The organism is Haladaptatus paucihalophilus DX253, assembly GCF_000376445.1.
GTDB classification, from domain to species: Archaea; Halobacteriota; Halobacteria; order Halobacteriales; family Haladaptataceae; genus Haladaptatus; species Haladaptatus paucihalophilus.
Genome location: NZ_AQXI01000006.1, coordinates 1 through 57671, shown reverse-complemented (window position 1 = coordinate 57671; position 57671 = coordinate 1). Strand labels below are relative to the sequence as shown.

Here is a 57671-nt window from a genome sequence, read left to right as displayed (position 1 = left end):
ATTCCGACGGTCGCAACGTTGCTCGTCACGATATCGTCGAACTCCCGCTCGGAGCGGAACCGTTCGAACTCGTCTCGATCACCGAAGACACCAAATATCTCTTTGTTCATCCTTCGTGCTCCTCCGTTGGGTCTGTGGGCGGTCGCTCCGTGCCACGGCGGCATCGGACTGCGCGCCGATTTCGTCTCGTGCCTTCCTCTCTCGCTCGTGTCACGGTTGGCTCTACTGCTGTCTATAGCGTCAATGAGGGTTAACTATACACAGTATAACATCAGGAAAATTGTGTTTAGGGGCCTCTGAAACCGTTTTCACTCCCCGACAGCACCGACCATCGTCCGGAACACGTCGCGGATTCCGTAGTTCCCCCACAGCTCCATGGTGACGATGGCGGCACCGTACACGACGACGCCCGTTGCGACCATGATTCCGAACTTCGGGATACCGCCGACGGGTACTTTCGTCCCGACGAAGACCACGACCGCTACCATTCCGATGCTCGCCACGAGCGGGTACAACAGGAGGCGAAGGAACTGCCTGTAGCTCCCTTCCACTTCGCGGACGGCGAGGTAGGTCGAAACCGGCTCGGAGAACAGAACGGAGTTGCCGACGATGACCGCGCTCGTTCCGATGACCCCGTACGCCGCGGTCGCCGGGTAGATGGTCAACAGGATGATGGCGAGCTTTCCGACCTGTATCTTGGTGGCGAGGTCGGGTTTGCCGACCGCCTGGAACAGCGGGCCGGTCGTCGCTCCGATGGACCGGAGCAGCCCCCACACCGCGAGCAACTGCATGATGGGAATCGCAGGCACCCACTCCGGACCGAGGAACGCGTGAACGAACGCGGGTGCGACCGCCACGATGCCCGCCGCCAACGGAATCGAGATGAACGTGGTCAGTTGCACCGTCTTGAAGAACGCGCGGCGGAGGTTCGCGGCGTCGTTCTGTAGCTTCGAGTACGTCGGGAAGATGACGCTCGTCAGCACCTTCGTCACTTCGGTCGCCGGGGCGTTCGACACCTTGTACGAGTACTGATAGAGGCCGATAGCGGCGCTGCCGAGCAACCATCCGACGAACACGTCGTCCCCTTCCGTGATGAGGAAGACGATGATTCCCGATGCCGTAATCCACTTTCCGTATCCCACGAGTTCCCGCGTCTGGTCCATATCGATGCTCGGCCACGGGCGGTATCCGTGGAGGACGTACGACAGCGACGTCGCCACCACCACGCCCGCGATGTCGCCGACCACGAGCGACCACACGTTGCCCCAGAGCAACGCCAATCCGATGGTCACGCTCACCGCGGCGACCGCTTTGCCGACGAGGTAGACGAACTGCTTGTCGTAGTCCAAATCCTTGCGGAAGTAGACGATGCCGGGGTTCTGAATCCCGGTTATCAACGGCACCAACGACATCACCTGAATCACCTGCGTCGCTGGCGGTTGCGCGCCGAAGAAGTCCCGCGCGATGTACGGTGCCGCGAGGAACCCGATGGAGGCCAGTATCGCCCCGCGAACCGCCGATAGCGTCCACGCGGTGTCGAGGTACTCGTTGATGTTGTCCTCCTCTTTCTGAATGAGTGCCTGCTTGATGCCGAGGTTCGAAAAGCGGCGCATCGCCGCCAACGTCAACAGCGCGTATGCGACCAACCCGAACTGCACCGGAGTCAGAATGTTGGCGAGCACGACGAGTTTGACCAGTTGCAGGCCGCGTCCGATGACGTTCGCCATCGACGCCCAGATACCGCTCGTCACCGCACGACCCGAGATGTCGTCACCCGGCGTCAACGTCGCTTTCACCCATCGAAGCAGTTCGATTGGCGACCGTCCGCTCATCGTCTCTCCTCCCTCGTGTTCCGCCCGTTCGCGCTCGGTCCAGCCGTCACATCCACCGTTTCGCCGTCCGACGCACCGTCCGCGCCGCCGTCGGTGACCGTTTCCGCCGAACTGCGTACCGTCGCGTCGTACGCATCGCTTTCGGGCAACAGCGTCTCGACCGGCCGGTCGTCGGTCGCCGACCGATACACCGCCGCCGTCCGTTCGCCGACGACATCCCAGTCGAACGACATCGCGCGCTCGCGCGTTTGCCGCCCGATTTCGTCGAGGTCGAGCGTCGGTGCGCGTTTCATCGCCGTCCGAAGGCCGCTCGGGTCGTCAGGGTCGTACAGCAGTTCGGTTTTCGGCCCGAGCACGTCGGGTAGACAGCCGAGTCGCGGCGCGATGACCGGCTTTCCGAACGACATGGCGAGGATGACGCTCCCGGACGTGAGAACGCGCGTAAACGGCAGGACGACCGAATCCGCCGCGTTCATGTACAGCTGAATCTCGTCGTCGGGGATGTAGGTGAAGTCGGTTCGAACGCGGTCGTCGGCCCGGCATCCCCGCGCGAGTTTCGCGCTCTCCTTGCGGTCGTTCGGCGGATTTCCGGCGATGACGAGACGAGCATCCTCGTCGTCGATGGTGCGGAACGTCTCCACCAGTTTCGGGACGTTCTTGTACGACCGCACGTTCCCGAAAAAGAGGTACACCATCTCGTCGTCGCCGAATCCGAAGTGCTCGCGGGCTTCGGCTCGGCTGACCTCGTTTTCGTAACTCCCGACGTAGTTCCCGTGAGAGACGACCGTGATTCGCTCCTCGTGTTCGTCCGGGAGGTCGTACGCGCTCATCACACGGTCGCGTGCGGCCGGACTGTGGACGATTATCTCGTCACATTGCCGGGCGAACAGCGCGCGCACGCGCCGTTCGAATCGTGGGAAGTGCCGCTCGTGCTGAAGAACGTTGTGAACCGTCCAGACGATGGAGATGCCGAGCAACTTCGAAATCAGCACTTCGAAGGCGAAGCGGACCGCGGCCACATAGCTCCGCGTTCGCGTTCGCCCGATTACGAACTGGTGGAGCCAGTGGAAATGCAACACGTCCGGGTCGTTTCGTGCGACTCCGGAGAGAACGGGAGCGAGGCCGCTAGCACTCCCACGCGAGACGGAGACGCCGTGTGATTCGAGCGCATCCGCCAGCAGCAGTTGGTACGGATTGTCGTCGTGATTCGGAAGAAACAACACGTTCATCGGTGTGATTTTGGATTCCTCTCGTACGCCGTGTGTCGGCAACCGGTGCTCATCGAAACAGATACTCTTTGCGACCTTTGTTATGGGGCTGCTAAGTCGAGCCGTTCGCCTCCGTTCTCCCGCTTATCGATGATATATATTTATCAGTCGACCTCCGATTGTGCTTTGTATGCGTGATTTGGAGCGATGGGCCGCCCAAAGCCGCCTGTGGAATCTCTGTAAACAGGCGGGTATCGCGCCAGCAATTGCGACACTCTACTGGCACGCCAAACTGGCACTCCATCTCTGGTCCGTCCCCGTGACCGTCGGGGGATATACGGTCGAATTCGCCACCGACTCTCGGACCGAATATTCCCGCGTGACATCGCTCGTCGGCGAACAACCCGTCATCGAGTCGTTGCTGAACGATGTCCGCGAATCGGACGTGGTGTACGACATCGGCGCCAACATCGGGACACACACCTGTTTCGTCGGGAAACGGCTCGATAGCGGCGTGGTCGTCGCGTTCGAACCGATGCCGACGAATGCGATTCGACTTCGACACAACCTCTCCGCAAACGTTCCCGTCAGCCGATGGGATATCGCCGAGTTCGCCCTCTCGGACGAGGACGGTGCGGGCTCACTCGCCGTCGAGAGCCGAAACTACGGCGAGGGAAAACACGCCCTTTCGGTCGATGGCGAGCTCGAAATCGACGTGTTTCAAGGGAAAACGCTGGTCGAGACGGGACGGTACCCCGCACCGGATATCCTCAAAATAGACGTCGAAGGTGCCGAACTCCAAGTTCTCCGTGGATTCGACGATATTCTATCCGACGTTCGCGTCGTCTACGCGGAACTTCACCACGAGTTGAGCGAACAGTACGACACCTCGACAGCGGAAATCGAAGCGTATCTCCGCGAACACGGTTTCGACGTCGAACGCCTCAGCGAGCGCTCGGACGCGTACCATATCCGCGCGGTAAACTCCCGAGGTACCGAGCCGAAGTGAGAGCGGAGAGCGGGCGGTCGTTAGAACTCGTTACCCCAGCCGTCGTATCCGTCGGCGCTGTTGTCCTCGATGCCGTTTTCGAGGTTACACTTCTTGACGTAGACGTCCTCGGCCTCGGATTTGAGCAACAGGCCGACGTCGCCGCGCCGCGACCGAGCGGAGACGCCTTCTATCCACGTTCCCGTACCCTTGTCCGTTATCGGGCGGTCTTCCGAAACGTAATCTCCCTCGTAGATGAGGCAGTTGTCTCCGGTGTTCGTCAGGGCGCGTCGGCCCCAGCCACCGCCGTAATCGACGTTTACGCCGCGGAACTCACAGTCGTCACGGTAGTTCTGGATGGCGCTTCGGGTCCCCTCGGTGGGCGATTCGCCGCTGATCGTAACGTCTTCGAGGTAAACGGGTTCGTCGCCATCGCGGATCTTGATGACCGGGCCGCCGCCGGTCTCGTGTTCCACGTGCGTGCGCTTGATACGGGTCCGTCCGCCCGATCCTCGAATCGAGATTCCCGTACACGGGTCGTCGGTATGAACCGCGACGGTGCAGTTATCGACGTAGTTGTAGTTTGCACCTGCGGTAATCCAGATCGCCGGGCTGTCCGAGACGTTCGTCTGGAAATCGACGTTCTGCGCGACGAGGAGGCTCCCGTCTTCCATGCGGAGGCCGCGCTGGGAAATCCCGTGCGGGTTCTCCTTGTCCACGATGATCGTCGCGTCCTTGATGTAGCTGTCGTGCCCTCCGAGTCGTACGTTTGCGCCCGTGCTGTTCTGGAAGCGGCCCCCCTCGATCTGAATCGAGCCGGAACCGTGTGCGGCGTACAGGCCGTTGTCCGGGAAGCTGCCGAGGATGCAATCGCGGAAAGTGAGCGTCCCCTTGTTGTGATTCGAGAGGATTCCGGTCGGACCGCGCCACAGCGAATCGCTCGGCGTGTTTCCTTCCCACGCGGCGCCGTCGGGCGCGTGGAACCGTTCGACGAGTCCTTCGCCGTCGGAATCGGTGATGACGAACCGCCCCGGTCCCCACGTCCCGCTGTCGTGTTGGCCGAGGATTTCGATGTCCCGAACGATGAGGCCGTCGTCGATGGCGGCCTCGATGACGCGGATGCCGGTGTCGTCCGCCGTCTGGTCCACGGTGAAGCCCTCGATTCGAAGGTCCGTTCCGGGGTCGTAGTCCACGCCCATTCGGAAGAGTCGGTAGTTTCCGTCGCCGTCGTCGTCGAAGTCGTGGTAGCTCGCGGGGACGAGTTCCGCGTCGTCCCCGGCCATCCCGAAGTTGTCGAAGCCGGTGAAACGGAACTGGTTGTCCATGTAATACCGTCCGGATGGGAAATAGAGGAGCGTATCGTCGTCCGCGTGTTCCTGAAGAACGGGTGTGATGGACTCGTTTCCGTCGTCGTCCGCCCCGACGTCCGTTATGTCAATGACCGTATCGTACTGGTCTTCGTAATCCGATTTGCTCGCAGAAGCAGACCCCATGACAGCGGTCGTCGCCGCGATTGCTCCGGTGAGCTTAAGATATGTTCTTCGACTCGTAATGCTTCGATTTTGCCTGTCTGACGCCATCAAAACACCCAAACAAATCCCTCATATTAATTATCTGGTGCCTAGTTCAGTCCCTCCGTGTTTTCCCGCTGTTGGAAACGTTGCAAACGGTGTTTCGCGCCCGGATTTCTCACATGCACAATCATTGACATTGCGCCCTTAAGCGCCATATAAGAAAATACCTATGTCTGTTTGGGTAGGGTAGCGATGAGACGACAGACACGACGCACGTTCCTGACGACCGTCGGCGCAGCCGGTACCGCTGGTCTCGCCGGTTGTTCCGGTGTTATCGGCAACGATAGCGATAACTCCTCCACGACGAGTAGCACTAACGGCAAGGGCAACGGAACGAACACCGGCGGCGGCGAGGAAACCACGACCGAGGGTGGTAACGACGCCCCCGCCGGTCCACAGACCTTCGAGGGCTTCGAAAAGCTCGGCCCGTGGAGCGCCGTCGACGGGCAGGGAAGCCTCAAGAAGAGCACGAAGGTGAAATACGAAGGGTCACAGTCCGCCCACATCGTCGGCAGCAAGCAGACCAAGCAGGGGATGATTCATCGCGTCAACTTCGGTGACAATCCCGCCGACTTCAGCGGCAAGAACCTCTCCCTCGCGTTCAAGTGCACGTCACACGACTTCGTGAAGATCGCCGTGCAGCTGTACGCGCCTGACCGCGGCCACATCGTCGAGATGAAACGGACGCTCTACGGGCCGAAGGGCAAGTGGGTTCGCGTCAACCTCGGCGTCACCAGCGAGATGGACCCGAAGAAGATCGACCTCTCGAAGGTTTACGAACTCCGCATCATCGGTCGGTCGACGGACCCCAACACCCAGAAACCCATCGAGTTCTACGTGGACGACCTGAAAACCGTCCCCGCCCCCGACAAGGGGATGGTGATGCTCACGTTCGACGACGGTCTCGAATCGCAGTACACGAAGGCGTACAAAACCATGAAAAAGTACGGCTTCTCCGGCGTCGACGCCATCATCTCGGATGCCGTCTTCGACGACGGGTTCCTCAACCGGACCCAGATGAACGAGATGGTAAACGACGGTTGGGACATGATCTGCCATCCCAACACGCAGGCGACGCCGATGGACAAGCGGCCGAAAAAAGAGCAGGAGAAGCTCATGAAGGAGTGCCAGCAGTGGCTCAAGAAGTACGGCTACGACGGTCACAAGTACATGGCCGTCCCGAAGAACGTCGTCGGGCCGAACACGTTCGACCTCGCGCAGAAGCACTTCGACCTGACGCTCTCGTTCGGCGCGTCGCCGAACGCGCTCCCGGCGATTCAGAAGAACACCATCATCTCGCGGATGTACGGTCAGGGTGACCTCAAGAACGTCAAACAGAAGATCGACCACGCCGCCAAGTACAAACAGCTCTCGCCGCTCCTGTTCCACAAGATCGGCGGGGAAAACGGCGTTCCCGAGAAGCGGTTCGAGAACATCCTGAAGTACATCAAAAACAAGAACGTCGAAGTGGTCACCATCTCGGATCTGGAAGAGAAGGGAATGCTCATCTAAGCCCCTTCGACGCCTGTCATTCGCTTTCTCCGCCCGTCCCCGCACGGCTATCGTGCGTCTCTTTTAGCCGCGGGCCGGAATTTCCCCGCCCGCGTTTCGACCCGCTGAACCGACGGTCGTTCGCTTTTCATCTCGCCGTCGTGCGTGACGCATCCGTGAGACGCGTCTCTCCGTCGCTCGTCCGTTCCCGTTCCGTCCACGTCGCGCACATCGCCCGCGACGACCGCGCCGCTTGGACGCCCATGCTCCTCGCTCGGAGCTAAATGCCTGTCTCGCTCGCGTCTCTCGGCTCTCGAACCGATCGAGTACGGCGGTCAGGCTGTCTCGTTCAGTCCGAAAGCAAAAACAGCACCGTCGGTCCCCTTTCGCCCCCGTTCAGTGCTCATCCAGAACTACCGTTCCCGCGGTTCAGTCCGCGTTCTGGTTGAAGTCGTCGTTCGTATCGTCGCTCACAACCACGACGACGAATTCGTCGTCGTATTCGACGTGGAACCGCTACTCGTCGTCGATGACGTTGTGTCCGTCGGTGACGATGTGGTGCCCGCCGTCGACCCCGTGGTCGTCGTGGACGACTGTGACGTCGTACTCGCGCCACTCGTCGTTGTCGTCGTACCGGGGGTAGTCGTGGTTGTCGATGGCGGTGTCGTGGTTGTGGTCGTGGTCGTCGTTGTCGTGCTGGTGGTAGTCGTGGTCGTCGGTGGTGTCGTGGTGGTGGTCGTACCGCTCGTAGTCGTGGTCGTGGGCGGCGATGTGGTCGTCGTCGTGGACGGTGGCGGATTCGTATCCGTCGTGGTGGACGGCGGTGGATTCGTATCGGACGTCGTGGATGGTGGCGGATTCGTATCCGTTGTCGTCGTTGACGGCGACGTACTCGTCTTCTCCGTGGTGGATTTCGCTTGCGTCGTCGATTTCGTCGGCGTCGTACCGTGCGTCGTCTCGGCCACCGTCGTTCCCGCGACCGTTTGCGTGTTATTTATGGACGATCCTTGGTTCGCACCGCCGACTCCGCCGATTCCGCCGATTCCGGGGTCGAGGAACGCGTACCCGATCCCCGAGACGAACAGCAGAATGCCGGTGACGACCATCAGCTTCTGTATCGAGTCGGATGACATTGTGTTTTCTCTCACTTTGGTCTGTAGTGTTTCGGCCCGCGAGCCGAGCGGTTCGGGGAACGACGAGAGCGTATCGAAGACCTCTCCGAAACCGAGGGCTCCCGTCGCGAACGCGAAGAACGTGAAGACGCCCAGTCCGAGCGGTGGGACGAGGGCGAGGGCCAACGGGACGTGGAACCCCGCGATGAGGGGGCGAACGTCGAGTACTCGCGCGAGAACGAAGATGGGGGGTGCCGACAGTATCGTCGTCCCCAAAATCCGTCCCAGGCGGGCGTCCGATAGGGGGTCGAAGCCGACCTTTCGGGCGCTCCAGAGGTGGAAGACGAACATCGAACCGTAGCCGATACTCGTCGAAACGGCTGCTCCCTGCATCCCGTACCGTGGAATGAGCAGGAAATTCAGGACGAAGTTTATGCCCGCCGCCGTCCCCGTGGCGATAATCGGGTATTTCAGGTCGCCCTTCCCTTGCGAGATGGCGAGGATGGGTCGGGCGACCGCGAACCCGAGCGACCCCGGCAACAGCAAGAGCAGTGGCGTCACCGCGGGCAGGTACTTCGCACTGAAGTAGACCGGGACGGCGATGTTCGCGAGCGCCGCCAGACCCAGCCCCATCACGCCGGTCAGGAGGAACGTGTAGCGGGTCGTCCGCGCCGACAACTTCGAAATGCGTTCGGTCTTCCCGTTCGACCACAGTTCGGACGTGGAGTGGACGAACACCGTCTGGAGCGCCATCGGAATGAACCACAGGAACTCCGCGAGTTTTAGCGCCGCGCGGTAGTATCCGACCTGTTCGTTGCTCCCCGACATCAGCTGGAGCATCAGGATGTCGACGTGGTACAGCGACATGAGGAGCAGGATGAGCACGATGGACAGCGAGTTGAACGCGAGCATCCGGCGCCGCGGGAAGTCCTCCGGCGTCGACCGAAGGAAACTACGGAGCGACGTCCGCTTTATGATGAGCGCGAACCCGATGACCGCCACCATGGTCGCCGCGGCTATTTTCCCGGCTAACGCGCCGAGAACCGCGATTTCGAGCATTCCTCGGTTTCGCATGTAGTAGACCAGCGGCAGGGCGACGACGATGAACGTCACTCGCTGGACGACCTTCAGGGGTTCCGAGTATCGCTCCAAACCGAACCCCATCAGCGTCCGACGGGCGTACGCTTGGAACTGACTCGCTATCGTCATCACCGTGAGGAGGTAGAAGTACAACTCGTACTCCGGGCCGAAAATCCACGCGACGACCCCGGTCCACGTCGCAAGCGCGAGCAGTATCGCTCCCGCGACTGCGAGCACGAGCGCGAGTCGGAAGTAAAACCCGACGACGTACTCCTCCCAACAGTCCATCTCGTGCTCCTCGGCGATGAACTTCCGAACGCCGTCCGAGATGCCGGAGCTGACGAGTATCATGAACAGGGAGAACACCGACAGAACGGTAGTGTAGACGCCGATGCCGGTCGGTCCGAGTAACCGATACAGTATCGGCGTCGTCATGATACCGATGACGAGTGTGAGGACTTTCGTCCCGGCGACCGAAAGGACGCCGCTCAGAATGCTCCGTTGCACGTACGCCCCCTCGATGCAGTGCTCGTCATTCCAGTATCTATCATCACAGTGTTTCTAAAGGGACTTTATTATGAATCGGATAGAGACGGTTTTACGCGTATCCGAGGTCCTGTAATCGCTGCTCGACGTCGACCGACACGTCCTCCTCCATGTGTTCTCCCTCGTCACCCTCGGTGATGCTCCGCCGTGCACCGTTCTGGTGGACGAGCCACGGGACCGTCGTCAGTTGCGGGATGTAGATGCCGTTCGGGTGGCCGTACTCCGCCATCGGAATCGGCCGCGCGCGTTCGCCGAACGCTTCGCCGTGGTCCGCCGTCACGACGCTCTTGCCCTGGAGCGTCGAGAGCAGTTCCTCGACGTGGGGGAGCACCATCTCGACGTTCTCCTCGTAGGCCTTGTAGAGGACGCTGACCGGAACGTCCACTTCCCCGGCCATCACGCGGTTCCAGAAGTCGAGCGAGTCGAGGTCGAGGTGTTCTTTCCCCGTCGGTCCGATGAACGGATAGTGGGGTTGGATGAAATGGACGACCAATCGCTTGTCCGGGTACTGCTCGGCGGCGTCCTTCGCGACATCGACGACCGTTTCGGGGCGGACGGTTCGGAACTCGTCGTCCCAGCCCTCGTCCTGCCAGATGTTGATGACGTCGTGGAGTTGTACGTCTATCCGGTCGCGCTTCCGGTAGAGCTGGGGATTCGCGGTCACGTAGACGGTATCGCGGAGGTCGGCACCGTCGAAATACGTGGCGAGAAAGTCCGGCGTCGAACTCGATTTGGTTTGCCGTGACTGAAGCTCTCCGGGAAGCGTGTTGCACTTTTTGAAGGTATCGTAGCGGCAGGCGTCGAGAATAATGAGGTTGTCCCAGTCCTCGTCGAAAAATTCGACGGCGTCGGGACTCGGCTCTTTACGCTTATAGTAGTGCTTATTCAGCTCCCGAGTAACGAGATGTGGCTCCTTGATGCCACGTCGGACACGCCGAATCGTCTCCGTGATGTTCATGTACCGGAGCACAGGATTCGTGTCTATATTATTATCCGTCCCTTAAGCCCGCTCCCGGCCGAATCAGGCGCTAAAGTCGTTCCCCCAGCCGCTTACCTCGTTGCTATCGTCGCGGATTCCGTCCACGATGTGGCTCTTTTTGACGTACGTATCGCTCGCCGATTCGGTCAGTCGAAGTCCCGGAAGGTCGCGCTCCGAGTTCGCATAAACCCCTTCTATCCACGAGCTGACGCCGTGGTCGATGATGGGGTACTCCTTGGAACGGAACTCCCCTTTGTAGACCAAGTTGTCTTCCCCGGTGTTGACCAACGCTCGACGGCGGGACGAACCCAACTGCTTGACGTAGAGGTCCCGGAAGTTACACTCGTCCCGGTCGCATCGGACGGCCGCCCGCGCACTTTCGTCGCCGCCGTTTCCGACGAAACGGCTGTCCTCGACGTGTACCGGGTCCTCGCCGTCCTGAATCCAGAGCGAGAAGCCGCCGGACGCTTCGTGGGTGAACGTGGAGTTCTTGATACGCGATTGGCGCGTGTCGTCCTGCAATCGGAGCGCGTGACAGACGTCGTTCCCCGACGTTTTGACGTTTAGGCCGTCGACGTACAGCAATCCGACGTTCTTCGACTTGATGGCGTCGCCGTTCGGGTCCGTAACTTCGACGTCACAGTCGATAATCCGCATGTATCCCGCGTTCTCCGCGCGAATGGCGTGTTGGTTACCGTGGCCGCTGCTCTCGTTTACCGAGATGGTCGCGTTCTTAACGATGCTATCGCGCCCGCCGATTCGGATGCTCGCCGTTTGGCTGTTCTCGTAGTAGCCGCCGTCAACGATTATCTGACCCGACCCGTTGGCGGCGTAGAGACCGTTGTCCGGGAACCGACCCAATTCGCAGTCCTTGAACGTGATGCTCCCCTTGTTGTAGCGGTTGCAGATGATACCCGTCGGACCGCGCCACAGTTGGTCGGCCGGCGTATTTCCGCTCCACGCGCCGCCGTCCGCCGCGCTGAAGTTATCGACGAGTCCCTCGCCGCTGGAATCGGTGATGACGAACCGCCCCGGACCCCACGTCCCGCTGTCGTGCTGGCCGTTGATGGTAACGTCCCGGACGATGAGACCGTCGTCCATCGCGGTTTCGATGACGCGGACCCCGGTGTCGTCCGCCGTTTGGTCCACGGTGATGTTCTGGAATCGGAGGTCACGACCCGGGCTGTAGGCGATGCCGAGACGGAAGAGGCGGTAGTTCCAGTCGCCGCCGTCGTCGAAATCGTAGTAGTCGGCCGGAACGATGGTCGTGTCGTCCTCGCCGATGATGCCGAAGTTGTTGAAGCCGGTGAAGCGGAACTGTTCGTCCATGTAGTACCGGCCACCGGGAAGATACAGAAGCGTGTCATCGTCGGCGTACTCTCGAAGCAGCGGCGTGATGGAATCGCCCTCGTTCGGGTCCGCACCCGCGTCGTCGACCAAGTTGACGACCGTCCCGTAGTCGCTCGCGTACGGAATTTCGGCGCTCGCCGTCCCGGACATCGTTTGCGTCCCTATGGCACATACTCCCGCGGCGGTTACCCCTTTCAAGAACGTTCGGCGCGTCGCTCCGATGGATGATTTCGAATCGTTAGTGTCGTGTGTGTCGCTTTGATGAGTCATTCTGAATCCCAGAGTTTCCTGACAACCGTCGTGAGAGAGGAACACAACCCCGATTTACCGGATTCCCGGTACGTTGGCAGCCCTGACGGTCAACAATAATATCCACTAGTATCTTTCGGCCAAAGTCTGTGGCTTAGTAGTTCCATTCTTTAAGTAAGCGACGTGTGACAACTCATGTCACGAACTGGGAGACGGAAAAAGGACGGAGAGACCGCGGTTCGGTCACGGAACGATTCCGTATCCGAACAGGATAGTGCTCTAAAGTAAACAGTACTACAAATTCAACACGTCCGCGTGAAGGTGTGCGATATCCACGCAGACGCGTTCCCACGTGAACTGTTCGGCGTGCGCTTCGATTCCGTCGCGGTTCCAGTCCTTTCGGAGGGCACGCACCACGGCGTCCGAAAGCGCGTCGTGGTCCTCCGGGCTATCGACGAGGAAACCGTGGTCCTCGGAGGTGACGACCTCTTCGCTCCCGCCGTTTATCGTGGAGACGACGGGCGACCCGCACGCCATGGCTTCCAACTGCACGAGGCCGAAGCTTTCGCTGTAACTCGGAAGCACGAACGCGTCACAGGCGCTCATCCAGTACCGGAGGTCGTCGTTCGAGACGTACCCCAGCAGCCGAACGTCGTTCTCCAATCCCAACTCCTCTATCTGCTCTTCGAGTTCCGAGCGCATTCCGCCGTGACCGCCGATGGCGCAAACGACGTCGCCCTCCCGTTCGATAATCTCAGGCATCACGTCGATGAGGTGGTGGAACCCCTTGCGTTCCTTGAGATGTCCCAGCGCGAAGAGCAGGTTCGTGTCGTCCGCGATGCCGAGTTTCTTCTTCGCATCAGCCTGTGGAACGCGCCGAAGGCGGTCCTGACTGAACCCGTTCGGGATGTAGAACACGTCGTCGTTGAACCGCCGAAGCGTGTCTTGGTCCTGCCGATTGACGCGAACGATGGCGTCGGCGGCGGCCCACGTTCGGTCGATTTTGTCGTTCGAGGATTCGAGTTGGTCCATGAACAGGTCGTGATTCTCGTGGACCGTGAGGACGAACGGAATCCCGAGGTCGCGCTGGAGGACGCGTGCGACGTATCCGGCGGTCCACGTCAGGTGGGCGTGAATCACGTCGAATTCGACGGGCACGTCGTCGAGGAGTTTCTTCACCTTTCGAGCGTGCTGGTCGCCGAGGAACCGACGGTGGAGGTCGAGCGGGAGATAGAGCAGCGGCGTGCTGATGACGGTAACGTTGTCCGGTTTGTCTTCTTCGTTTATCTTCGCATCCTTGCTGAACGGCTTGGCGTAATCGACCGGCAGATAGCGGGAGATGTCGGCGAACCGGTTGTAGCGGACGAGGACGTACACCTCCGAGAAGTAGTCGGCGAGGACGTCGACCTGGCCCTTGACGAAGTGGTTGTAGCTGTGTGAGACGATGAGCAAGTTCTTGTCCGCCAGAGCATCCAAGTCGTGATTCCTGGGAACATCCCCGGAATCCGGCGGTTCGACGGCTTGCGCACGCGTGTCGCTCGACATACGTGGTGAAAGGCATCCGTCGATGTTTATTATCGGGTGACTAAGCGCGGAGGTGTTACTCCGAAAACACCGAGTTGCAACAGACCGGAACCATCCCTTGTCGGTCGTTCTGGTCCCCCTACTGAGTGTTTACGAGGTCTATAATTAACCCGCAAAGACGTGATACTCTATTCATGTTACCGGTGGAACTGGCTCATCGAGCGTGTGGAGGGGTTCGGTATGAATACGGATAGGCTCCTCGCGGCGGGTATCGCGCTGTGCTGTATCTTCGCTATCGGGACCTCCGCTTCGACGCTCGGTACATCGGTCCACACCAAACCCGACGACGTTATCGATATCAACTACAAGTCGCTTCCCATCAACCCGAACGACGCGGGCGAGTTGAAGCGGGAAGCGCAGTCGAAGGGGTCACCGGCGTCATCGCAGTCGAAAAAGGAGCAGACGAACCGACAGGCGAGCCAACAGCAGCAAAAGCAATCCAACACGAACACGCAGAAACAGCAGTCGAAGTCGAAGGCCTCGTGGAAGCAGTTCGACTTCCTCGAAGACCTCCTCGCACTGCTCCGAAAGCTCATGCGCGTCCTCGTTTGGGTCGTTCCGGTCGCCGTGCTCGTCGGGGGTGTCGCGGTCGGCGTCCGGTTCCGCGACCACTTGTTCGACGATTCGGCGACAGAAACGACGTCCAGTAACGGCCCGGCGTCGCCACCAGCGCCGACTCCCGACCCGTCGAACGAAATCGAACGGGCGTGGTGGTCGATGGTCGAACGGTTCGGGGTGGACCGTCCGCACACTAAGACTCCGGGGGAGTGTGCGCGGGAGGCGATAGATGCCGGTGGCGACGAGGACGCCGTTCGAACGCTGACGCGGACGTTCGAGGAGGTCCGCTACGGTGGCGAACCGATCACCGACGACCGACTCGACCGAATCCGTCACGGTAGCGATAGACTCGGGGGTGAAACATGAAGGGTCGTCGCGTCACGCTCGGGCTCGCTGGCACCGTCGCGCTCGTCCTCGCGGTCGCTGGCGGGGCGAACGCGGTGCCGGTTCGCTCGCTCGTCACCGCGCTCGGCAACGACTACCTGCTCGTCGTCGCCATCGGCGGGGTCGGCCTCCTCGTGGCGATACCGGTCCTCACGTCGGGGAGGGACGGTAACCTCGTTCAAGCCGACATGCCCGCACCGGAGCGCCCCGTCACCGTTCCGCCCGCCGGACACGATTTCGACGAAACCGTCGGGTCGTGGCGCTATCGGCTTCCGGTCGTCGGTCGAAAGCGACGGCACGCCGTCGAGGAGCGCCTTCGAACGGCGGCGGTGGAAACGGTCATGCGCGCCGAGAACTGCTCCCGGAACGAGGCGAAACGCCTCGTCGAAACGGGGAAGTGGACCGACGACTCGACCGCCGCCGCGTATCTCAGCAGCTCCGACGTGTCCAATTCGAGCGCGGGCCGCCGCGTCTCGTCCCTGCTTACCGGCCGGACGTGGCACCAACACTGCGCCCACCGAACCGCTGCGGAAATCGCCGACAGGGGTGAAGAGCTGTGACCGAAACGCACCGATGGCGGGGGGTCATCGCGCTTTCGCTCGCCGCGGGCGCGGTCGGTCTGGCGGTCGATAGACCGTCGATGCTCCTGCTCGCCGTCGTCGGCGTCGTCTTTGCCGCCTATCCGCGTGTGGTTGCCGACCCGGAGCCGAAGCTCCGACTCGAACGGCGGCTGAGCAACAGCACGCCGCGACCCGGCGACGAAGTGACGGTCACGGTCACGGTGACGAACGAGGGCGGGTTCCTCCCCGACGTCCGAATCGTGGACGGCGTGCCCGCGCTGCTCTCCGTTTCCGGCGGGTCCCCGCGAAACGGTGCTGTCTTTTGGCCCGGCCGCTCGGTGCGTTTTTCCTACCGAATACAGGCCAAACACGGCAAACACCCGTTCGAACCCGCAACCGTCGTCGCCCGCGATTTGAGCGGCGCGCGGGAAGTCGAGACCACCGTGGCCGCGGATACGGAACTCGACTGCACCGCGACCGGAGCCGAGGGACCGCTCCGAGACAAAACGCTCGACCAAGTGGGCCGTATCGTCGCCCAGAAAGGCGGGAGCGGCATCGAATTCCACCGGACTCGGGAGTACCGTGCTGGCGACGCGATGCACCGCATCGACTGGAACCGCTACGCCCGAACCGGCTCCCTGACGACCGTCGAATACCGCGAGGAAAACGCCGCGACGGTCGTCGTCCTCGTCGATGCGCGGCGGGTCGCCTACCGATCGACGACGGACGAACCTCACGCCGTCGCCTACAGCGTCTCCGCGGCCGAGCAGTTGCTCGCGTCGCTTCACCGCGACCGAAATCTCGTCGGCCTCGCGGCGTTCGGGCGCGAACAGTGCTGGTTGGAACCCGGCGCGGGGCGGTCACACCGGGCCAATGCCCAGCGACTGCTGGCGACACACACGGCGTTCGCATCGCTCCCGCCGACGGAGGAGGCAGACCACGAGGAACAGGTCGAACAGCTTCGAACGCGCCTTCCCAGCGCGGCACAGGTGGTGTTGCTCTCGCCGCTCTCCGACCAAACCATCGTCGAGACGGCGCGCCGCCTCGACGCGTACGGCCACCGGATAAGCGTCATCAGTCCCGACGTCACCGCCGACGAGAGCGTCGGGCAGCGTCTCGCGGGCGTCGAACGCGAAAACCGCCTCAGTGAGCTCCGAAAGGCGGACATTCCGGTCGTCGAGTGGGACCCGGAGACGCCGCTCGCCGCGGCGTTACTGGACCGACCGAGGAGGGTTCGAGCATGAGCGCGGGGGCGACGAGAACGACGACCGCCACGCAACGGCCGACGCGCGTCGCGAGCGGACTCGCGGTCTGTATCGCACTGTTCGCGCTGTGGAAACTCGGCGCGTCGTCGCTGTCGCTCGCGTTGGAACTGCTCGGCGTGGCGGCGTTCGCCGCCGGTGTCGGTCTGTGGCGACGCGACTGGCTCGTCTCCGGTTCGGTGGTCGGATTCGTCGGTGTCGCCGGGTTCGCCGGGTCGCTCGGCGTCGCGTTCTCCGCGATTACCAAACTAAGCGGATACATTCGGCTAATTCCCGGGTTGATCGGCGTCATCGTTCTCGCGCTCGCGCTCGTCCCGGCGCGCGGAACGGGGTCCCGAGCACTCGTTAAGGTGGGTACCGCGCTCGTCTTCATCGGCGTGCTGGCATCCGGTATCTTCAACGCGGTCACGCTCGGGACGCTCCTGTTGGCCGGTGCCGCGACGGTCGTCGCGTGGGATGCTGGCGAGCACGCCATCAACGTCGGCGAACACCTCGGTCGCGGTCAGGACACGCACGAAATCGAACTCGTTCACGTCGCGGGAACCGGTGTGGTCGCACTCGTCGCCGTCGAGGCGGCGACGTTCTCGGGCGGCGTCGGCCCGTCGAGCCTCTCGCTGGCGTCTCTGGTGCTGTTGTTGGTTGCAATCGTCCTGCTCGCGGTGGCCCTCCACGATTAGCAAGTCGATAATAAAGCACGGAGAACGCACACGATTGAGCAACAAATGGCACCGACTGTTAGCGTCATCGTGCCGACGTACAACCGCGCGGACGCCATCCCTCGAACCATCGAGAGCGTCCTCTCACAGACGCTGGAGGACTTGGAACTTATCATCGTGGACGACGCCTCGCAGGACGACACCGAAGAGGTCGTTGCATCCTACGATGACGACCGAATCCAGTTCGTCCAACACGAAGAAAATCAGGGCGCGAGCGCCGCACGAAACACCGGCATCGAACGGGCGGAAGGAGAGTACATGGCGTTTCTCGACTCGGACGACGTGTGGCTTCCCACGAAGCTCGAAAAGCAGGTCCTCACGCTCGAACTGCGGTCCGACGAGTGGGTCGCCGCGTACTGCAAGGCGGAAACCGTCCACCCCGACGGGCAGAATCCGTTGGTGAAGGCCGTGACACAACTCATCTCACGCCGGAACAAGACCGAGGGTGCGGAAGGTGGGAAGGAACTCATCGGGCCGACGTTGAGCGACGACCTCCATACGAGCGCGGGCTCGACGCTCATCGTCGAGAGCGATATCGTCCGCGAAATCGACGGGTTCGATGAGTCGTTCTCCCGGTTCCAGGACCCGGAGTTCCTCATCCGCGTCCTCAAACACGGAAAGCTCGCCTGTGTGAACGAGACCCTGCTGCTCCGGTACGAAACAGGGTCGCCACCGGCCGATTCGGTCGCCAAAGCGGACGAACACTTCCGTCGGACGTTCTCCGAGGAAGTCGAACGGCTCGAGCAGCAGGGAATCGACGTGACCGGTGCACATCATTACATTCTCGCCCGCCACTATTTGGACGAGGGTCAGTTCCGGACGGGATTTCGATACCTCCGTCAGTCGCGTCGGCCGGAACCACGACAGCTTCCGGGACTGCTGTTGAACCTCTATAAGGGAGTCAAAGCAAACATCGGATGACACAACCGCGATACGCACACTACTATCTGGCGCTCTCGGTACTCTCGACGCTCTTATTCGGTGGTAGCGTCTTCAATTTTGGCCCGTTGGGTATGCTGTCACCGACGGAAACGACGGGGGTAGTAATCGTATCGTTCATGGCACTGACTATTTTTCAGTCAGTGGCAAAAAGATAGACACTCCCACACACTTTTCGAATCTAGTGAATACTCTCCGAAGAAACATAAATTCGTGCTCAGTTCACTCTGTTCAAACCGTACAATCGCAAGACGTGAACGGAATGCAACGGCTCGCAAGAAAGCGAGAGAGTCGGTCTGATTTATGATGTGTCGCCGTATGCAATCCATCGAAGAACCATGAGCGCTACGACGCAAACTCTCTCTGAAGCCCCGTCGTTGCCGAACGAGGATGAACCGGTCACGCTGACGAAGGACAAAATCTTCCACATCCTCCAGACGCAACGTCGGCGACACGCACTCCGATACCTGAAAAAACACGACACGCCGGTCGAGATGCGCGATTTGGCAGAACAGGTCGCCGCGTGGGAGAACGACACGACCGTGCAGGCGCTCGCCTCGGACGAACGCCAGCGCGTGTACATCGCCCTGTACCAATCCCACCTGCCGAAACTCGACGAAGAAGGTATCATCGAGTACAACAAAAGCCGCGGCATCGTCGAACGCGGCCAGTTAGCCGACGAGTTCGACCCCTATCTCGAACCGACTGAAGACACCGACGCCGACACCGACGTGTCGGAAACCGATATCGACATCGAGTCGGAGGACGACCGCTGGTTCAGTTACTACCGTTGGGCGACCGCACTGAGCGCGGGAACGTTCGCGGCCGCGTGGCTGAACGCGCCGCTCATTTCCGCCGCCTCGACCAACGCTCTCGGTGCGTTCGTCGTCGGTCTCTACGCGATGATCTCCGCGATGCAGTTCATACTTCGGTAAGGTTCAGGCCCCGGTCTGATCGTCGCTGAATAGTCTGTTTTAATATGTGTATTATTAAATATAAATGTATATGATTAACATTTGTCTGACACAGAACTATATGCCAAAGGAACTAAGCACCCCACTACGTAGTCGAAACAAATGTTCGGTCCCCGGAACCGTGACTGGTGGTCTATCTGCGCTATCCTTGTCGCTTTCCTCGTCGTCGGTGTCGCGTTGGTTCCGGCGTCAGTCGGAGGGAAAGGCGAGGCAGATACCGGACGGATTATCTCGATAAATCGAACCGGTAACGGCGTCGTCACGACGACGAACGGCGTGACGTACGTCTGGCAATCGGAGAAATACACCGCCAATGTCACATATCAGATAAACGCGAGCGAGGGAAAGTACTCGGTCTGCCTGTACGATAACCGTACCGGCAGCGACCCGGAGGAACTCGACTGTCAGAGCACGACGATCGGAAACGGGTCGAAAGCGACCGTCTCGCTCAACGGTTCCAACGCGACGAAAACCGGCGAGCGAACGCTCTACTTCCGCCTTCGACCGACTTTCGGGAGCAACGTCCCCACGTTCGACAGCCGCAGTATCAATCAGACGGTCATCACGAAAGAGGGCGACCTCGACCAGGACGGTCTGACGAACGAGTTCGAGGTCTCGAAAATACGAACGGACGATTGGCCGAAGGACGCGTTCAACGACCCCGACATGGACAGTGACGGCATCAACGACGGGGAAGAGATACACAAACGGAAGACGAATCCGATCAGCAACGACACCGACGGCGACGGTCTCCTCGACGGAAAGGAGATCCTCGTCGGGACGAACCCGAGGAACGCGGACAGCGACGGTGACGGGATAGACGACGGAACGGACCCGAAACCGATGAGCACGGCGGACACCACGTCGTCCACGGCGACCACGGGTGGAGGTCAGGGAAAATCTGGAGGATTCTCCGGCCTACAATGGTTCCTTATCGGCCTCCTCGGATTCGCTATCGGCGGTGGTGCGGTTGCCTTCTGGCGAAACAACCACGATAACGACGAACCGAATGCAAACGCATCGACGCCGGTTGTCGGTGACACACCACCACCATCACCGACCGAACCGGCGGAGAACGAGAAGGAGGACGACATCCTCACAGACGAAGGACTCGTGCTCAAGCTGCTCAACGAGAACCGCGGACGGATGAAACAAGTCGATATCGTCGACGAAACCGGGTGGTCGAAGTCGAAAGTCAGCAGACTTCTCTCCCGGATGGAAGAACGGGGCGACATCAACCGATTGCGCGTCGGTCGGGGGAACATTGTGTACCTCGATGGCGCGAAACCCAGCGGCGCACGGTCGCCACACGAAGAGGATTCGTATAGCTAAATAGATACTAAAAAACCACGCACAGGCAAGGGGAAACGGTTTCAACAGTACAAAGTTTCGACACTGTTTCACCCAGTTTCAGCTCCTTAATTGCTGGATAATAATGGTGGTACCCTGTGATGGCGGAAACGATGTCGATAGACATGAGCAGTTCCCGGAACGCCGACGACAGCACGATGGCCGATACGCAGTGTCGCAATTGCGATTCGTTCGTGACGCCGCAGTTCGCCCGCGTGTTCGGGAACAACCGAAACGAAGTGTACGGGTGTTTCGAATGTATGACGGCGACCGAAGTGAAGAAAGGTCGCGCCAACGACCCGGTGGAAGCCAACCGCGCCCGTGAGGAAATGCGGTAGTGTCCGTTAGGCACCTTTTCTCCACCGCAGTTCTCTCGGACGCGAACGATGCGAGTGACTACTGAAACCGAATCGTAACGAAAAGCGCAGCGGGTGTACTACTTGTCGCGAGAGACTTCCTCGTTCGGGTGTGTCATCGAACCCTCCGAGAGCGAGACGCCGGGATAGAGGCTGGTGTTGATACCGGTTTTCACGTCGTCGCCGACGACGACGCCGAACTTCCGTCGCCCCGTCGAAACGCGGTCGCCCTTCACGGTGTGTTTTACCGACTCTCCGTCGTGGCGGAGGTTGGCAACGTTCGTCCCCGCACCGAAGTTCACGTCCCGGCCGAGGACGCTATCCCCGACGTACGAGAGATGGCCGACGGTCGCACCGGGCGACAGGACGCTGTTTTTGACTTCGACGCTGTGGCCGACTTTCGCATTCTCGTCCACGAGCGTCGCCCCGCGGATGTAGGCGTTCGGGCCGACGGACGCGCCCGAGCGGATAAGTGCCGGTCCCTCGATGACGACGCCGGATTTGACGGTGGCACCCTCCTCGACGACGACGTTCCCGTCGAGCGTGGCTCGCTCGCTCACGTCCCCGCGGACGTCGCGTTCCAATTCGTCGAGTTTCCACTCGTTCGCTTCGAGCAGTTCCCACGGACGACCCACGTCGAGCCATCGCTCCACTTCGACGGCGGTGACGTCGTACTCCTCGATGACGCGTTCCACGACGTCCGTGATTTCGAACTCCCCGCGTTCGCTTTCGCCCACGTCGAGCCAGTCGCGCGCTTCCTCGGGGAAGACGTAGGCCCCCGTGTTGGCGAGGTTCGTCGGCGGGTCGTCCGGTTTCTCGACGATGCCCGTCGCGCGCGGGCCGTCCGTCGAGATGACGCCGTAGTTCGAGGGGTCCTCGACGTGATACGTCCCGACCCCCGGACCGTTCGAGAGGAGTCGTTTCACGGCCGCGGTGTCATAGAGGTTGTCGCCGTTGAGGACGGCGAACGGGCCGTCGATGTGTTCGCGTGCCGCACGAACCGCGTCCGCGGTCCCGCGCTGTTCTTCCTGTACCGAGTATTTGACCGGGATACCGGCGTACTCCGCGCCGAAGTACTCCCGAACCGTGTCAGCTTCGTACCCGACGACGAGGACGAGTTCGTCCGCACCCGCCTCGACGGCGGCGCGCGCGGTATGTGCGACGAGTGGTTCCTCTGCAACCGGCAACATGGGTTTCGGACACGATGCGGAAAGCGGTCGCATTCGTGTACCCTCACCCGCAGCCAGAACGATTGCCTGCATAGCAGTACCTTCCGCTAGAAGGCGTATAATTATTCACGGACTAACGTCGGGACTACAGTCGCGTCGGGGAGCGGTCAGACGAAAGGATGTCACGAAACGGGTTCGATTGCTCGCGGGATGGCAGTTCCGACCAGACGTCCGTTCCCTCGTAGGTTCGGCCGAACTCCATGTATTCACGGAGCAGCCACAGCGCGTGATTCTTCGACCCGAGTCCGGCGAGAAGTGTCCGCGTGACACCCTCCCGAGCGACGAGGGCTTGCCACTCGTCGCCGACGCGACGACAGAACACCGACTCCTTCCCATCCGACCACTCGATGGCACCGTAGACGTTCCGCAGAAGCCGATAATCGCCGAGACAGACCGGAATAGCGCCGTGGTACCCGTCCGCCTCCTTGACGACGTGGCTGGCGACCTGACTCATAGATATCCCTCGCTTGCGTCGTGGCACACCCGAATCATCTCTATCAACTCATTTCGGAGAACAGGGGAAAGGTGTTGACCTTCGTGTTCCCATTCTTTATATAGGGTCAGCTATATTGGCGTCAGTTCAACATAAAATAACTAAAATCGCAAGATGGAGGCGACTTTTCTGCTGTCGGGTAACGAATAGAACGGTGTGAAACCGTATTCCCCCTTTTTGCGTCTAGAGAAAAAAGGGAGGTGTAATGAGTGCGACCGAAAGCCGCCACGAGGTTTCCGACTTGGTTGATTCGTTCGTCGGCCTCGAAATCGAAGACCCCCTCCGCGTTACCGTCGCAGATGTCGATATCGATTGTCACGTTCACGACATCGACCGGACGAACGACCGATTCACCATCCTCGTGAAAACGTTTGCCGGGGACTATCTCCGCGTCGAAACCCAGTGGGCCGGTGGATGGCTCGACCCGCAAGTGGACCGACTCAAGCCAGTGGCGGAAGAGCGACAGCCGCTCGGCAAGCTACAGGACGTCAAAGCGGTGTGAAAAGGCGCCAGGGAGAGCGGCGTTAGGGTGAGCCGTTTGGAGGAGGATTGTTCTTATCGCTTGGCGAGCCGCGTGATTTCGACCATCAGGTCGATACCATCGGCACAACGGAACGTCCACGCACGGTCGAAGCCGATACCCGACCGAGAGGCACTACGGAGGAGGGATGACAGTTCGGTTTCGAACTCCGTTTCCCCCATCGTCGGGGCGTATTCGTCACAGGAATGCGCGGTGTCGGAGTCGGTCACGAGTCGCGTCACTTCGACCATGAGGTCGGGATGGTCGTCGTCGCGGCGAAACGCCCACGAACGGTCGAAGGTGACGCCACCGCGGCGGGCCGCATCTAAGAGGGCTTTCAACGAACCCTCGAATTCTTGGGGACCTGTCCAGAGAGATGCACTGTCAGTTTGGCTCATTTTTCGCTGTCCTCGATTTTGCCATCTCTTCGGGGGGTAATAAAAACAGAAACTCGTCGTGCACCGTTTCGGATAGTTTCAAACCGCGTATGTTGCGGTTTCGGAGCCTGAAAACCGAAAACAGACGCCCCGAAATTCACCGTCGAGGAGAGACGCGATCTAGCTGTTCAGTCAACAGTCCGTTGACAGATTGCGGATTGGAAACGTTTTCGAACACTAGATTGTCCGTCGTAACGCCCGCCGTGTGTATTGTTACCGTTCCATAGTCGAGTATGCGCTCCAAAAGCGACTGTGAGAAGGCGGTGTTTCGTACTCGGTCGAGTCGTATCTGCGTGACGTCCTGTGCGAAAACGCCGCGTTTGTGATACACTTCTTCCGTCGTGAGGACGAACCACTCGCTCCGCCACCGAACGAACGGGGGAATGGCGATGGCGAAACCGACCGGGATGAGGAGGATGCCGACCCAACTGAACCCGCCGAAGACGTCGCTTCCAGCGATTCCTGCACCGAGCAAGAGGAGGACGATACCGAGAACGATGGGCGGGAGGACGAGATAGACGCTTCGATGGCCGGCCCACAGTACCTCTTCGTCAGGTGTGAGGTGAAGCCACGGCACGTCGAAATCGCTTGCCATGATATGCCAGAACGAGAACGGCGAGTACCTTTATCTTTTGCCGCGAACGCGAGGAAAATCGAACCGGGAGAGAGCAAGGTCGCTTCATCACGCCTCGTCCATCGTCGGTAGCCGCGTTCCTCGCCGACGTAGGTCACGACGACAGTACGATTTTCCCGTTCGGCGTCGTTCGATACACAGTGGGAGAGATGAGCACAGTTCGGGTCGCACTGGGACAGCAGAACTACACCGTGGGTGATATCGCGGGAAACGAACGAAAAATCGAGGACGGAATCCACCGCGCACGCGAAGCGAACGCCGACCTCGTTGTGTTTTCGGAACTCGCGCTGGTCGGCTACCCGCCACAGGACCTCGTGAAACGAACGGCGTTCGTCGACGCACAACGCGACGCGCTCGACCGAATCGCGGCGGAGACGACCGACATCACCGCCCTCGTCGGGTTCGTCGCCCGAAATCCGGAGCCGTACGGGAAGGAAGTACAAAACGCGGTTGCGGTCTGTCGGGATGGCGAAGTCACCGGCCAAACCGAAAAGCGACTCCTCCCGACCTACGACGTGTTCGACGAGGACAGATTCTTCCAACCGGCGACGCGGCAATCGGTCCACGCGCTCCCCGACGGAACCGAACTCGGCGTGAGCATCTGTGAGGACGCGTGGAACGAACCCGACGTGTGGGAACGGCCGGAGTACGACGAGGACCCCATCGAAGACCTCGTTGACGCGGGAGCGGATCTGCTCGTGAACTGCTCCGCGAGTCCGTTCTACGGCGGGAAAGGTGCGTTTCGAGAGCGACTGTTCGGCGCACACGCGAACGACCACGGCAAATGGCTCGTCTTCGTGAACCAAGTCGGAGCGAACGACGAACTCGTCTTCGACGGTCGGTCGTTCGTCGTCGCACCCGACGGGACGATAGCCTGCCGACTCGCCGCCTTCGAGGAGGATTTCGCCGTCTACGACGTCCCGCTCGATGTCGAGTCACCCGCGACGCACGACGTCGCCGACGAACCCGCGACGGGTCCGGCCGAAATCCGGTCGGCGCTCGCCCTCGGAATCCGGGATTACGTCCGCAAGACGGGGTTCGAAAACGTCGTCGTCGGTCTCTCGGGCGGTATCGACTCCTCGATAACGGCCGCGCTGGCCGCCGACGCGCTCGGCCCGGAGAACGTCCTCGGGGTCGGCATGCCGACCCGATACACCAGCGACGCGAGTGAAATCGACGCCCGCGAGCTCGCCGAAAACCTCGGCATCGACTTTCTCGACCTCCCGATAGAGAACACCTTCGAAGCGTTCGAGCGCGAACTGACGCCGATTCTCGACGAGACGCCGGGCGTCACGGAGGAGAACGTACAGGCTCGAATCCGGGCGACGACGCTGATGGCGATCGCCAACGAACAGGGTCGTCTGCTTCTCGCCACGAGCAACCGGAGCGAACTCGCGGTGGGGTACACCACCCTCTACGGCGACATGTGCGGAGCGCTCGCTCCCATCGCCGACTGCCCGAAGACGTTCGTCTACGACCTCGCAAGACACCTGAACGAGCATGAGGAAACCATTCCCGAGCGCGTCATCGAGAAACCGCCCTCCGCCGAGCTTCGAGCGGACCAAACGGACGAGGACGACCTCCCGCCGTACGAGATACTCGATTCGATTCTCGCGGGATACGTGGACGAGGGACAAACGACCGACGAACTGGTCGAATCGGGTCACGACCGCGAGATCGTTGAGCGCGTGCTTTCGATGCTCCATCGCGCCGAATACAAGCGCTTTCAGGCCGCCCCCGTGCTGAAGGTGTCGCCGAAGGCGTTCGGCGTCGGGTGGCGGTATCCGCTCGCGGCGAACTACGAGGGTGTACTGTCGAAGTGAGCGGAACGTGCTACGTCGTCCCGTTGCACTTTCACCGAACGTTAGAAAATGATTTTTATACCCGAACGTGGTAAATAAAGTTCGGTGAGGAGGCCGGTCCGTCACGGTCCGTCCTTTGAATCGAGGAATGGTTGTATGAGAATCAGTAGTACAACGACGGGGGACTCCCCGTCAAACGATTCGAGAGACGAATCGCCCGCCGAATCGATGACGCGGTGGCGTCGGTTCGGCGAGTTGCTGAAGGTGTGGGGAAGTGCTATCGAAGTGTGGCTGAAAATACTCGGGCTGCTGGTCGTCGGACTGGCGACGCTGTTGCGGTCGCTCCCGCTCCACTGACCTAAAAGCGGAAGACGAATCCCCGTCTACTCCCCCCCGCGGAAGCGAGACACGAAGCCCGAGACGTACTGTGCGAGCGTCAACCCGAACACCAACCCGACGAGACCGAGCCCGCCCCAGAGGACGAGCGTCGAAGGAAGGTCGCCCGTCTTGGCGGGGGGCTGGACGTCGCTCAATCCGTCGGATTCCTTCCCGGAGTTGCCGTTGCCGTTCGAATCGCTAGCGGCCTTCCCGACGTTCGATCCCGCACTATCCGAATTTCGCAACGGCTCGAGGTTCGGCTTCGTGGTGGTCGTGACGTGTTCGTCCAACCACGGTGTCATCGACTGTCCGGCCACGTCGGCGACGATTTTCGTGAAGTCGGCGTAGGTGACCGTCCCGTCCCGTCGGTTCATCCGGTCGAACACGTCCATGAGACTCCGCTTTCCGTCCGTTGCCTTCTGTATCTTCTCGTCGAGCGCCCAGAGAGTGAGCGCACCGCGGTAGTACGGCACCTCGCGGTTCGCCCACGTGTCCGTGTTCGAGAGCACGGACTCGTCGTACGACTTCAACGAGAGCGTATCGGCGACGGCGGATTTCGACGTCCGACCCTGCTGCATGGCCAAGTCGGACGCGAAGTACGCGGCGCTCGCCTCGCGGAACCAGCTCATTCGGTCGCCGAGGTCGAACGACTGACGCGTGTGGATGTACTCGTGCAGCCAGAGGTTCTGGGGGTCGTCGAGCCGAGCGGCCTCGTGTACCCACAGTTCGTCGTACCTCGGCGAGGCGTACCCGCCGCGCCATATCGGGTCGGGGAGGACGAACAGCAACACGTCGTTCGGAGTCTCCCCCGGAATCCGTTTGCTCGCCGCGGCGAGCGAGTCGAAAACGTTCCGCGGCGACTCGGCGGGAGACGCGTCGGCGGCGACTATCATCCGGAATCGCTGCCCGTTCTCACTGCGGACGTGCTCGTCGTACTTGCCCACGTAGGTGAACGCCGACCCGAGAACACCGGCGTCGGCGAACGAGACGTCTCGATTAGGATACTCGTCCTGAAACGGATGGAAGTAGCTCCACTCGTCGTCCCCGCTCTCCCCCCACGCGACCGACACCCGCGGCGTCGGCGCGAGCGTCCAGTCGTCGGTGGCCGCGAACTCCCGGCCGTTCCCCGATTTCACGCTCGTGGTTATCGTCATCGAGGGCGATTCCGTCTCCCCGTCCCACCGGAGCGCGTGGTTTCCGTTCTTCGTGCTGTCGGCGACGAATCCCTCGGAAGACACCACGTTTCCGGTGTAATTGATGAGCCAGAATCGGTGTGCGTCACCCGGCGTCTCGAAATCGAGGTGGTACCGAACCACCCCGTGATCCGCCGGACGGCGCTCGACGGAAATCGAGACTCGCGGTGGATCCGACGACGACTGCGCCGTCGCTGGCGGGACGAACGTCCCGGCGACGAGCGACAACACGAGTAGCAGTGCAACTGTCCTCCCGGAAACCAGACCCACAGACCCCATCGACAATGCCGTCGAGGGGATGGCGTTTTGTTATACGTCGCCTGAAGCGAAACAGGGGTCGTCAAACCCGTAGCGCGGCGTTACGAAGCAAGCGAATAGAAAAGAAAACATGTCCTGTGGCTCCGCCGCCCTCTCACGGACCGAACGACGCCAGTTCCGAGGGTCCGGGACGCGGATCGACCTCGAACTCGGCGGTTCGAAGACGCGGGGCGACTATATCGCCGCGGTGTTCGAAATCGAGCAGGAAGACGCACGAGATAGCCAAACGTAAATCGCTCGCCTTCGATACCCGAAGCATGGACGAACTCGAGAGCCTCAAGGGCTTTTACGACCGCTACCCCGAGGAGTGGGCGGCGTGGCGCGAAATCGTGGATACCGTCGAGGAGACGGCCCGCGAGTTCGGCTTCCGCGAAATCGACGCCCCGAGCGTCGAACCGACCGACCTCTTCCGAGTGAAATCGGGCGACGAAATCGTCGAGCAGACCTACAGCTTCGAGGACAAGGGCGGACGCGAGGTCACGCTCATTCCCGAGCAGACGCCGACCCGTTCGCGGTTGGTTCAACAGCGAAAAGACCTCGGAACGCCGATAAAGTGGTTCGACACGTCGAAACGCTGGCGCTACGAGGCGGTCCAGAAGGGCCGCGACCGCGAGTTCTTCCAGACCGACATCGACATCTTCGGCGTCGAATCGGTCGAAGCGGACGCGGAAATCATCGCCTGTGCGGCAACCATCTACGAGAAACTCGGCGTCGCCGACGCGGTGGAGTTCAGGCTGAACGACCGGCAACTGCTCGACGCCCTCCTCAAAGCGATGGACGTGGAGGGGAGCAAGGACGTGATGCGCGTCATCGACAAGAAGGAAAAGCTCAGCCGCGAGGAGTTCCTCGACAACCTCGAACTCGAAGGCGTGGACCGCGCGACCGCCGAGGAGATAGACGAACTCACGGCCATCAGCGGCGAGATGGAGAGCGCGCTGGTCGAACTTTCGGACAAAGCGCCCGAGGGCGACGCGGCGGACGACGCCATCGAGCGGATGCACGACCTCTACGACGTGCTGTCGGCCTACGACGTCGAGGATATGTGTACGTTCGACCTCTCCATCGTGCGCGGGATGGACTACTACACCGGCCTCGTCTTCGAGGCGTTTTCGACGGAAGGTGACCTCCGCGCGCTGTTCGGCGGCGGACGCTACGACCACCTCATCGAGCAGTTCGGAAGCCGCGAAGTACCGGCCATCGGCTTCGCGTTCGGTTACTCCACGACGATGCACTTGCTCAAGAAACTGGGCGAGTGGCCCGACGAGGCGCTTTCGACCGACGCCTACGTGCTGACGATTTCGGATTCGGTGCGCGAAATCGGACTGGAGTACGCGAAGGGGTTGCGCAGTGCCGGATTGACCGTCGAAACCGACCTCACCGGACGAAGCGTCGGCGAGCAGTTCGGCTACGCCGACCGCATCAACGCCGAGTACACCGTCGTCGTCGGCGAACGCGACTTGAACGAGGGCGTCGTAACCGTCCAGAACATGGATTCCGGCGAGGAAGAGCAAGTACCGAAGAACGAAGTCGTCGAGAACGTGCTCGACCGACTGTAAACCAACTCGGTCCGCTTTGGGCCGTTCTGGCGTTCCGTTTTTCCGTAGCTCCGTAGTTCCGGCGTTTTCCACGCTCTATTCGCGGAGATGGCGGAGATGGTCCGGCGACGGGGTGGGTGATTCGCCGCCGATACCACTAGATTATACCACAGGAGAATAAACCGTGAGACATGGCGTTCAGCGACCGACTGCTCGCGGCAGGCGACCGACTCTGGGAGGAACAGAAAGCACACCCGTTCGTCGTCGAACTGGCCGACGGAACGCTCGACCCGGCGGCGTTCCGTCACTGGGTCGAACAGGATTATCTATATCTCAAAGACTACGCCCGCGTATTCGCACTCGCCGGATGCAAGGCGCGCGACGAAGAGACGATGACCCACGCGTTCGACGTCGCTCACGCGATTCTCGCCGACGAGATGGACCTCCACCGGGCGTTCGCCGCCGAGTACGGAATCTCCCGTGCTGAACTCGAATCGGTGGAGAAGGCACCGACCTGCCTCGCGTACACGAACTACCTTCTTCGGGTGGCCTACGAGGGAACTCTCGCCGAACTCGCGGCGGCCGTCTACCCCTGTGGACAGGGATACCTCGATATCGCAGACCACATGGCATCCATCGCGGACGGCGACCACCGTTACACGCCGTTCATCGAGAAGTACACGAGCGACGAGTTTCGGAATTCCGTCGCGTGGATGCGGACCTTCGTTGACCAGCAGGCCGAGGCGTTCCCCGGCATGCACGACGCGATGGAGGACGCGTTTCTGACCAGCACGCGCCTCGAAACAGCGTTCTGGGGCATGGCGTACGAACGCGAAACGTGGTCGAACACGAGATAGCGGACCCATCGAAAGGGCTATCAAAACCGTAAAAACTAGCAAAACTAGAAAAAATAGAAAAACCATAAAAACCATCCAAACTGCTAAATTTCGAATTCATCGGGGCGATTTCGGGCGTTCACTTTCACTCGGCAGTGAATCGAGACGCGTCCGAAACGCGGGGAGAGGGAGGGTAAGCGGCGGGAACAGCCGGCCGTTTACTTTCGCCTCGGGTAAGAGTCGATATTTAGGACGAAATTATCGTACGGTGCGGTATGAGCGTACACGACATCGACGGACCGATTTCGAAGTGGCGCTACACCTGTCCGAACGGCCACACCAGCTGGGAACCGACGAACAGCCACTTTTGGTGTCACCAGTGTAGTCGATCATCCGGAACGGACGCCGAATTCTGGAAGCTTCTAGACAGGAAGACGGGCGAACGACTCGCACGCGAAAAGGTGAGTATCCATGGCTAAGGCAGATCGGGAGGACGCCGACGGTTCCGGCCGCCACGGTATCTGGAACCGACACAGCCGTTCGAGTCGGCGCTGTCGCAATCCGAACTGCCGAAACGATCACGTCGACCCCACGTTCGCGCGAACGATGGGAACCGAGGATGGCATCGTTTTCGCCTGCCCAGAGTGTACCCGCTGGGCGGCCTTGAAGCGCGGAGCCGCCGCAGACCCGACTATCGACCATCGCGTCGATAGGGACTGGCGATAGCGTGTTCGTCGTTCGACGGGGAACGTCGATACCACCGCCCTCTCCCACACTCCGAACAGTATCGCTTCACTTTCACCCCGGGTAAGAGCAAGCTCTTTTCAGGTGAACCACGTCGATTCGAGCGCGGGAGTACCCGCGGGGGACGCGACTACCATCCCGCGCGAACCCCCCGATTTTGTTTCCAACACGGCGGGTGGTCCCTTCACCCGCTATTCGAAATCGATACCGGTAATTTCGAACCGCGAACCACCGGCACTTCCTTCCAATACGTTAATCTCCCAGCCGTGCGCTTCCACGATTTGCTGGACAATCGACAGGCCCAAACCGGTTCCGTTGTCCGTCGTGTACCCGCTCTGGAACACCAATTCGCGCTCGTCGTCCGAGATTCCGGGACCGTCGTCAACGATACAGACGCCGTTCGAGATACGTTTGACGTGAACGGTGACGTCCCGTCCGACGTGCTCGATGGCGTTCCGGAACAGGTTTTCGAACACCTGACTCAACCTGTCGATGTCCGCCGAAATCTCCTCTTCCACGTTCTCCAGCATCAACGTCGCCTCGGGCGGAGCGGCACGTGACCACGCGTCCTCGACGATTTCGTGAAACTCCGTCACCTCCTTCTCCGTGAGCGCATCGGGTTTGCGCGCGAGGTCGAGCATTTCGTTTATCATCCGTTCCATTCGGTCGAGCGCACCGCTGACCTCCTCGAAGGCGTCCTCGGAGTCTTCCGCCCTCGCAACGCGGAGGTACCCCTGGGCGATACCGAGGGGATTGCGGAGCTCGTGGGCGAGCATGCTGGCGAACTCGTCGAGGCGCTCGTTTTGGCGCTGTAGTTCCTGCTTTCGGCGCTTGTGTTCGGTCACGTCCCGAATTATGCCGATGATTTCCGGGTTCTCCTCGTCGAAACGCATCCGCGTCGTGTTAATTTCGGCGTAGCGGTTTTCCCCGTCCGGGGTCATGTACGTCACCGAGTACGGAGAGGAGTTACCTCGCTTCCGTTCGCGCATATCCGCGGTGAGTTCGTCGATGGAATCGTTGGGGAACGCATCGATGTTTTCGAGCCGTTCGCCGAGAACAGCAGACCGGTTGCGTCCGGAAACGTGACAAAACGCGTCGTTTACCGACTGAATCCTTCCGTCCGCATCGAGAACGAACACGGGGTCGGGGGCCGTCTGGAACAGCGTTCGGAACCGATGTTCGCTCTGTTCTTTCTCCCGCTCGATTTCGACGGAAAGCCGCCGCCGTTCGAGCAATCCGTCCAGGCGCGCCTGTAACACCGCCTTCTCGATGGGTGTCGTGATAACCTCGTCGACGCCCTGCCACACTTCCGGCGTCCGCGCCGGGGAATTCGTCGATGTGACGAGGAGATAGGGAAGGAACGTCGGGAGGGACGCCTCCTTTTTGGCTTCGAGTTCGTCACGATAGCGACTGAACGACGCTTCGTCGACGATACACAGGTCGAACGACGTATCGACGCCGTGTTTCGGAAGCACCACTTCGTACTCCGACGTGAGCCAGTCGGCCAACAAACGACGGTTTCGGCGGTGGTCGATAAGCAGAAGGATACTCCCCTTCGTGACCGACTCCTGACTGGATGCCGACCGATTTTCGCTCATGTTATCGTTCCCGTACGTAGTCGGCCAAACGGAGCCGTCGGAACGCGGAGTGTCTCAAAGGAGATGACGCGAAACCCCTCTGGAGACGCGCCGTGGAGGCCAGTATCATAGATGTTATTTTCGTAGTGGATTCATGACCGAGATTCACAATTTAATCGACTATCCGACACAACCGCACGTTCGGAACCCTTAGTCTCTGGACTCCGACGCGTCCCCCCCCTCTGCGGATTTCATGAGTTTGGACCCCGAGTCGTTGCGGCCGTGAAACTCCGCACGAAGGTCGTCGTCGTCCAACTCCATAGCCGTGGACGAAAGCTCGTTTCGAAGCGATGCTAACCGCGTCTCGAGTTCGGTGTAATCCTCGTTTTTCGACAACTCGTCCGATTCCTTGCGTTCTTCGAGCGCCGCTTTCTTCGACGACAGCGCAAGCAGTTCCTGTACTTGCGAGTCGTACGTCGAGCGGGTCTCGAGCGACGCGACGATTTCACGGAGCTGTTCCGGGTCGGAAACCGGTTTACAGATGTAGGCATCGAATCCGAGTTCGAGAATGTCAAAATCCGGTTCGACGGCGGTCACCATCGCCACCCGACAGTCGAACGCCTGCTCGCGGATTTCGTCGAGAACCTCCTGCCCGGAGCGGTCGGGCATCCGACGGTCGAGAAGAACGATATCGACGTCCTCGTCGATAGTTTCTAGAGCCTCGGTTCCGTTGTACGCCTTCCGGACTTCGTAGGAATCTTCGAGCCAGCGTGCGTGTAAGTCAGTGATAGCATGTTCGTCGTCAACGATGAGAACAGTTGGCTCGTCAGACATTGGTTGCGTTGAGGTTCACTGCCGTTGCTATATCAAATGTAAGGTTGCGATTCATACACCGGCAGCGGCTTCGAATATAATCCATAAACGACACTCACTCGTCTTGCAATCAATAAACCGATGGATCGCATTTTTATAAAAGTTTTTCGGAAGGGGTTCTAAAGATGGCGGAGAGAAACCGAGTGAGCCGCCGGTAACTACAATATCCCCGAACGCATGCCTCGGCTAGAGAGATGAGCGTTTTGACCGAGTTCGCCGTGCCATCGGAGGAGTTCATCCTTCACGAGACGCTGGAGCGAATCTCCGATATTCACGTCGAAATAGAGCGCGTCGTTGCGGACAGCGAGTACGTGACACCGTATTTCTGGGCGAGCGGGGAATCGGTCGAGCGGTTCGAGCGTGCACTCGGCGAGGACGTAACCGTCGAGACAATAACGTTGCTCGAAAACCACGACAACGAACGGTTCTATCGCGTCTCGTGGCGGCAGCGCACGGGGACCGTCGGTCACGCCGTCTCGGAGTTGAAAGCTAGCATTCTGGAGGCGACGAGCGATGGAAACGACTGGTATCTCAAACTGTTGTTTCCGAGCGAGTCGTCGCTGACGGAGTTCCACGACTACTGTTCGAGTTACGACCTCTCGTTTCAGTTGATTCGAATGTACGAATCACGACATCCGAACGCGTTCGGGAAGTACGAAGTGACGCCGAAACAGCGGGAAGCACTGGTAACGGCGCTCGATTCCGGCTACTTCAGCGTCCCTCGTGGAGCGACGTTGAAACACGTGGCCGGGGAACTCGACATATCACCGAACGCACTTTCGACACGATTACGCCGTGGGCATGCAAATCTTATCACGAACACACTGCGACATGAAGGATAGTACCTGCATTTGCAAGCCAATGCTTTTTGACAACCGGGTAGCTAATAAGGGATGGTAATAGTCACACACTGGCTTTAGGGTAGGCTACTGTATGGCTTATAACGAATACGGGTTGTCACAACGGCTCGCAGGTATGAATAACGATAGATGGGTACGAGGCGACGGGGAAGGCACGTGTACACCTCCATGTCTATCCGAACGTCTTGCGGAATATCCTCACACTTGCGCCGAAAACGACGAGACAAAAACGGTTCGAATTTCTATAAAAAATCGGCCAAAGATGATGGAACGGCTGGGGATTCAACGACCAAGAATACAAACGTATATTAGGGGATAGTATAGGAGAGCAATACATTGATATCGAGTTCCAGTGTATTTAGCATGCAAAATAGCCTCGGTAATGTAAAAATAAAATTATATATTGGGAAATGGAATAAATGAACGTCCGCAAAATAGAAGAAGATCTCCAGGGAGCGTCAAACGTTCTCGTCCTCGCCCCTCTTACGCCTGATGGCAACCGGGCACATATGGAGCTCGTAGCTTCGACGCGACCCGAAAACGTCAGTCTCGCGGCCGTCACCTACACGCAACCACCGGGACAGTGGCTCGGGGACTGGGAACGGAGCGTGGGCAGATCACCGCGAGAGGTTCGTTTCATCCACGCGAGCGGGATGGCACAGTCCGAAACGTACGACGAACAGACGTCCAACACCGTGACGACGGAGGTCGTCGATCCGACCGACCCGATGGAGATAATCGTCCCGTTGAGCGACCGACTGAAGGAGTGGTCGAACGGGGAAACGCAGCCGGTCGTCTCGGTACAGACGCTGACCGTCCTCCTCGAATACGTCGATTTCGATACCGCATTCCGATATCTCCACATACTCACTCACCGAATACAGGCCGCGGGGGGCATCGGCTATTTCCAGATGGACCCCGACATTCACGACCCCGAGACGACGAATACCCTGAAAACGCTGTTCGATGTCGTCGTCGAGATTTCCGACAACGGTGCCGAGTGGACGACCACTCCAGCCTACTCTCCGGACGACGAGGCGAGCGAATCGAACGAAACCGAAGAGTCCGCCGAATCGAACGACAAGCCGAGCGACGGACCGCTTTCTTCCATCCGTTCCGTCCTGTCCGGGCTGTTCGAGCGAAAGAAACCGGAAGATGAGAAAGGGGAAACGACCGTGGCAACCACCACGGAAGAATCACCCCAACAAACGGAACAAAGACGGGAACCAGAACAGCCGCCGGTCGGAAATCTGGCCGACGAGGAGATGCTCACCGACGAAGAGAGAATTCGGTCGCTCCTCATCCAGTACGGCGGCCGGATGAAGCAGGCGGATATCACGACCGAAACCTCGTGGTCGAAATCGACCGTGAGCAGAAAACTCTCGAAGATGGAGGAAAACGACGAGATAACACGGGTACAAATCGGACGCGGGAATCTCGTCTTCCTCAACGGGTCCGAACCGGAAGCGTCGAAATCCCCGTTCGAAGCCTAATCCTGTTCGACGGCAAACGTACTGGCGATAAGCTGCCGGGTTGCACGCCGAAGTTGTTGCGAAATCGCCGACGTAGAGACGTCGAGTTCCTCGGCGAGTTCGCCCTGTGAGATACCACGGGGCACGTCGTAGTAGCCCGATTGATACGCGGTGAGAACCGTGTCGCGCTGGCGACCGGTCAGCCGAGCGCCGTCAGGGTCCGTGTTCGGGTCCGCATCGAATAGTTGCCGCACACGGAACGTGATCCCGTGCTCCAGACACGCTTCCCGGAGTTGGATGAGCGGTTCACGCGAGAGCATCTGGATACGGATTACCCAACCACCGGTGCCGCTCTTTACGTCGAGGACGCGAATACCGAGGTCGGCGGCGGTAGGGAGGAACGGAACGACATCCGATTCGGGCCGAATCCGATACACGCGCCGGTCGGCGGCGGCGGAGAAAAGTGTCGCCGCACGGACGGTCGCATCCGTCTCGAGCGATCGCTCGAACGGGGAAAAATCGTCCCCGACGACGGAAACGAACAAAAGCGAGCCGTCGGCCATCGGCGTTTCTTCCATCTGAATGGTCACTTCAGGGGACGATTCTATCGTCGGAACGAGAATGAGACGCCCATGTGAGACAAAAATTTCGGCAAAGAGAGTTCTCGGTGGAGCGGAAAGAGCGGAATCGTCCTGTGCAGCGCCCTTCGACGAGCCGTCCGGTTCGTTGAGAGGGCCATCGGAGTTAGATGCGCCATGTGCCATTGTCGAGGAACCCGAACTCGGTTGTGGTATTTCATTACGTCACATTAAACTTTCGGGAATCGAACATGGGCTAAGATTCAACCGGGATGTCACACCGACCACCGATTACGTGGGTCGTCGAAGGGCAAGACAGGACGCCGTTCGACGCCGCTCGTGGATAGAGAACTGAGCACGAGGGGTATTGGAGTCATGAGCGCTAACGACCCTCGCGGCCGGATATTGTAAGACCCCGCCTCCGCGCTGGGCGTATCTTTCTACGTCTCGTTCCCTGTTTACTATAGGGCGATTAATCGAATCTTTAAATTTCATAATTTTAATGTTGGAATTAACAGACGAGAGGGCAAGAGAGGAACATCGTCCACAATTGTTTCAGCAGACATCTCGTACGACAATATAGACCAATCGAGAGATAGTACGGCCAGTAATTGGACAATACGGTCCGACAAGTGCGGACAGACGGGTCATAGAAGGAACCAACCACTGTCGTAAAACCACCCGTACAAGGCCAGAGAGCGGTGTTTTCTAGCGGTAGTGTCGAGGATAGTGACACTCCCACACATGTTAGTTCACGTAATTTTAGTATAAATGACAAGTAATACGACCACACAACTTATAGGTGTGCTAAGCGGCATAACAAGCCATCACAACCGTTCGCAACAAATTGGGAGCGCATTATTGGTTTATTACCTATTCTAGCGATAATTCAGCCGTCATGAGCGCTACAGAAGTTCACACCAATGATGGAGGAACGCATACCGTTCCGGAAGTAAGTGCCGAGACTGAGCTCTCAAAGGATAAAATCTTCCACCTCCTTCAAACGCCTCGTCGGCGTCACGTACTACGGTATCTCAAGGGACGCGACGGGACGGTCGAGATGCGCGACCTCGCGGAGCAGGTCGCCGCGTGGGAGAACGACACGACCGTGCAGGCGCTCACCTCGGACGAACGCCAGCGCGTGTACATTCCACTTTATCAGTCACACCTGCCGAAACTCGACGAGGAAGGAATCATCGACTACGACCAGAGCCGCGGGACGGTCAAACGGACGAAACTTGCGGACCAACTCGACCGGTATCTCTCCGTCGAAGCGGAGGAAACCGACCACGAGGAGATCGGTCGAGAACCACCGTGGGAATTTTACTACCTCGGCGTTTCGACGTTCAGCACCATCGTCCTCGCCGGTGCTGTCCTTGGCATCCCCGTCCTCGCCACGCTCCCGAGCGTCGCTATCGGCGCCATCATCATCGCCATGTTTTCGTTCGTAACGCTCGCCCAATTCATGTCGGGGTGGACGGCGCGCGAAGGATAGACGGGACCGAAACGACGACGCACCGAACCAGTATGGCACCGATCAGTCAGCGTGTGATGTTAGCTGTTTTTCTTCCGCCGCCATCGTGTCAGTGAGGCAGTCAACGAGTGCGAAGATGGCCTCCTGATGGGCGGTTTTCGAATGATGTATCGATGTCGGTTTTACCCCAGTTTGCTCGTACTCGGATAGGTCTACCGTTCGTCCACTCCGCTCCTCGTACTGGTTTCGAACCGCCGCGAGTAAGCCGTGAACGTGGATCAGCTCCTGTTTCTTCATATTGTAGCCACGTGATGACTCGTCGCATATATTATCTTTGGCCGAGGGTAAACGGATAGTTCGTGACGGATTACACGAACGCGGCTATTATGATGAAACTTTGTAATGATGGTAGAATTGTCTAGTTTCAAACGAACCGTTTAATCCGTTTTTCATCGCCTGAGGAGGGCATTATCATGCACTTAACTAATACCCTGTAGACATAACATCGAGCCGAACATGTACGACCTGACTGGCTTCCAGCGAGACCTGTTGTACGTCATCAACGGGTTGACCGAACCACACGGACTCGCCATCAAAGAAGAGCTCGAAGATTACTACGAGAAGGACATCCACCACGGCCGGCTCTACCCGAACCTCGATACGTTGGTCGACAAAGGATTGGTCGAGAAGGGGCAAGTGGACCGTCGAACCAACTACTACACCCTCACCCGGCGCGGACAGCGGGAGATCGAAGCGCGTCGTGAATGGGAATCGAAGTACGTCAGCGAGAAAGAAAGCGCCGAACTCGCGGACTAACGACCGACCCCTTTTCCCCCCTTACAGGTCGTTTGTACTTAAAACACGGAAATACTAACGCATACCTTTTGGGGGGTTCCTTTTCATACTCCATCTGATGGCCGTCGGGTAGAGACGGGAAACGCACACTATGCCGAGAAACCACGACATATCAAACCGGGTGGACGCTATCGAACGTTGCGCGTACTGTAAGGATTACGTCCCAGTAACACGCATCGAAATGGAGTTGGAGGAAAAGGGAACCTATCTCCAAGCGAGCGTAGATATCTGCGAGAACTGCCTGGATAAATCACGGTAACCACGGGTAGGAATCACACGGAAAGCGAGTGAGTAACCGAAACGGACCAAAACGCGGCGAGAACGAAAGTCACAGCAGCGAGACTGGGAACGAGGGACAAAAGCGGAAATCGAAAAGCGGCACCGATGAACAGAACCGACCCGAAGAGGGAAACGGTCAGATAGTACGCATTCCATCGACGCTCCTCATCCTCGGGTTCGATGTCGGGGCCGCGGCCGGCATCGAGGTAGCGTTCTAACTGTGACACGAGGGGAGTTTTCTTCACGATACCCCGGTTTTTGTCGTAGTCGATGACCCCTTCTTCGTCGAGTTTCGGGAGGTGAGATTGGTACAACGGGATGTACGCTCGCTGACGTTCGTCCGAGGTGAGCGCGTGGACGGTCGTATCGTTTTCCCACGCGGCGACCTGCTCCGCGAGGTCGCGCATCTCGACCGGTCCGTCCGTATCCCAGAGATAGCGAATCGCAGCGCGGCGTCGCTGACTCTGTAGCAGGTGGAACACGTCATCAGTCGATAGCTCGTTTTCGACGGGTGACTCGTCGACGGAAACCCGTCCGTCGGATTGGATCGAGAGTTTCTCCCTCGCACTCATGACATTCACCATCAAAATCAGGAGCGATAATAAACCGGTGACGCGCTCCCAGACCGTTTCGAACTGTTTCAAACGGTGAGAAGGACCGAAACTAGACGGGACGGCATTCCGAGTTTATGTAGGGTATGTGCGTAGGAGAAATCGAAATGAGCCAGGCAAACCACATACCCGCCTGGGCAGCCTCTCCAGAGGAGTTCGAGCGAACCCTCGAAGTCCTCGTCTCCACGGCACGAGACAACGACGTAGAACTCGACCGCTCGTGGACCTTCCGCCACGAGAAACACGACGACGTGATGGTGGAGATAACGAGCCTCGCCCCGCGACCCGAACTAGCCGAGCCGACGCCGAGTCAACCATCCGTATCCGAGGAGGCGACGGCCGCCGATTTCAAACTCGCGCTCGACGAGCTGCTGATGAAAGGACAAGACGAAGGGATGACGTTCGACCGCTCCTGGACCTTCCGAGATTCGAACCCCGACAGCAACGATACGATGGTCGAAATCTCGCGCTTGGCGAAGTCCACGTGAGAGCTAAATTAGGCCATCGGCAGTACAGATAATAGAGACGTTAACCGGACCACGCCGCGGTCTACGTGTTTTCAGGATGAGGATATCTATGGTAGCTGAAAGACACGCATGAGGTACCATCCGGGGATTTAAATGTTTGCATTGAGTATAGAACGTTGATGAAACGGTCCACTCGCCAACGGGAGCGCCGCGCGGAGCAAACCGAAACCGAGGAGGAGGAGGGGGTCACGGGATGTCCCGAGTGCGGGTCGAAAAACCTCGTTAACAGTGCGGACCAGTCCGAACTCGTCTGTGACGACTGTGGACTGGTCGTCGAAGAAGATCACGTCGACCGCGGGCCCGAGTGGCGCGCGTTCAACCATAGCGAGCGCCAGAGCAAGTCGCGCGTGGGAGCGCCAACCACGCAGACGATGCACGACAAAGGACTGACCACGACCATCGACTGGAAGAACCAGGACGCGTACGGTCGGTCGCTGTCGTCGGAAAAACGAAGTCAGATGCACCGACTGCGCAAGTGGCAAGAGCGCATTCGGACGAAGGACGCGGGCGAGCGCAACCTGCAGTTCGCGCTCTCCGAAATCGACCGGATGGCATCCGCGCTGGGTGTCCCACGGTCGGTACGCGAAGTCGCGTCGGTCATCTACCGACGTGCATTGGCCGAAGACCTGATTCGCGGACGCTCCATCGAAGGCGTCGCAACGAGCACGCTGTACGCCGCCTGTCGGCAGGAGGGTATCCCACGAAGCCTCGAAGAAGTCGCGGAGGTCTCACGGGTGGATCAGAAGGAGATCGGTCGAACATATCGATACATCTCCCAAGAACTCGGCCTCGAAATGAAGCCGGTCGACCCGAAGCAGTACGTTCCTCGATTCTGTTCCGACCTCGGTGTCAGTGAAGAAGTGCAGTCCAAAGCGAACGAGATTATCGATACGACCGCGGAACAGGGGCTTCTCTCCGGGAAATCGCCGACCGGTTACGCCGCCGCCGCGATTTATGCCGCCTCGCTTCTGTGTAACGAGAAAAAGACCCAACGAGAGGTTGCTGACGTCGCACAGGTGACGGAAGTCACCATCCGAAACCGGTACCAAGAGCAGATCGAAGCCCTCGGTATCCACTAGGCGTTTAAGCACTTCACACATCCAGCCGAATTTTTACACACGGTCGGCGTCTTCGACTAGTCGCGAGACCGGTTGGCGCCGTCGGATCTCAGGGAATTCGACGAGCGTAGACGCGTCCGTCATCGGACAGTGGATTCCGGTTGAATCTACTTGACTCGAATATCACGTGACGCCGTTTGGACATCGGACGCGAGACGATAGGAGTTGTGTGAACGTCTGGCATTCTCCCTCTCCCTCGGGCGTGGCTGCTGGGGGAGAACACATTGTTGGATATTTCCATGCGAATCGGGACGGAGGTTCACTCCGTCGCTGTTCGCCGAGACGAAAGATACCGACGAGTAGAACGTGCTGAAGGACATCAGAACATTTCATCGAAAGCGAACGGAAACGCCCGCCCGGAAGGAGAACTTTCGTAGGAGGATGGAGACACAAGGTGGGATGCCAGCCCACGGCCATCGCCTCCGGCAACGCCGAGCGAGTCGGTTACCGTAACGCACATGGGACGCCCGTCTTGGGCGTACCGGAGACGAAGAGTGGTATCTATTTTGTTATACACCAGCTAAATTATATGATAGGCGTGTTTTCCGACACCGTTGCAGATATAGAGGATGTCAGAATCGATTATCATACGCGATATTTGCAAGCAAGTTTAAGCATTTCGGTGACTGATTCGGCATTATGATTGATATTATTGAACTCGTCGAGGACAATCTCGAATCGATGTTAAATTCTGGGGAGGTCGAATGTCCATCGGCGGAGTGTACCAATCGACGATTTCGTGTCGATATCTGGCAGGACGACGAGAAGGGAATCGTGGGCGATGCGTACTGCCGTGACTGTGACCTACAGATACAGTTAGACCTGTTAGACGAGCCGATAGACGAGGCCGAATCCACGCTCAAAGAAGTCGAAGCCGAATTGCATCGATCGACGCCGCCCAAGACTGATGGAGAGCAGTTAGAGGCAGTCGAATGACAACAAGCCAACAATCGAATAGTATTGTATTATTTCGTCACACTCTTTCCGACAGGTACTTATCTAACGGCCAAAAAGCAAGCATTGAGAGTTACGGGAGAGTTCAATCCGATTAACTATCGCCCCAAATAACAGCCAGAATAACACAATTATCTTTGGCCAGAGGATTGCTGTTATATAATATTTATAATAGAATTCATAAATATTGCTTGGAGTAGGAAGTTTTATATCCTCTGTCAATGAATATCACACCATACTACCATGTCAGAGGCAGAAACCGTTAGTAACGTGGAAACCGCGCGCGACCTCACCGCGTTCCAACAGAACGTCCTGATAGTACTCTCGGAGGAATCTCGATACGGTCTCGCCATCAAGCGCGAGCTCGAAGATTACTACGACGAGGAGGTAAACCACGGTCGCTTGTACCCCAACCTCGACACGCTCATCGAGCGTGGACTGGTCGAGAAGAGCGAACTGGACAAGCGAACGAACGAGTACGCCATCACCGACGACGGAATCGCGGTCCTGCTCGACTCGTTCGAGTGGCGGTTCCGGAAGTTCATCACGAACGATGAACGCGAGGAAGAGATTCGAGCGCTCCTCGAACAGTAGCGACGCTGCTTCTCACGGTCCTCGACCGTTTCCCGAACCGAAAAGCGACGGCGTTCAACGCGGAGATTCCTAATTCACTCGAAACGGTCCAGGCGCTCCCGAATCGCCTCGCCGTCGATACCGTCGAGCGCCTCGAGACCGGCCTGAACGACCAGTGGATAGAAGTGGCGATTTTTCTCCAGTTCCTCGCCGACCGCTCGTTCGTAGGCGAGATTAAGCTCCTTGTAGCGGAAGTTCAGCTCGGAGCGCTGCTCTTCGGGGAGATACATGTAGGTCCCGACGCGAGTTTCCTTGACGCTCTCAGACGCGGTGGAATCGGCGTCGTCGGTTTCATCGTCGGTTTCCGACGGGTCGGACGCCACACCCGTTTCACCTCCCGACACCGAGTCGGCCGGTTCGGTGGATTCGGACGCCGCGGACTGTTTGTCACGCTGCGCGCGACGGCGACGGAGACGGTCGGCGCGGCTCTCGTCGCTCATGCGGACATCTCCATCGATCCGAACTGCCGTTCGAGGTCCTCGGCGATAGTGAGGAACACGGCGGTCATATCACACTCCTCCTCGACTTCGAACAGAGAACAACCGGCCGAGAACGCACGTTGGAGCGTCACCCGTTTTCTGACCTCCCAGACGGGGATGTCGGTGAACACCTCGTCGAACCACGTGAGCATCGCGTCCGCTTCGTTGGTCGTCTCGACGCGGTTGGCGACGAGTCCGAGGTCACGAATCTGCGTGTCGTACTCCGCTTCGAGGACTTCCATCTGGTCGAACAGGATTTCCAACGCGCGCTTGCTCGTCGACTCCGCGAGCGCCGGAATGAGAACGTTTCCGGCGGCGAGCAGGGCGTTATCGGTGAGGTTTCCGAGATACGGCGGGCAGTCGATGATGATGACGTCGTAGTCAGCATCGAGCGCATCGAGGACCTGCGTCAGCCGTTCCCGACCACGCATCGCCATGGTGAGTTCCGGCTCGACGCTGGTCATGTCGATGTTGCTCGGAAGCACGTCCATCTCCTCGTGGGAGACGATGAGCGAATCGACGTCCTCGCGTTCCTCGTGGTCGGTCAGCGCATCGAACAGGGTCGGGGGTTGTGCCTCGTACTCGGCCTCCAATCCGAGCCCTTCAGTGGCGTTCCCCTGTGGGTCGAGGTCGACGAAGAGCACGTCGTGCCCTCGCTGATTCAACGCTCCCGCGACGTTGATCGCCACAGTCGTCTTCCCGACCCCGCCTTTCTGGTTCGAGACGGCAATTTTGGCTGTGTCGGACATACAAAACCGCAAAACCGTCCAAACAACATAAAACCGCGTCAGACGTTCACAAATAAACCTATAAAACGACGTTACAGACGCTAAAAATAGCATATAGCCACAGGATCCAAACCATCAGAACTATCAAAACTAGTTTTGCTATACAAACTGGCGAAGAGAAACGGGCGTATCTGGAGGGGGCGGGCGGTTTTGATAGTTTGGACAGCTATGATTGTTTTGTCGATTGTTACAGTTCTGCTAGTTCAGTTAGGTCGAGTGGGAGTGGTAACGAGTGGAATAGGAGGCATGGTAACAAGTGGACAGGATAGATGATTTTGATGGTTTTGATGGTTTTGATGGTTTTGAGAGGATGGACAGTTTTGACGGGACGTGGGAAGTGCTTGACGCGTACGATAAGCGCAGTTCGACGACGGGGGCGACGTGCCAACGAAGCCACTACCTACCGGTGGCGACAGCACAGCGACCATGCACCGAGTTCAGACGGGGCGCTGTCGGCGTGCAACAGCGATGATGAGCGTTCCGACGGCGAGTACCAACACCCCGATCGCGACCAGTATCAGCGGTGCGTTCACGCCGGGAACGAAATTCTCGAAGAGGAGCACGGCACCGATCAGGAACAGAGCCGCACCCACCCAGAATCGCCCTGTTTGTCCCAACATCCCGTTAGCACTTCGGTCGGTATGAGCATAAAAAGAGCGGCAGACGGGTTATCGGCGGAAAGATGAGCGGCGGAAGAATGAACGGCAGACGGGCGACTGGCGCACTGGCCACATCGGAACCCACTTATTATACACTCGAAATTCAATCGGTATGAATCGACGACAGTTCGTCGCCACAGTCGGCGTCGCGGCGCTCGGTGGCTGTTCGACGCTCAACGGGGACGACGAGATTGCGACGCCGACGTCCGGTCCAGAAGGCGGAACGACCACGGTAGAGATGAAAACCGATGGAAACGGGTCGTACTTCGACCCGATCGGGTTGTATCTCAAACCGGGCGATAGCGTGACGTTCGTCGTGAAGAGTGGCAACCACTCGGCGTCGGCCTACCACCCAGACAACATCTACGCCGAAACCACTCGGATTCCCGAGGATGCCCCCGCGTGGGGAAGCAAAGTTCTCCAAAAAGGCGAATCGTACGAACACACGTTCAACGCCGTCGGAACGCACGATTACTACTGTATTCCTCACAAGCCGCTCGGAATGGTCGGACGCATCATTGTCGGAAAACCGGGCGGCCCTGCCGACGGCAGTATGCCACCGGACGGAGAGGTTCCGAAGACGAAGCCGATCCTCGAAGAGGAGTCGGTGTCGTACGAAGAATTTAGCGGGTGAAAGCGTGACCGCAACCGAGGAAAACACCAGTCCCCCTCTCGACGAATGATCCGCCCTCGGATAGCCCCAGTTGGGTCGCTCCCAGAACCGTCCGTCGAACAACCGAATCCGAGACAGTCAGGGTTCAGGGCGCTCACCGATAACGCAAAAAAACTGCTACCGAGTTTTTCTTTTTCACAATCAGTATTCGGCGGGTAAAAACGGAGACGAAATGCTCCGTCCGATTCCGCACGTCATCGTATGCGAGGATGTCTCAAGGAAATACTATAGGGGTTCGGTCATTAGTTGTCGTCGGGATGAAAAAACAAGAGCTTATTCATCTGCACGGACTGCTTTCGGAAGTACGAAACCGGTTTGAGACACAGACCGATTCTACTTTCGACCTCTCGGCATACGACGAACAAACGACGCGGCCAACTTCTATTCACCATTCGAAAAACGACCACCGAGAAGCAGTGCTCAAACTGGCAAACGATCTCACGACGAGTATGATGAGCGAGGAGACCGAAACGGTCGCCCCTCACGCCGACTAATTCCTACATAGAAGTATCGGAGAACTGGACGAGGCGCGAGCGATAGCTATCGGTACCGAATTCTCACCGTAGTAAACACGAGAGCGACCGCATCCCATCGCTAGCAAACCGACGCCGGGTTGACTGGAAAAATTTTGATGGCTGACGAAGACAGCAACAGCGCGAGACCACCGCGAGGGAATTAGTATATCGAAATAGAGTTTAAATAGGGAAAAGTCAACGCCGTCATGCGATTTCCCGGAGATCGACATCACATCCGCTTAGATTCGTAATGGGAAGTGGTTTGGTACCGGGGGAGAGTGGATCCGCCAGGAACGAATCGAGCGACCGGTTGAAAATCACGAAGTGGATAAAAAGCGAGGGGTCGTGATTCGAATGATAATTGGAGAATCCATTCTATTCAGATTACAGAGAGGTATGCCGTTGTCGGTTGACGACAGGCGGTACACCTATACGTCACAGAGATATGAAATTCAAAATTCAGCTTCGAGATATCCGCGATAGAAGCTGACTGCCGTACATTGATGGAGTTTGAAACGATCTGAAACCATCTGAAATAGATTTCTGGGTTTAAGGTAGTCCGGCTACAAATTTCGCTCATAGAAGGGTGTACAGATAGATTGGTCGGATTGGCCGTCAAACATCGACCCTGCGGTAACTGCCTGGAATCGGAAGAATAAGGTAGTATCGCCGGTCGTACAAGGTATCCCTTCAGCGAAGAAAAACAATGATTGAAGCAGTTCGTATCCTCTTCGTACCCCCGGCTGACGACGAGAGAGTGATAACGACGCTTCGAGAGCGGTCGAACGTCCTCGTCGAAACCGCAACGACTCCCATCTCCGACGAAATACTCGAGATGGCTGATTGCGTTGTCTGTACGACTACGCACGATACGGATGTAATGTCGTTTTTCGAGGACGTTCGACGGTCGTCTCCGTCTACTACACGCCTCCTCGTATCCGAGAGGGTGGACGAGACCGTCCGAGACGTTCTCGACAGGGAGTTAGCGGAGTGGATTCCTTTCACAGGCGAGGGACAGGCGTTAGTACAGCGGGTAAACCGTCTCGGGAATCGGATACGTCATCGCAAGCGGCTCTCGGCGGTACAGGATTCACTGAAACGGCTGATGGACGCCGAAACGGAAGACCGAGTGGCCGAGATGACCGTCGACATAGCACAGTCGGACCTCGACTACTCGGCCGCTATCGTCGCGCGATACGATAGCGAACAAGGCGCGCTTCGGCCGGTTGCGTGGGAAGGCGTCTCCGAACCCGACGAACGGCTGTTCGACACCGACGGTGGATTGGGCTGGCGAGCCTTTCTGGAGGGCGAACGGCGTACCGAGTACAGTAACGACGAAGCGAACGATACTCGTCAGATCGCCTTTCCACTCGGTCGGCACGGAGCGTTGATAGTCGCCGAGGAGACGCAGACCGACGCCAACAGAACGAAGGCGACGTTGGTTGAGATGGTAATTTCGAACGCCGAAACGGCGTTCACCCGTCTCGACCGCGAGTGGGAACTCACCACGCAAGAGGCGGCGCTATCGGAAACGGAGACGGCGCTCGAACGCACCCAACGTCGAGAAGCGGTGATTCGAGACATCCTCGTCGCACTCGTCGAAGCGGATACTCGGAGCGATATCGAATACGACGTCTGTAAACGGTTGACGAACTCGTCCCCGTATCGGTTCGCATGGATCGGCGAGTACGACGCGACGACCGACGAACTCACCGGACGAACGTGGGTCGGAGACGAACAGACATTTCTCGACGAACTCTCGGAGACGAACAGCGAAACCGCCCAAACGACCGCGTGGCGGGCAGTTCGGACACGAGAGCCGGCAATCGACGACGACTTGCTCGGCAACCCACCGTACGAAACATGGCGACAGGAAGCCCTGAAGAGAGGATACAGGGCCGCGGTTAGCGTTCCGCTCATTTACGGTGGAAGCGTCTACGGCGTCCTCACCGTCTACACTGGCAACCCGGACGTGTTCAACGACGCGGAACAAGCACTGCTCGAAGATATTGGGAAAGGTGCCGGGTACGCCATCAACGCCGTCGAGAGCAAAAAAGCACTAGTCAGCGACAGTGCCGTCGAATTGGAGTTTCGAGTGTGCGACCCGCAGTTCACGCTCATCAAGTTCGTTCAGATGGCCGACTGTCGCTTCGAGTTCGAGAGCGTCATCCGCGAGACGGATGATACACTTCGGCTATTTTTCACGACGGAGGGGACCACTCCGGAATCGGTGGTCTCGTTTTCCGACCAATCACTCGTCATTAACGACATTCGACACGTCACAGGAGACGACGAGCGGGATTTGTTCGAATGTACGATAACAGGGTCAAACGTGATTTCCCTGTTGCTCGACCACGGTGCAGTTCCGAAGGCTGCGACCGCGGAAGGCTCGGAAGCGAGACTCACGGTCGAACTCCCACAGACGGCCGACGTTCGGCGCTTCGTCGAGACGTTTCAAAATCACTACGACAACACGGAACTCATCGCTCGACGAAAGCGAAATCGCCCGGTACAGACGGAACAGGACTTTCGAGCGCAGTTACGACACAGACTCACCGACCGTCAATCGGAAGCGCTGGAAACGGCGTACTGGAGTGGGTTCTTCGAATGGCCGCGCGAAAGTACCGGGCAGGAAATCGCCGAATCGCTCGGTGTCTCACAACCGACGTTCAACCGTCATCTGCGTGCATCGGAACGAAACTTGCTTACCGCGCTGTTCGAAGACCGATGAATATCAGACCGGATTTATACATATTGAAGGACGGGGGGAAACTGGCTACAAATATAGCTATAACATCCATCAGTCGGCCGTTAATTATATACAAAAGAGATGAGCGGAGAATCCAACAATGTCACTAATCAGCCACACCCTGACAGTTTGACGAAATCGACATCAATGGTGACGAACAGCGACGAAACGGGCATCAAACGGCAACTGTATGATATTATCGCCGAAGTATCTCTCTCAGGTCCGGACCTGCTTCTTTCTCCTACTATCAAATCCGTCACCGACGTCACCATCGAAACCGAACACCTGACCGGAACGACGCCGAAGCACCTCTTCATCTCGGTCCGCGGTGAAGAGTTCGAGACGTTCGAGCGAGAACTACAGCAAGACTACACGGTCACCGACCCGGTGTTAGTCGAAACGTACGAAGGTCGTCGCGTGTACCGACTCGAACCGATTTCTACCGTCGAGCTCATCGCGCCACGATGTCCCGAACTCGACGCGCGGATTCTCGACGTGGAGAGCGGTGATGGCGGCTGGGTCGTCCGAATGCAGATACCGACTCGACAAGCGCTCGTTTCGTTCCGGGAATATTGCCTGGAAAACGACGTAACGTTTCGCGTCAACCAACTCGGGAACGCGACGGATCACGAGGAGACGGACGTCGTGGGGCTGACTGAAAAACAAAAGCAACTACTTCGGATGGCCTTCGAGTGCGGGTACTACGAGATTCCACGTCGAATCTCACAGAACGAACTCGCGCACGAACTCGACATTTCCACGTCGGCGATTTCGCAGCGACTCCGAAGGGATACGGAGCAACTCATCGGGAGCGCGTTGGCAGTCAAGAAGAAAGACAACTGAGAGAGAAAAGCAACTGAGAGAGAAAGGCAACCGAGAGGGGGCCCTGGACGTCCTCAACCACCGCTGATTCGGGTCTTAAAGCGTACACGGTTGAAGCCGTACGTTTTGGGAAGGATGATACAAAGTACTGCTCGATGTCAGGGGATGTCAAGCACACGGTGGCCGCATGAACCCTATCGGTCACCTCGGAATCGTACTGTCAGTGTTCGGATTCGTCGTTTTCGGTCTCGTCGCGCGGGATGAAACACGAGCAGCGAAGATCGTAGTCGTAACCGCGCTCCCGATGGGACTCGCGCCCGATATCGACCTTCGCATCACACAACTCGCACATCGAGGGCTTACACATACCATCTGGGCCGCGTTTCTCGCGGGAGGGGTACTCGCCCTCGTCGCGTTCCGTTTTGAACCGCTCGCACTCGCCGGAAAAGGTGAAGAGACGTTTTACGGATTCGTCACCGGATTCGGTGGCATCTGTTGTCACCTCGCCGGGGATGTCATCACGCCAATGGGTATCAAACCGCTGTATCCGCTACTTGAGAAACCACACACGTTCGATCTCGTCTACGCGAGCAACCAATCAGCGAACCTCGCACTCCTCGTCTTCGGCGTAATAACGTTCCAGATAGCGGTTCAGCAAGCGCGGATTGCCGACCCGGTTCCCGCCTACACGCTGGGATTCGTTCATCGCGACTTGGGGTTCGAATCCGAATCTGGAACGGATATCGAAACGTAAGCCGTACACAGATTTGTTTGACGGAGAATTAAAGAATGGGAAGGAGAGAAAATGGGAAAGAGGAGAGGAGGGGAAGGGGAGGAGAAAGAGGAGAGGAGGGGAGAAGGGAGATGAGGAGAGAGGCGAAGTCAATAGTAAATAATTCGGTAGTTACTCAAATTTTCAGTTGCCTGCTCCACGATAGTAGATGAAGGGAAAATTATATAATTGAATAGAATTGTGTGGTAAGCAAGAACAGAGCGATGAGCGGGAACGATGGACAAGGATGCTTCGTAACGCGGGACACGCGAACGGTTGAATCGATAAAAGCGGAAGCGAACATCAAAGCGGAAGTAAACATCAAAACTGAAGCGAACGTCGAAACGTGTTCCTACTGCGGTTCGAGGGTCGAGACCGACCGATGGCATCCCGTGGTCGCCGATAACGATGGAACCGGATTTCGGATTCACGCGTTCTGTGACGAGCGATGCCGAAAGCGATGGCGAGAGTAAAGAGAAGCGTTCGATTTCCTACAGGATATCCCCTTCTGTATTCGATTGAATTCACTCTTCGGTAACCTATTGAGTTCACTCCTCGGTAACGAGAACCTTTTTCACCACTTCCGGATCTTCGAGAAGTCTGTGTTCGGTGTAGCTACCCTCCGCACTCCCGCCGCTTTGACGTGCCTGTTCGATAACGTCGAGGAACGCCTGTTCGCGGAGTAGGTCCCGAACCCGGCGGGTCGAAAGCGGGTCGCTGTCCATCTGTCGGCAGACCTGTTCGTACACTTCGTACACCCGACTCGTTCGGAACGCGTCCACGTCGGGGTTATCCAGTGAAAGAATTGCAAGCGCCTGCAGCGCGTATTTCGAGTGTGGCGTCGCGCCGCGGATGAGCTCGCGAAATCGGTCGTTTTCCGCGCGTTCGCGGGCCTTCTTCACGTACTCCTCTCGGACCCGTTCGGCGTTTTCTGCCTGTGCAAGTTCGCCCGCGTATCGGAGGATGTCGATCGCCTTGCGAGCGTCCCCGTGTTCCTGTGCGGCCTGTGCAGCCGCGAGCGGAATCGTCCCCGGTTCCAAAACCCCCTGTTTGAACGCGTCGCTACGAGCCTCCATGATGGCTCGCAGTTGATTTGCGTCGTACGGCGGAAAGACGAATTCGCGCTCACAGAGGCTCGATTTGACGCGCTCGTCCATCCGATCCTTGTACTTGATCTTGTTACTGATACCGATGACGCCGAGTTTGCAGTTGTGGAGTTTTCCCGCTTCGCCCGCACGCGAGAGTTGCATCAGGATGTCGTCGTTCTCCAGCTTGTCGATTTCGTCGAGGATTATCACGACCACATCGTACAGGTCGTCGAGGATTCGCCACAGGCGCTTGTAGTATGTCGAGGTAGAGATACCCTTATCGGGAATCGAGATGTCCGTGTCCGGAGTGTTGGTCGTACTCGCAATCGTCTGGACGGCCTGTGTCTCGGTGCTATCTTGAGCGCAGTCCACGTAGGCGACGCCGACGGTGACTCCTTCCTCGTCCGCTTCATCGACGAGGCGACGAGAGACGTGTTTTGCACAGAGTGATTTCCCGGTTCCCGTCTTTCCATACAACAAGACGTTGCTCGGGGACTGGTTGAACAACGCGGGATTCAGAGCGTTTGCGAGAGCAGAGATTTCGTCATCTCGACCGACGATTCGACCGTGAGTCGGAAGATGGTTTATTTCGAGGAGTTCCTTTTTCGCGAAGATGAGGTCCTCCCGAGAGAAGAGTTCGTCCGAGTCGGCATCGCTCATGGACACCACGTTTCCAGTGAAATCCCTTTACTGTTCCGGGCGTAAAACGGATGCTCGTCGACCGGGAGGATGACGGCCGACCGGGAGGATGACGGCCGACCGGGAGGGTACCCGTCAATCGAGACGGAAACGGGACCGTTCCCCTGAGTCCGGTCTGTTTCCTCCGCGGTCCGTTACCCACGAATTACTATCGGAGCGATGGCGGAGCGATAGCGGAGCGATGACATAGGGACGTAGAGGCATCATGTGAGGACGACATCGAGCGCGATGATTGTTAACCATCATATTGGGTCACATTGGCCGCCCAATATATCTTCAGCTGGTTATTTCAGTTGGTCGATTGTCTAGTTGAGTCGAGACACACACACCACGTTTCCAGTGAAATGGGATGAAAGGGTGGGTGGGTAGAAGAAGGAACAGGACTATATTGCCGGTAAAAAAGTCAATAATACTGCAGGTCATAGGAGGGAATAGAACGATTTATAAACCTAGACAGTGTTAAAGTCCATTAAGTTAATCACCATAATCTAAAACCCGTGATAAATATCACGGGTGGTCGCATCCGAAATAGGGGTTCTATTTCTTGTAACCCGTTTTCACCGTCTCACGGTCAACTTTCACTGGAAACATGGTGTGTTCCTCTAACATAACGAGTAGATCAGTGCAGTCCCTGGTTCGGCAACTATCGAGTTCTCCGTCGGTTCGTCCACTGGATTCGTTCTCCGTCCGTTCCATTCACACCACGTTTCCAGTGAAATTCCTCACGTCGTAGCACACCTCATTTCCGGTGAATTATCGTGTTTCAGTCCTTCCCGTGTTCTAATTTAGGAGTCTCTCATTACGGGCTGGGCGTGTTCGAACGATAACCCTGTTTAACCACTATCCATTTTTGACGATATCTGTTTTTCCCGTGGACACCGCACTTCCAGTGAAATCGCTGCGTTTACCGTCCGTACTACCGATTGGTGCGTTTTCTGTCCGTACTACCGATCGGTGCGTTTTCCGTCTGTACTACCGATCGGTGCGTCTGGGTTGTTCTTACGTTTCGGCAGTGTCGTGTTTTCACTTCGTGGTGCTCGCCCTTTTGGGAGACCACGTTTCCAGTGTAAATTCTTCTTTCAATGGGATTCTCCAACAATGTAAATTGACCTCGCCTTCCGGCTTTCTCCTCGATATTCCGTCTCTCTCCGATTCTAAAATACAATTTTAGAACCCTCAATTTTCACTGGAAATGCGGTGTCCACAGAATTCCCCCATAATTCTCAACCCTCAATTGATTTCATGGCTTTCAAATTCGTATTTTCCTTTATTGATAAATAATTTTCATTTATCCTCGGTTATACCCCGTTCGACCCCCATTTCATCTGCACCCCACCCACCCCTTCATCCCATTTCACTGGAAACGTGGTGTGTGTGTCTCCATGCTATTTGTTATCCCCCAACACTGCGCCAAACTGGTCATTCATTTCCTATCTATCCCAATTACTGATCGTTTGTCTCATTTCTAGAAACTCTCTCCGTTCTTAACTTTGACATACGGTGCGTCCATTTTCTACTCCGGGGAATCGTCCGAAACGTAGCGGTCCGCGATGAGGACACTTCCAACTCCGAGAACACTGCCCGCACAGACGTCCGTCGCCCAATGGATTCCGAGATACATCGTGGCGACGATGATACTCGCCGCCATGGGAATCGCAATGAGCGTCCATCGGGGATACGAGTCCCGGGTTTGGTACGCCAACAGGGCGGAACTGACAGACAGCGACGTATGGAGGGAGGGAAAGACGTTCGTGTTCGCGTTCACCTGTCCGGTCAGTATCTGTGATTCGGGATACGTCGAGTAGAGCAGCGGATGAACGACGTCCGGTATCAGGTTCCGCGGGCCATAGGAAATGAACAGGATGTAGCAGACGAGCCCGAGACCGTAGTTCACCGCGAACGCGACCGCCGCCTTCTTCAACGGCTTACTGTCCGCGAGCGCGAAGTAGGCGACGAACGGAAACACGAGGATGAACACGTACCCGTAGATGTACATGAACGAGAAGTACGTCGTCAGCTCCGGTCGTGCGACCGATTGGACCGTTCCGACGAAGTTGCCCTCGATTGCGTAAATCCGACTAGTGATATTCCAACCGATGATCCACGACAGTTCGGGACCGAACTCGCGAGCGACCTTGTTCACCACGAGAACACCGAGCAAGAGGCCGATGTGTGGATACACCTCGAACAGTCGGTCTCGAAACTGTTCTCGCGCGCGCATGAGTCCCGTCCGTCCGACCACAACCGTCGTCGCAACGCCGAGCATCAGCATCTCCCCGACGAGCACGAAACCGGTGATTTCGGCTAAGCTCACGCTCTGTTCCTCCGGTGTTCTACGTTTGTTGATTTCCCGTGTCTCATGCCTTCGAGGTTCGCTCGTCGTCTCGTTCGAATCGCCCGTCGCTTCGTTCGAATCGCTCGTCGCCTCGTTCGAGTCTCTATTCGATTCCTCATCGTTGCAATAACTCTCCGTCGTTGGTGTACCGATATCCCGCGTCTTTGAACGCCTTCTTCGCGTTTTTCACGTTGAGATTTCCGTCCTTTCCGGGGTACGGTAGCTCCGGGTCCGTTCCGTCCCATCGAAGTTTCGGCGCGAGCGAGTCGTGTTGGGCTAACGGGCTCGTGGCCGGTTCGGCGTACTGGTTGAACACGCTATCGACGAGATATTTCTTGTCCAGTAGTTGCGCCACCGCTCGACGGAACCGAACGTTGCTGAACGGCGCCTTTCGGGCATTGAAACCGACGTGATACAGCGACGGCGACTTATCAACGTGTAACTGGACGTTCTCCGCACGACCGATATCGCGAACTTCTTTCGCGGTCACGCCAGTCGCGGTCCCGTCTGCTTCGTCGTTTAGCACGAGTTCGGTTGCCGCCGCTCCCGAGGGCACGACGCGGAATCGCAACGATTCGAACGCGGGACCACCCGCATACCGGTGTATATAGTCCGGCGCTGGCGTCGAATCACCGTTCGAATCCAACATCTCGGTGTCCGTCTCGATACGTCGGAGGAAGTGGTGGTCGAACCGATCGAGCGTCAGGGACTTCTTCATCTTCGCATCGCTGAACTGCCATGGGCCGCTTCCGACGGGTTCCATGTTGCTCCAGACGAGCGCCTTCGTCGTCGTCGAGTCGGCTCTGAATCCCGCGATTTCGGCCTGCTCGTGCTTCGACTTCCAGATGTGTTTCGGTAGCACCGGCGTCGAAAATGCCTTCGTTGCGACCGCTCGACTGGCGTTCTCGAATCGAATTCGAACGGTCCTGTCATCGAGTGCCGTCGCCGATTTCACCAGCGACACGGCGTCCCGAAACCGCGGTGCGGGAACCGGACTTTCGAGCGACCCGAGCGAGGTATCGCCGAGGAATTCGTAGGTGAATGCGACGTCTTCCGCCGTGAGCGCGGCACCGTCGTGCCACCACAGTCCATCTCGGAGGTGAACCGTCGCTGTGGGCGCTCTTGTGGACGTCTGCCAGTCCCACGACCGGGCGAGCCACGGGCGGACCCTTCCATCTATCCGCCGTCCGAGGGAGTCATACAGCAGATCGAGTATCGTTTCGTCGCTTCGAAACTCGACCGCGAGCGGATTGAGGTTCACCGTGGGAGCCGAATCTTGGATGGTCATCCGGAGCGGTTTGACGCCACCTCTGCCACCCCTCGTACCCGTCTCGCGTACGGAAAGATACCCAAAGAGCGAGTGAATCGTCTCGTATCCCTCCCACCCGTCGAAACGGTCCGTTCTGGTCGCTCGAATCTCGTCGGGGAACGCGACGACGGAAAACGGTTGGTCGCGGACGATCGCCTGCTGTAGCTTTCGGAGCGTTTTCTCCCGTTTGTTCCCGCTCTGTTTTCGCTGTGCAGTGAGCAGATCATCGACGCTGAGATTGGCGTAACCGAACGGGTTTTGCCACCCCGTTTCGGCGTCGAATCGGGAGTGGAGGAGCGTCCGGAGTTCGTCCGGGTCGTCGATACCGGGATGCTGTCCGACGTAGCAGTCGAACGACTGGTTCAGGAGCACGACCCAGCCATCGTTCGACGCGTCCCATCGGAACGACTTGGACGTCGATTCCGACCGAACGGAGTTGTTTCGCGAGGAACTGTGCGATACGGATGGGGCGTGGGTCCGCGTCCGCCGGGAGGGTCTTTATCGAGAGAGAGACCTGCGTTGGACTGTCGCGACTGACCAACGACCGAGCCTCCTCGATACAGCCGCTGCCGAGCGTCATCCCGAGCGCGGCGAGCAGTTCTCGCCGTCCCGTTTTCGATGTGGACTCCGCCACGGTACGTCGGTCGGATTCCGTGTGTGATGACATGGTGATAGGGTGTTCTCGTCACGCCGCTGGCGAACTGTCCCGTGAGAGAGCTGAGATGAGAGTGATTGCTCGAACGAAACAGTATGGGTATTGTTATCTACGGAGAGACGGGCGTGCCGTTTTATTATTCATAACTTAACGTCTTTCTTCCCCTTTCCTTCTGAATGAGCTTTGAGAACATTTTCCATGACACCGGTTCCACCACAAAATTAAGTATACTGTGACGTATTTTCTCGTACGTGTCTCTCGCGCTATCGTTCCATGGCTCCCGCTTTATGGTAGGATAGTCCTACACCGTTCATTTTGTATTCAAACAGTCCTTGAACGGCTTAGCTACGCGATAATAAAAAGTATCCACGTACACGCTATGAAAAAGATGCCCTCCCCGAAGTCGTATCGTCCACGCGTGCCACCCAGTGTCGGTGTCGTCGCTTCGTCGATGACCCCACTGGCGTCCATCCGCGGGAACGGTACGTGTGAGAATAATGCGCACAGCGGCCAGAAAGAAAGTATAGGCGGCCGTCCCTCTGTACGAGCAACGCCGCCCGTCCACGACCGAAGTTGGAGTGAAGCCTGATGTCACATGGTGTCAATGAACGACAGAAATGGGATGTCGTATCGAAGGTAGCCGAGCTAGCGAGCGACGAACGCGTCTGGCTCGCAACGGCGATGGGGACGGGAATCCTCGTGTATTTCACGTACCTGCTGGTTCATCCGTATCCGGCATACGGTGCCGGTCTCTATCTCAAAATTGCCAGTGAAATCAGCGCGCACGGGTACGGCCTTCCCGCTCGAATCCCGCTGTACACGAAGGACGGGGTTCCGTTCGGCTATCCGCCGCTGATGTACTACGTCTCGGCGATATTGATGGACGTGACCGGCGTCGGACCCATTACGCTCAGTCGCTTCCTCCCAGGTCTCGTGACGATTCTGTACCTCGTCCCGTTCTACTATCTCGCTCACGAGGTCCTCGACTCGACGCCGCGGGCCGGGTTCGCCACGTTCGTCCTCGCGGTGACACCGCCGGTTCTCCAGTGGCACCTCTCCGCGGGCGGCATCGTGCGCGCTCCCGCCTTCCTGTTCGTCGTGACCGG

57 protein-coding genes and 1 pseudogene (1 of these 58 running past the window's edge) are annotated in these 57671 nt (G+C 58.3%); 34 read left to right on the top strand and 24 right to left on the bottom strand.

The window, feature by feature from the left end:
- From B208_RS0122770 to B208_RS0122760, 3 genes are all read right to left on the bottom strand, one after another.
- Positions 1–110, bottom strand: the beginning of a protein-coding gene (locus tag B208_RS0122770) for an asparagine synthase-related protein (RefSeq protein WP_007981158.1). It extends 1639 nt beyond the left edge of the window; the window shows 110 of its 1749 coding nt (coding positions 1–110); the start codon lies at positions 108–110; the stop codon falls past the left edge of the window.
- A 198-nt stretch (positions 111–308) separates the two neighbouring features.
- Positions 309–1832, bottom strand: a complete 1524-nt coding sequence (locus tag B208_RS0122765; protein WP_007981157.1) for a lipopolysaccharide biosynthesis protein — start codon at positions 1830–1832, stop codon at positions 309–311.
- Positions 1829–3061, bottom strand: a complete 1233-nt coding sequence (locus B208_RS0122760) for a glycosyltransferase (RefSeq protein ID WP_007981156.1) — start codon at positions 3059–3061, stop codon at positions 1829–1831. Before B208_RS0122760 ends, B208_RS0122765 begins: the two co-directional genes overlap by 4 nt.
- A gap of 169 nt (positions 3062–3230) precedes the next feature.
- On the opposite strand from B208_RS0122760, the gene B208_RS0122755 reads away from it, so the two are divergent.
- Positions 3231–4049 carry an FkbM family methyltransferase gene (locus tag B208_RS0122755; protein WP_007981155.1) on the top strand — a complete coding sequence of 273 codons (819 nt, stop codon included), beginning with the start codon at positions 3231–3233 and terminating at the stop codon, positions 4047–4049.
- 20 nt (positions 4050–4069) lie between these two features.
- Here the strand turns inward: B208_RS0122755 and B208_RS0122750 are convergent, their stop codons facing one another.
- Positions 4070–5521 (bottom strand): hypothetical protein, encoded by a 1452-nt coding sequence (locus tag B208_RS0122750; protein WP_007981154.1) that lies wholly within the window; start codon positions 5519–5521, stop codon positions 4070–4072.
- 273 nt (positions 5522–5794) lie between these two features.
- On the opposite strand from B208_RS0122750, the gene B208_RS0122745 reads away from it, so the two are divergent.
- Complete coding sequence (locus B208_RS0122745; RefSeq protein WP_007981152.1) at positions 5795–7114, top strand: polysaccharide deacetylase family protein; 1320 nt, start codon at positions 5795–5797, stop codon at positions 7112–7114.
- Between the two features lie 449 nt (positions 7115–7563).
- Here the strand turns inward: B208_RS0122745 and B208_RS0122740 are convergent, their stop codons facing one another.
- The 4 genes from B208_RS0122740 to B208_RS0122725 form a co-directional block, all read right to left on the bottom strand.
- Positions 7564–9792, bottom strand: coding sequence for an oligosaccharide flippase family protein (locus B208_RS0122740; RefSeq protein WP_007981148.1), 2229 nt, complete (start codon positions 9790–9792; stop codon positions 7564–7566).
- A gap of 91 nt (positions 9793–9883) precedes the next feature.
- Entirely contained in the window at positions 9884–10789 is a 906-nt protein-coding gene (locus B208_RS0122735) for an alkaline phosphatase family protein (RefSeq protein WP_007981147.1), read from the bottom strand.
- A 63-nt stretch (positions 10790–10852) separates the two neighbouring features.
- Complete coding sequence (locus tag B208_RS0122730; protein ID WP_081460921.1) at positions 10853–12430, bottom strand: twin-arginine translocation signal domain-containing protein; 1578 nt, start codon at positions 12428–12430, stop codon at positions 10853–10855.
- Positions 12431–12703: 273 nt separating this feature from the next.
- Positions 12704–13954: a glycosyltransferase gene (locus B208_RS0122725; protein WP_018129204.1), complete on the bottom strand. Its 1251-nt coding sequence runs from the start codon at positions 13952–13954 to the stop codon at positions 12704–12706.
- A 219-nt stretch (positions 13955–14173) separates the two neighbouring features.
- Between B208_RS0122725 and B208_RS0122720 the strand changes: the two genes are divergently transcribed.
- The 8 genes from B208_RS0122720 (at position 14174) to B208_RS0122685 (ending at position 21074) form a co-directional block, all read left to right on the top strand.
- Positions 14174–14917, top strand: coding sequence for a DUF4129 domain-containing protein (locus B208_RS0122720; protein ID WP_232423945.1), 744 nt, complete (start codon positions 14174–14176; stop codon positions 14915–14917).
- Complete coding sequence (locus B208_RS0122715) at positions 14914–15495, top strand: DUF7269 family protein (RefSeq protein ID WP_007981264.1); 582 nt, start codon at positions 14914–14916, stop codon at positions 15493–15495. The genes B208_RS0122720 and B208_RS0122715 overlap by 4 nt, the downstream gene beginning before the upstream one ends.
- A complete protein-coding gene (locus B208_RS0122710; RefSeq protein WP_007981262.1) occupies positions 15492–16739 on the top strand; it encodes a DUF58 domain-containing protein in 1248 nt (415 codons plus the stop codon). Before B208_RS0122715 ends, B208_RS0122710 begins: the two co-directional genes overlap by 4 nt.
- A complete protein-coding gene (locus tag B208_RS0122705) occupies positions 16736–17434 on the top strand; it encodes a DUF7519 family protein (RefSeq protein WP_007981260.1) in 699 nt (232 codons plus the stop codon). Before B208_RS0122710 ends, B208_RS0122705 begins: the two co-directional genes overlap by 4 nt.
- A gap of 45 nt (positions 17435–17479) precedes the next feature.
- A complete protein-coding gene (locus tag B208_RS0122700; RefSeq protein WP_007981258.1) occupies positions 17480–18394 on the top strand; it encodes a glycosyltransferase family 2 protein in 915 nt (304 codons plus the stop codon).
- A gap of 356 nt (positions 18395–18750) precedes the next feature.
- Positions 18751–19347, top strand: a complete 597-nt coding sequence (locus B208_RS0122695; protein ID WP_007981256.1) for a DUF7344 domain-containing protein — start codon at positions 18751–18753, stop codon at positions 19345–19347.
- A gap of 141 nt (positions 19348–19488) precedes the next feature.
- Positions 19489–20718 (top strand): DUF7343 domain-containing protein, encoded by a 1230-nt coding sequence (locus B208_RS0122690; RefSeq protein WP_007981255.1) that lies wholly within the window; start codon positions 19489–19491, stop codon positions 20716–20718.
- A gap of 119 nt (positions 20719–20837) precedes the next feature.
- On the top strand, positions 20838–21074 hold the full coding sequence (locus B208_RS0122685; RefSeq protein WP_007981253.1) for a DUF7563 family protein: 237 nt from the start codon (positions 20838–20840) through the stop codon (positions 21072–21074).
- A 98-nt stretch (positions 21075–21172) separates the two neighbouring features.
- On the opposite strand, the gene glmU is transcribed toward B208_RS0122685, so the two are convergent.
- Positions 21173–22354 (bottom strand): bifunctional sugar-1-phosphate nucleotidylyltransferase/acetyltransferase, encoded by a 1182-nt coding sequence (glmU, locus tag B208_RS0122680; RefSeq protein WP_007981250.1) that lies wholly within the window; start codon positions 22352–22354, stop codon positions 21173–21175.
- Positions 22355–22406: 52 nt separating this feature from the next.
- A complete protein-coding gene (locus B208_RS0122675) occupies positions 22407–22775 on the bottom strand; it encodes a hypothetical protein (RefSeq protein ID WP_007981248.1) in 369 nt (122 codons plus the stop codon).
- A gap of 244 nt (positions 22776–23019) precedes the next feature.
- Between B208_RS0122675 and B208_RS0122670 the strand changes: the two genes are divergently transcribed.
- The gene (locus B208_RS0122670; protein WP_007981246.1) at positions 23020–23316 is read left to right on the top strand and encodes a hypothetical protein; all 297 of its coding nucleotides are present in this window, start codon (positions 23020–23022) and stop codon (positions 23314–23316) included.
- Positions 23317–23369: 53 nt separating this feature from the next.
- Here B208_RS0122670 and B208_RS0122665 read toward each other — a convergent pair whose 3' ends face one another.
- Positions 23370–23732 (bottom strand): hypothetical protein, encoded by a 363-nt coding sequence (locus B208_RS0122665; protein WP_073096829.1) that lies wholly within the window; start codon positions 23730–23732, stop codon positions 23370–23372.
- A gap of 136 nt (positions 23733–23868) precedes the next feature.
- Positions 23869–24366 carry a PH domain-containing protein gene (locus B208_RS0122660; protein WP_007981242.1) on the bottom strand — a complete coding sequence of 166 codons (498 nt, stop codon included), beginning with the start codon at positions 24364–24366 and terminating at the stop codon, positions 23869–23871.
- A gap of 188 nt (positions 24367–24554) precedes the next feature.
- Here B208_RS0122660 and B208_RS0122655 point away from each other — a divergent pair, with 188 nt between their 5' ends.
- Positions 24555–26228, top strand: a complete 1674-nt coding sequence (locus B208_RS0122655) for an NAD+ synthase (protein WP_007981240.1) — start codon at positions 24555–24557, stop codon at positions 26226–26228.
- A 135-nt stretch (positions 26229–26363) separates the two neighbouring features.
- Positions 26364–26564: a hypothetical protein gene (locus B208_RS24090; protein WP_007981238.1), complete on the top strand. Its 201-nt coding sequence runs from the start codon at positions 26364–26366 to the stop codon at positions 26562–26564.
- Positions 26565–26590: 26 nt separating this feature from the next.
- Here the strand turns inward: B208_RS24090 and B208_RS0122645 are convergent, their stop codons facing one another.
- Complete coding sequence (locus B208_RS0122645) at positions 26591–28057, bottom strand: M61 metallopeptidase family protein (protein ID WP_139025524.1); 1467 nt, start codon at positions 28055–28057, stop codon at positions 26591–26593.
- 109 nt (positions 28058–28166) lie between these two features.
- Here B208_RS0122645 and B208_RS24625 point away from each other — a divergent pair, with 109 nt between their 5' ends.
- From B208_RS24625 to B208_RS24085, 5 genes are all read left to right on the top strand, one after another.
- Positions 28167–28328 carry a hypothetical protein gene (locus tag B208_RS24625; protein WP_007981234.1) on the top strand — a complete coding sequence of 54 codons (162 nt, stop codon included), beginning with the start codon at positions 28167–28169 and terminating at the stop codon, positions 28326–28328.
- 25 nt (positions 28329–28353) lie between these two features.
- Positions 28354–29652: a histidine--tRNA ligase gene (hisS, locus tag B208_RS0122635; RefSeq protein ID WP_007981232.1), complete on the top strand. Its 1299-nt coding sequence runs from the start codon at positions 28354–28356 to the stop codon at positions 29650–29652.
- Positions 29653–29822: 170 nt separating this feature from the next.
- Positions 29823–30488, top strand: a complete 666-nt coding sequence (gene tenA, locus B208_RS0122630) for a thiaminase II (protein ID WP_007981230.1) — start codon at positions 29823–29825, stop codon at positions 30486–30488.
- A gap of 254 nt (positions 30489–30742) precedes the next feature.
- The gene (locus tag B208_RS0122625) at positions 30743–30946 is read left to right on the top strand and encodes a hypothetical protein (protein ID WP_007981228.1); all 204 of its coding nucleotides are present in this window, start codon (positions 30743–30745) and stop codon (positions 30944–30946) included.
- Positions 30939–31193: a DUF7563 family protein gene (locus B208_RS24085; protein ID WP_139025523.1), complete on the top strand. Its 255-nt coding sequence runs from the start codon at positions 30939–30941 to the stop codon at positions 31191–31193. The genes B208_RS0122625 and B208_RS24085 overlap by 8 nt, the downstream gene beginning before the upstream one ends.
- 209 nt (positions 31194–31402) lie before the next feature.
- Here the strand turns inward: B208_RS24085 and B208_RS0122620 are convergent, their stop codons facing one another.
- Together B208_RS0122620 and B208_RS0122615 are read right to left on the bottom strand one after the other, a co-directional pair.
- On the bottom strand, positions 31403–32809 hold the full coding sequence (locus B208_RS0122620; RefSeq protein ID WP_007981226.1) for a sensor histidine kinase: 1407 nt from the start codon (positions 32807–32809) through the stop codon (positions 31403–31405).
- A 189-nt stretch (positions 32810–32998) separates the two neighbouring features.
- Positions 32999–33622: a response regulator transcription factor gene (locus tag B208_RS0122615; protein ID WP_007981225.1), complete on the bottom strand. Its 624-nt coding sequence runs from the start codon at positions 33620–33622 to the stop codon at positions 32999–33001.
- Positions 33623–33855: 233 nt separating this feature from the next.
- Here B208_RS0122615 and B208_RS0122610 point away from each other — a divergent pair, with 233 nt between their 5' ends.
- On the top strand, positions 33856–34503 hold the full coding sequence (locus tag B208_RS0122610; protein ID WP_007981222.1) for a helix-turn-helix domain-containing protein: 648 nt from the start codon (positions 33856–33858) through the stop codon (positions 34501–34503).
- Between the two features lie 437 nt (positions 34504–34940).
- A complete protein-coding gene (locus tag B208_RS0122605; RefSeq protein WP_449404121.1) occupies positions 34941–36014 on the top strand; it encodes a helix-turn-helix transcriptional regulator in 1074 nt (357 codons plus the stop codon).
- Here the strand turns inward: B208_RS0122605 and B208_RS0122600 are convergent.
- A complete protein-coding gene (locus tag B208_RS0122600) occupies positions 36011–36757 on the bottom strand; it encodes a helix-turn-helix domain-containing protein (RefSeq protein WP_394294989.1) in 747 nt (248 codons plus the stop codon). The two genes, B208_RS0122605 and B208_RS0122600, sit on opposite strands and share 4 nt — an antisense overlap.
- A 712-nt stretch (positions 36758–37469) precedes the next feature.
- Here B208_RS0122600 and B208_RS0122595 point away from each other — a divergent pair.
- A complete protein-coding gene (locus B208_RS0122595) occupies positions 37470–38066 on the top strand; it encodes a DUF7344 domain-containing protein (RefSeq protein WP_026178046.1) in 597 nt (198 codons plus the stop codon).
- 42 nt (positions 38067–38108) lie between these two features.
- Here the strand turns inward: B208_RS0122595 and B208_RS0122590 are convergent, their stop codons facing one another.
- Entirely contained in the window at positions 38109–38342 is a 234-nt protein-coding gene (locus B208_RS0122590) for a UPF0058 family protein (RefSeq protein ID WP_007981215.1), read from the bottom strand.
- 219 nt (positions 38343–38561) lie between these two features.
- Between B208_RS0122590 and B208_RS0122585 the strand changes: the two genes are divergently transcribed.
- Positions 38562–38861 carry a PadR family transcriptional regulator gene (locus B208_RS0122585; RefSeq protein ID WP_007981213.1) on the top strand — a complete coding sequence of 100 codons (300 nt, stop codon included), beginning with the start codon at positions 38562–38564 and terminating at the stop codon, positions 38859–38861.
- Positions 38862–39172: 311 nt separating this feature from the next.
- Here the strand turns inward: B208_RS0122585 and B208_RS0122580 are convergent, their stop codons facing one another.
- The gene (locus tag B208_RS0122580; RefSeq protein ID WP_232423944.1) at positions 39173–39751 is read right to left on the bottom strand and encodes a DUF7344 domain-containing protein; all 579 of its coding nucleotides are present in this window, start codon (positions 39749–39751) and stop codon (positions 39173–39175) included.
- A 146-nt stretch (positions 39752–39897) separates the two neighbouring features.
- Here B208_RS0122580 and B208_RS0122575 point away from each other — a divergent pair, with 146 nt between their 5' ends.
- From B208_RS0122575 to B208_RS0122560, 4 genes are all read left to right on the top strand, one after another.
- The gene (locus tag B208_RS0122575; protein ID WP_007981209.1) at positions 39898–40278 is read left to right on the top strand and encodes a hypothetical protein; all 381 of its coding nucleotides are present in this window, start codon (positions 39898–39900) and stop codon (positions 40276–40278) included.
- Between the two features lie 158 nt (positions 40279–40436).
- Entirely contained in the window at positions 40437–41396 is a 960-nt protein-coding gene (locus B208_RS0122570; protein ID WP_007981208.1) for a transcription initiation factor IIB, read from the top strand.
- A gap of 678 nt (positions 41397–42074) precedes the next feature.
- Positions 42075–42371: a hypothetical protein gene (locus tag B208_RS0122565; protein ID WP_007981207.1), complete on the top strand. Its 297-nt coding sequence runs from the start codon at positions 42075–42077 to the stop codon at positions 42369–42371.
- Positions 42372–42632: 261 nt separating this feature from the next.
- Positions 42633–42983 carry a PadR family transcriptional regulator gene (locus B208_RS0122560; RefSeq protein ID WP_026178045.1) on the top strand — a complete coding sequence of 117 codons (351 nt, stop codon included), beginning with the start codon at positions 42633–42635 and terminating at the stop codon, positions 42981–42983.
- A gap of 74 nt (positions 42984–43057) precedes the next feature.
- On the opposite strand, the gene B208_RS0122555 is transcribed toward B208_RS0122560, so the two are convergent.
- The 3 genes from B208_RS0122555 to B208_RS0122545 form a co-directional block, all read right to left on the bottom strand.
- Positions 43058–43462, bottom strand: a complete 405-nt coding sequence (locus B208_RS0122555; RefSeq protein ID WP_007981205.1) for a hypothetical protein — start codon at positions 43460–43462, stop codon at positions 43058–43060.
- On the bottom strand, positions 43459–44250 hold the full coding sequence (locus tag B208_RS0122550; protein ID WP_007981204.1) for a ParA family protein: 792 nt from the start codon (positions 44248–44250) through the stop codon (positions 43459–43461). The genes B208_RS0122555 and B208_RS0122550 overlap by 4 nt, the downstream gene beginning before the upstream one ends.
- A gap of 476 nt (positions 44251–44726) precedes the next feature.
- Positions 44727–44909 carry a hypothetical protein gene (locus B208_RS0122545; RefSeq protein ID WP_007981203.1) on the bottom strand — a complete coding sequence of 61 codons (183 nt, stop codon included), beginning with the start codon at positions 44907–44909 and terminating at the stop codon, positions 44727–44729.
- Positions 44910–45060: 151 nt separating this feature from the next.
- On the opposite strand from B208_RS0122545, the gene B208_RS0122540 reads away from it, so the two are divergent.
- From B208_RS0122540 to B208_RS25225, 7 genes are all read left to right on the top strand, one after another.
- Positions 45061–45582, top strand: a complete 522-nt coding sequence (locus B208_RS0122540; protein ID WP_007981202.1) for a plastocyanin/azurin family copper-binding protein — start codon at positions 45061–45063, stop codon at positions 45580–45582.
- 296 nt (positions 45583–45878) lie between these two features.
- Positions 45879–46115: a UPF0058 family protein gene (locus tag B208_RS0122535; RefSeq protein WP_007981201.1), complete on the top strand. Its 237-nt coding sequence runs from the start codon at positions 45879–45881 to the stop codon at positions 46113–46115.
- Positions 46116–47274: 1159 nt separating this feature from the next.
- Positions 47275–48867: a bacterio-opsin activator domain-containing protein gene (locus B208_RS0122530; protein ID WP_232423943.1), complete on the top strand. Its 1593-nt coding sequence runs from the start codon at positions 47275–47277 to the stop codon at positions 48865–48867.
- Positions 48868–49032: 165 nt separating this feature from the next.
- The gene (locus tag B208_RS0122525) at positions 49033–49728 is read left to right on the top strand and encodes a helix-turn-helix domain-containing protein (protein ID WP_007981199.1); all 696 of its coding nucleotides are present in this window, start codon (positions 49033–49035) and stop codon (positions 49726–49728) included.
- A gap of 166 nt (positions 49729–49894) precedes the next feature.
- Entirely contained in the window at positions 49895–50461 is a 567-nt protein-coding gene (locus tag B208_RS0122520) for a metal-dependent hydrolase (protein WP_018129198.1), read from the top strand.
- Positions 50462–50496: 35 nt separating this feature from the next.
- Positions 50497–50652 carry a hypothetical protein gene (locus B208_RS24080; RefSeq protein WP_154652465.1) on the top strand — a complete coding sequence of 52 codons (156 nt, stop codon included), beginning with the start codon at positions 50497–50499 and terminating at the stop codon, positions 50650–50652.
- A gap of 51 nt (positions 50653–50703) precedes the next feature.
- Positions 50704–50952 (top strand): DUF7576 family protein, encoded by a 249-nt coding sequence (locus B208_RS25225; protein WP_007981197.1) that lies wholly within the window; start codon positions 50704–50706, stop codon positions 50950–50952.
- A 75-nt stretch (positions 50953–51027) separates the two neighbouring features.
- Here the strand turns inward: B208_RS25225 and B208_RS0122510 are convergent, their stop codons facing one another.
- The 3 genes from B208_RS0122510 to B208_RS0122500 form a co-directional block, all read right to left on the bottom strand.
- Positions 51028–52227 carry an orc1/cdc6 family replication initiation protein gene (locus B208_RS0122510; protein ID WP_007981196.1) on the bottom strand — a complete coding sequence of 400 codons (1200 nt, stop codon included), beginning with the start codon at positions 52225–52227 and terminating at the stop codon, positions 51028–51030.
- A gap of 1552 nt (positions 52228–53779) precedes the next feature.
- Entirely contained in the window at positions 53780–54580 is an 801-nt protein-coding gene (locus B208_RS0122505) for a phosphatase PAP2 family protein (RefSeq protein ID WP_007981194.1), read from the bottom strand.
- A 136-nt stretch (positions 54581–54716) separates the two neighbouring features.
- Positions 54717–56282, bottom strand: coding sequence for an ABC transporter substrate-binding protein (locus B208_RS0122500; RefSeq protein WP_018129197.1), 1566 nt, complete (start codon positions 56280–56282; stop codon positions 54717–54719).
- 871 nt (positions 56283–57153) lie between these two features.
- On the opposite strand from B208_RS0122500, the pseudogene B208_RS23210 reads away from it, so the two are divergent.
- Positions 57154–57671, top strand: a pseudogene (locus B208_RS23210) (hypothetical protein); the annotation flags it as partial.

Coding starts and splice junctions, on each gene's coding strand:
- B208_RS0122685 (WP_007981253.1), top strand. CDS start 20,838: ATGGCGGAAACGATGTCGATAGACATGAGCAGTTCCCGGAACGCCGAC.
- B208_RS0122605 (WP_449404121.1), top strand. CDS start 34,941: ATGAACGTCCGCAAAATAGAAGAAGATCTCCAGGGAGCGTCAAACGTT.
- B208_RS0122540 (WP_007981202.1), top strand. CDS start 45,061: ATGAATCGACGACAGTTCGTCGCCACAGTCGGCGTCGCGGCGCTCGGT.
- B208_RS0122565 (WP_007981207.1), top strand. CDS start 42,075: ATGATTGATATTATTGAACTCGTCGAGGACAATCTCGAATCGATGTTA.
- B208_RS0122755 (WP_007981155.1), top strand. CDS start 3,231: ATGCGTGATTTGGAGCGATGGGCCGCCCAAAGCCGCCTGTGGAATCTC.
- B208_RS0122560 (WP_026178045.1), top strand. CDS start 42,633: ATGTCAGAGGCAGAAACCGTTAGTAACGTGGAAACCGCGCGCGACCTC.
- B208_RS0122705 (WP_007981260.1), top strand. CDS start 16,736: ATGAGCGCGGGGGCGACGAGAACGACGACCGCCACGCAACGGCCGACG.
- B208_RS0122570 (WP_007981208.1), top strand. CDS start 40,437: ATGAAACGGTCCACTCGCCAACGGGAGCGCCGCGCGGAGCAAACCGAA.
- B208_RS0122660 (WP_007981242.1), bottom strand. CDS start 24,366: ATGGCAAGCGATTTCGACGTGCCGTGGCTTCACCTCACACCTGACGAA.
- B208_RS0122700 (WP_007981258.1), top strand. CDS start 17,480: ATGGCACCGACTGTTAGCGTCATCGTGCCGACGTACAACCGCGCGGAC.
- B208_RS0122695 (WP_007981256.1), top strand. CDS start 18,751: ATGAGCGCTACGACGCAAACTCTCTCTGAAGCCCCGTCGTTGCCGAAC.
- B208_RS24090 (WP_007981238.1), top strand. CDS start 26,364: ATGAGAATCAGTAGTACAACGACGGGGGACTCCCCGTCAAACGATTCG.
- B208_RS0122730 (WP_081460921.1), bottom strand. CDS start 12,430: ATGACTCATCAAAGCGACACACACGACACTAACGATTCGAAATCATCC.
- B208_RS24080 (WP_154652465.1), top strand. CDS start 50,497: ATGGGAAGGAGAGAAAATGGGAAAGAGGAGAGGAGGGGAAGGGGAGGA.
- B208_RS0122690 (WP_007981255.1), top strand. CDS start 19,489: ATGTTCGGTCCCCGGAACCGTGACTGGTGGTCTATCTGCGCTATCCTT.
- B208_RS0122610 (WP_007981222.1), top strand. CDS start 33,856: ATGAGCGTTTTGACCGAGTTCGCCGTGCCATCGGAGGAGTTCATCCTT.
- B208_RS0122655 (WP_007981240.1), top strand. CDS start 24,555: ATGAGCACAGTTCGGGTCGCACTGGGACAGCAGAACTACACCGTGGGT.
- B208_RS0122525 (WP_007981199.1), top strand. CDS start 49,033: ATGGTGACGAACAGCGACGAAACGGGCATCAAACGGCAACTGTATGAT.
- B208_RS0122760 (WP_007981156.1), bottom strand. CDS start 3,061: ATGAACGTGTTGTTTCTTCCGAATCACGACGACAATCCGTACCAACTG.
- B208_RS0122670 (WP_007981246.1), top strand. CDS start 23,020: ATGAGTGCGACCGAAAGCCGCCACGAGGTTTCCGACTTGGTTGATTCG.
- B208_RS0122765 (WP_007981157.1), bottom strand. CDS start 1,832: ATGAGCGGACGGTCGCCAATCGAACTGCTTCGATGGGTGAAAGCGACG.
- B208_RS0122620 (WP_007981226.1), bottom strand. CDS start 32,809: ATGAGCGAAAATCGGTCGGCATCCAGTCAGGAGTCGGTCACGAAGGGG.
- B208_RS0122615 (WP_007981225.1), bottom strand. CDS start 33,622: ATGTCTGACGAGCCAACTGTTCTCATCGTTGACGACGAACATGCTATC.
- glmU (WP_007981250.1), bottom strand. CDS start 22,354: ATGCAGGCAATCGTTCTGGCTGCGGGTGAGGGTACACGAATGCGACCG.
- hisS (WP_007981232.1), top strand. CDS start 28,354: ATGGACGAACTCGAGAGCCTCAAGGGCTTTTACGACCGCTACCCCGAG.
- B208_RS0122555 (WP_007981205.1), bottom strand. CDS start 43,462: ATGAGCGACGAGAGCCGCGCCGACCGTCTCCGTCGCCGTCGCGCGCAG.
- B208_RS0122600 (WP_394294989.1), bottom strand. CDS start 36,757: ATGGCACATGGCGCATCTAACTCCGATGGCCCTCTCAACGAACCGGAC.
- B208_RS0122645 (WP_139025524.1), bottom strand. CDS start 28,057: ATGGGGTCTGTGGGTCTGGTTTCCGGGAGGACAGTTGCACTGCTACTC.
- B208_RS0122535 (WP_007981201.1), top strand. CDS start 45,879: ATGAAAAAACAAGAGCTTATTCATCTGCACGGACTGCTTTCGGAAGTA.
- B208_RS0122665 (WP_073096829.1), bottom strand. CDS start 23,732: ATGAGCCAAACTGACAGTGCATCTCTCTGGACAGGTCCCCAAGAATTC.
- B208_RS0122520 (WP_018129198.1), top strand. CDS start 49,895: ATGAACCCTATCGGTCACCTCGGAATCGTACTGTCAGTGTTCGGATTC.
- B208_RS0122510 (WP_007981196.1), bottom strand. CDS start 52,227: ATGAGCGATGCCGACTCGGACGAACTCTTCTCTCGGGAGGACCTCATC.
- B208_RS0122575 (WP_007981209.1), top strand. CDS start 39,898: ATGAGCCAGGCAAACCACATACCCGCCTGGGCAGCCTCTCCAGAGGAG.
- B208_RS0122725 (WP_018129204.1), bottom strand. CDS start 13,954: ATGTCGAGCGACACGCGTGCGCAAGCCGTCGAACCGCCGGATTCCGGG.
- B208_RS24085 (WP_139025523.1), top strand. CDS start 30,939: ATGGCTAAGGCAGATCGGGAGGACGCCGACGGTTCCGGCCGCCACGGT.
- tenA (WP_007981230.1), top strand. CDS start 29,823: ATGGCGTTCAGCGACCGACTGCTCGCGGCAGGCGACCGACTCTGGGAG.
- B208_RS0122585 (WP_007981213.1), top strand. CDS start 38,562: ATGTACGACCTGACTGGCTTCCAGCGAGACCTGTTGTACGTCATCAAC.
- B208_RS0122590 (WP_007981215.1), bottom strand. CDS start 38,342: ATGAAGAAACAGGAGCTGATCCACGTTCACGGCTTACTCGCGGCGGTT.
- B208_RS24625 (WP_007981234.1), top strand. CDS start 28,167: ATGTCCTGTGGCTCCGCCGCCCTCTCACGGACCGAACGACGCCAGTTC.
- B208_RS0122550 (WP_007981204.1), bottom strand. CDS start 44,250: ATGTCCGACACAGCCAAAATTGCCGTCTCGAACCAGAAAGGCGGGGTC.
- B208_RS0122595 (WP_026178046.1), top strand. CDS start 37,470: ATGAGCGCTACAGAAGTTCACACCAATGATGGAGGAACGCATACCGTT.
- B208_RS0122735 (WP_007981147.1), bottom strand. CDS start 10,789: ATGAACATCACGGAGACGATTCGGCGTGTCCGACGTGGCATCAAGGAG.
- B208_RS0122625 (WP_007981228.1), top strand. CDS start 30,743: ATGAGCGTACACGACATCGACGGACCGATTTCGAAGTGGCGCTACACC.
- B208_RS0122530 (WP_232423943.1), top strand. CDS start 47,275: ATGACCGTCGACATAGCACAGTCGGACCTCGACTACTCGGCCGCTATC.
- B208_RS0122580 (WP_232423944.1), bottom strand. CDS start 39,751: ATGAGTGCGAGGGAGAAACTCTCGATCCAATCCGACGGACGGGTTTCC.
- B208_RS25225 (WP_007981197.1), top strand. CDS start 50,704: ATGAGCGGGAACGATGGACAAGGATGCTTCGTAACGCGGGACACGCGA.
- B208_RS0122715 (WP_007981264.1), top strand. CDS start 14,914: ATGAAGGGTCGTCGCGTCACGCTCGGGCTCGCTGGCACCGTCGCGCTC.
- B208_RS0122720 (WP_232423945.1), top strand. CDS start 14,174: ATGAATACGGATAGGCTCCTCGCGGCGGGTATCGCGCTGTGCTGTATC.
- B208_RS0122750 (WP_007981154.1), bottom strand. CDS start 5,521: ATGGGGTCTGCTTCTGCGAGCAAATCGGATTACGAAGACCAGTACGAT.
- B208_RS0122675 (WP_007981248.1), bottom strand. CDS start 22,775: ATGAGTCAGGTCGCCAGCCACGTCGTCAAGGAGGCGGACGGGTACCAC.
- B208_RS0122745 (WP_007981152.1), top strand. CDS start 5,795: ATGAGACGACAGACACGACGCACGTTCCTGACGACCGTCGGCGCAGCC.
- B208_RS0122545 (WP_007981203.1), bottom strand. CDS start 44,909: ATGTTGGGACAAACAGGGCGATTCTGGGTGGGTGCGGCTCTGTTCCTG.